49 protein-coding genes and 1 riboswitch (1 of these 50 cut by a window edge) are annotated in these 55315 nt (G+C 70.6%); of the genes, 13 read left to right on the plus strand and 36 right to left on the minus strand.

Features of this window, described 5'->3' with window-relative positions:
* Nucleotides 1–119: 119 nt before the first annotated feature.
* From AC07RM_RS35185 to AC07RM_RS35230, 10 genes are all read right to left on the minus strand, one after another.
* On the minus strand, nt 120–1178 hold the full coding sequence (locus AC07RM_RS35185) for an NADH:ubiquinone reductase (Na(+)-transporting) subunit F (RefSeq protein ID WP_495337436.1): 1059 nt from the start codon (nt 1176–1178) through the stop codon (nt 120–122).
* Between the two features lie 28 nt (nt 1179–1206).
* Nucleotides 1207–1569 carry a phenol hydroxylase subunit P4 gene (locus tag AC07RM_RS35190; RefSeq protein ID WP_203205414.1) on the minus strand — a complete coding sequence of 121 codons (363 nt, stop codon included), beginning with the start codon at nt 1567–1569 and terminating at the stop codon, nt 1207–1209.
* Nucleotides 1570–1622: 53 nt separating this feature from the next.
* Nucleotides 1623–3218: an aromatic/alkene/methane monooxygenase hydroxylase/oxygenase subunit alpha gene (locus tag AC07RM_RS35195; protein WP_495337437.1), complete on the minus strand. Its 1596-nt coding sequence runs from the start codon at nt 3216–3218 to the stop codon at nt 1623–1625.
* A gap of 58 nt (nt 3219–3276) precedes the next feature.
* Complete coding sequence (locus AC07RM_RS35200; RefSeq protein ID WP_093342817.1) at nt 3277–3573, minus strand: MmoB/DmpM family protein; 297 nt, start codon at nt 3571–3573, stop codon at nt 3277–3279.
* 27 nt (nt 3574–3600) lie between these two features.
* Complete coding sequence (locus tag AC07RM_RS35205; protein ID WP_495337438.1) at nt 3601–4596, minus strand: aromatic/alkene monooxygenase hydroxylase subunit beta; 996 nt, start codon at nt 4594–4596, stop codon at nt 3601–3603.
* Nucleotides 4597–4643: 47 nt separating this feature from the next.
* Nucleotides 4644–4913: a phenol hydroxylase subunit gene (locus AC07RM_RS35210; protein ID WP_172705560.1), complete on the minus strand. Its 270-nt coding sequence runs from the start codon at nt 4911–4913 to the stop codon at nt 4644–4646.
* Nucleotides 4914–5123: 210 nt separating this feature from the next.
* Nucleotides 5124–6830 carry a sigma 54-interacting transcriptional regulator gene (locus tag AC07RM_RS35215; RefSeq protein WP_495337439.1) on the minus strand — a complete coding sequence of 569 codons (1707 nt, stop codon included), beginning with the start codon at nt 6828–6830 and terminating at the stop codon, nt 5124–5126.
* Nucleotides 6831–6919: 89 nt separating this feature from the next.
* Entirely contained in the window at nt 6920–7429 is a 510-nt protein-coding gene (locus tag AC07RM_RS35220) for an RrF2 family transcriptional regulator (RefSeq protein ID WP_495337440.1), read from the minus strand.
* Nucleotides 7430–7502: 73 nt separating this feature from the next.
* The gene (locus AC07RM_RS35225) at nt 7503–7925 is read right to left on the minus strand and encodes a cupin domain-containing protein (RefSeq protein ID WP_495337441.1); all 423 of its coding nucleotides are present in this window, start codon (nt 7923–7925) and stop codon (nt 7503–7505) included.
* Nucleotides 7926–7979: 54 nt separating this feature from the next.
* Nucleotides 7980–8222 (minus strand): hypothetical protein, encoded by a 243-nt coding sequence (locus tag AC07RM_RS35230; protein ID WP_495337442.1) that lies wholly within the window; start codon nt 8220–8222, stop codon nt 7980–7982.
* Between the two features lie 143 nt (nt 8223–8365).
* Between AC07RM_RS35230 and AC07RM_RS35235 the strand changes: the two genes are divergently transcribed.
* A complete protein-coding gene (locus AC07RM_RS35235) occupies nt 8366–9577 on the plus strand; it encodes an NAD(P)/FAD-dependent oxidoreductase (RefSeq protein WP_495337443.1) in 1212 nt (403 codons plus the stop codon).
* Between the two features lie 22 nt (nt 9578–9599).
* Here the strand turns inward: AC07RM_RS35235 and AC07RM_RS35240 are convergent, their stop codons facing one another.
* Together AC07RM_RS35240 and AC07RM_RS35245 are read right to left on the minus strand one after the other, a co-directional pair.
* Nucleotides 9600–10016 carry a hypothetical protein gene (locus AC07RM_RS35240; RefSeq protein ID WP_495337444.1) on the minus strand — a complete coding sequence of 139 codons (417 nt, stop codon included), beginning with the start codon at nt 10014–10016 and terminating at the stop codon, nt 9600–9602.
* On the minus strand, nt 10013–11122 hold the full coding sequence (locus AC07RM_RS35245) for a hypothetical protein (protein WP_495337445.1): 1110 nt from the start codon (nt 11120–11122) through the stop codon (nt 10013–10015). The genes AC07RM_RS35240 and AC07RM_RS35245 overlap by 4 nt, the downstream gene beginning before the upstream one ends.
* 157 nt (nt 11123–11279) lie before the next feature.
* Between AC07RM_RS35245 and AC07RM_RS35250 the strand changes: the two genes are divergently transcribed.
* From AC07RM_RS35250 to AC07RM_RS35265, 4 genes are all read left to right on the plus strand, one after another.
* Complete coding sequence (locus AC07RM_RS35250; RefSeq protein ID WP_495337446.1) at nt 11280–12044, plus strand: DUF1266 domain-containing protein; 765 nt, start codon at nt 11280–11282, stop codon at nt 12042–12044.
* Between the two features lie 119 nt (nt 12045–12163).
* A complete protein-coding gene (locus AC07RM_RS35255) occupies nt 12164–15361 on the plus strand; it encodes a hypothetical protein (protein ID WP_495337447.1) in 3198 nt (1065 codons plus the stop codon).
* Nucleotides 15358–17073 (plus strand): SWIM zinc finger family protein, encoded by a 1716-nt coding sequence (locus AC07RM_RS35260; protein WP_296777620.1) that lies wholly within the window; start codon nt 15358–15360, stop codon nt 17071–17073. Before AC07RM_RS35255 ends, AC07RM_RS35260 begins: the two co-directional genes overlap by 4 nt.
* A 277-nt stretch (nt 17074–17350) precedes the next feature.
* Nucleotides 17351–19291, plus strand: coding sequence for a reverse transcriptase family protein (locus AC07RM_RS35265; protein WP_495337448.1), 1941 nt, complete (start codon nt 17351–17353; stop codon nt 19289–19291).
* 60 nt (nt 19292–19351) lie between these two features.
* On the opposite strand, the gene AC07RM_RS35270 is transcribed toward AC07RM_RS35265, so the two are convergent.
* On the minus strand, nt 19352–19942 hold the full coding sequence (locus AC07RM_RS35270; RefSeq protein ID WP_495337449.1) for a PaaI family thioesterase: 591 nt from the start codon (nt 19940–19942) through the stop codon (nt 19352–19354).
* A gap of 603 nt (nt 19943–20545) precedes the next feature.
* Here AC07RM_RS35270 and AC07RM_RS35275 point away from each other — a divergent pair.
* Nucleotides 20546–21400, plus strand: a complete 855-nt coding sequence (locus tag AC07RM_RS35275; protein WP_398496383.1) for a PA4780 family RIO1-like protein kinase — start codon at nt 20546–20548, stop codon at nt 21398–21400.
* A 45-nt stretch (nt 21401–21445) separates the two neighbouring features.
* Nucleotides 21446–22372: an ABC transporter substrate-binding protein gene (locus AC07RM_RS35280; RefSeq protein ID WP_093342842.1), complete on the plus strand. Its 927-nt coding sequence runs from the start codon at nt 21446–21448 to the stop codon at nt 22370–22372.
* A gap of 15 nt (nt 22373–22387) precedes the next feature.
* Here the strand turns inward: AC07RM_RS35280 and AC07RM_RS35285 are convergent, their stop codons facing one another.
* The 10 genes from AC07RM_RS35285 to AC07RM_RS35330 form a co-directional block, all read right to left on the minus strand.
* Nucleotides 22388–23656 carry an NUDIX hydrolase gene (locus AC07RM_RS35285; RefSeq protein WP_495337450.1) on the minus strand — a complete coding sequence of 423 codons (1269 nt, stop codon included), beginning with the start codon at nt 23654–23656 and terminating at the stop codon, nt 22388–22390.
* A gap of 37 nt (nt 23657–23693) precedes the next feature.
* Nucleotides 23694–25076, minus strand: a complete 1383-nt coding sequence (cysS, locus tag AC07RM_RS35290) for a cysteine--tRNA ligase (RefSeq protein WP_495337451.1) — start codon at nt 25074–25076, stop codon at nt 23694–23696.
* A 182-nt stretch (nt 25077–25258) separates the two neighbouring features.
* Nucleotides 25259–25696, minus strand: a complete 438-nt coding sequence (locus AC07RM_RS35295; protein ID WP_413763896.1) for a vWA domain-containing protein — start codon at nt 25694–25696, stop codon at nt 25259–25261.
* A 233-nt stretch (nt 25697–25929) separates the two neighbouring features.
* The gene (locus AC07RM_RS35300; RefSeq protein ID WP_495337452.1) at nt 25930–27021 is read right to left on the minus strand and encodes a magnesium chelatase ATPase subunit I; all 1092 of its coding nucleotides are present in this window, start codon (nt 27019–27021) and stop codon (nt 25930–25932) included.
* A complete protein-coding gene (gene cobN, locus AC07RM_RS35305) occupies nt 27018–30830 on the minus strand; it encodes a cobaltochelatase subunit CobN (protein WP_495337453.1) in 3813 nt (1270 codons plus the stop codon). Before cobN ends, AC07RM_RS35300 begins: the two co-directional genes overlap by 4 nt.
* A gap of 2 nt (nt 30831–30832) precedes the next feature.
* The gene (cobW, locus tag AC07RM_RS35310; protein ID WP_495337454.1) at nt 30833–31894 is read right to left on the minus strand and encodes a cobalamin biosynthesis protein CobW; all 1062 of its coding nucleotides are present in this window, start codon (nt 31892–31894) and stop codon (nt 30833–30835) included.
* Nucleotides 31895–31905: 11 nt separating this feature from the next.
* On the minus strand, nt 31906–32583 hold the full coding sequence (locus tag AC07RM_RS35315; RefSeq protein ID WP_296797354.1) for an energy-coupling factor ABC transporter permease: 678 nt from the start codon (nt 32581–32583) through the stop codon (nt 31906–31908).
* A 70-nt stretch (nt 32584–32653) separates the two neighbouring features.
* The gene (locus AC07RM_RS35320; protein WP_495337455.1) at nt 32654–34228 is read right to left on the minus strand and encodes a PepSY domain-containing protein; all 1575 of its coding nucleotides are present in this window, start codon (nt 34226–34228) and stop codon (nt 32654–32656) included.
* Between the two features lies 1 nt (nt 34229).
* Nucleotides 34230–36425 (minus strand): TonB-dependent receptor, encoded by a 2196-nt coding sequence (locus tag AC07RM_RS35325; protein WP_495337456.1) that lies wholly within the window; start codon nt 36423–36425, stop codon nt 34230–34232.
* Between the two features lie 141 nt (nt 36426–36566).
* A riboswitch (cobalamin riboswitch) is annotated at nt 36567–36852 on the minus strand.
* Between the two features lie 46 nt (nt 36853–36898).
* The gene (locus AC07RM_RS35330) at nt 36899–37195 is read right to left on the minus strand and encodes a hypothetical protein (protein ID WP_281078545.1); all 297 of its coding nucleotides are present in this window, start codon (nt 37193–37195) and stop codon (nt 36899–36901) included.
* A gap of 254 nt (nt 37196–37449) precedes the next feature.
* On the opposite strand from AC07RM_RS35330, the gene AC07RM_RS35335 reads away from it, so the two are divergent.
* Entirely contained in the window at nt 37450–37854 is a 405-nt protein-coding gene (locus AC07RM_RS35335; RefSeq protein WP_495337457.1) for a hypothetical protein, read from the plus strand.
* A 6-nt stretch (nt 37855–37860) separates the two neighbouring features.
* Here the strand turns inward: AC07RM_RS35335 and AC07RM_RS35340 are convergent, their stop codons facing one another.
* Together AC07RM_RS35340 and phbB are read right to left on the minus strand one after the other, a co-directional pair.
* Entirely contained in the window at nt 37861–39603 is a 1743-nt protein-coding gene (locus AC07RM_RS35340) for a cation:proton antiporter domain-containing protein (RefSeq protein WP_495337458.1), read from the minus strand.
* A 273-nt stretch (nt 39604–39876) separates the two neighbouring features.
* Nucleotides 39877–40614, minus strand: coding sequence for an acetoacetyl-CoA reductase (gene phbB / locus AC07RM_RS35345; RefSeq protein WP_093342858.1), 738 nt, complete (start codon nt 40612–40614; stop codon nt 39877–39879).
* A gap of 206 nt (nt 40615–40820) precedes the next feature.
* Here phbB and AC07RM_RS35350 point away from each other — a divergent pair, with 206 nt between their 5' ends.
* Nucleotides 40821–41354, plus strand: coding sequence for a CinA family protein (locus AC07RM_RS35350; RefSeq protein WP_495337459.1), 534 nt, complete (start codon nt 40821–40823; stop codon nt 41352–41354).
* A 12-nt stretch (nt 41355–41366) separates the two neighbouring features.
* Here the strand turns inward: AC07RM_RS35350 and AC07RM_RS35355 are convergent, their stop codons facing one another.
* Genes AC07RM_RS35355 through AC07RM_RS35375 form a run of 5 tightly spaced genes read right to left on the minus strand, consistent with a single transcriptional unit; the run spans nt 41367 to nt 46415 of the window.
* Nucleotides 41367–42383 carry a tripartite tricarboxylate transporter substrate-binding protein gene (locus tag AC07RM_RS35355; protein WP_208507527.1) on the minus strand — a complete coding sequence of 339 codons (1017 nt, stop codon included), beginning with the start codon at nt 42381–42383 and terminating at the stop codon, nt 41367–41369.
* Nucleotides 42384–42442: 59 nt separating this feature from the next.
* Nucleotides 42443–43297 (minus strand): HpcH/HpaI aldolase/citrate lyase family protein, encoded by an 855-nt coding sequence (locus tag AC07RM_RS35360; RefSeq protein ID WP_495337460.1) that lies wholly within the window; start codon nt 43295–43297, stop codon nt 42443–42445.
* Nucleotides 43294–44475 (minus strand): CaiB/BaiF CoA transferase family protein, encoded by a 1182-nt coding sequence (locus AC07RM_RS35365; protein WP_208507526.1) that lies wholly within the window; start codon nt 44473–44475, stop codon nt 43294–43296. Before AC07RM_RS35365 ends, AC07RM_RS35360 begins: the two co-directional genes overlap by 4 nt.
* A gap of 28 nt (nt 44476–44503) precedes the next feature.
* Nucleotides 44504–45391, minus strand: a complete 888-nt coding sequence (locus AC07RM_RS35370) for an HTD2 family dehydratase (protein ID WP_495337461.1) — start codon at nt 45389–45391, stop codon at nt 44504–44506.
* 19 nt (nt 45392–45410) lie between these two features.
* A complete protein-coding gene (locus AC07RM_RS35375) occupies nt 45411–46415 on the minus strand; it encodes a tripartite tricarboxylate transporter substrate binding protein (RefSeq protein ID WP_431512318.1) in 1005 nt (334 codons plus the stop codon).
* Between the two features lie 147 nt (nt 46416–46562).
* Between AC07RM_RS35375 and AC07RM_RS35380 the strand changes: the two genes are divergently transcribed.
* On the plus strand, nt 46563–47471 hold the full coding sequence (locus tag AC07RM_RS35380; protein WP_495337462.1) for a LysR family transcriptional regulator: 909 nt from the start codon (nt 46563–46565) through the stop codon (nt 47469–47471).
* 187 nt (nt 47472–47658) lie between these two features.
* Here AC07RM_RS35380 and yghU read toward each other — a convergent pair whose 3' ends face one another.
* Nucleotides 47659–48540 carry a glutathione-dependent disulfide-bond oxidoreductase gene (gene yghU, locus AC07RM_RS35385; protein ID WP_208507522.1) on the minus strand — a complete coding sequence of 294 codons (882 nt, stop codon included), beginning with the start codon at nt 48538–48540 and terminating at the stop codon, nt 47659–47661.
* A 28-nt stretch (nt 48541–48568) separates the two neighbouring features.
* Between yghU and AC07RM_RS35390 the strand changes: the two genes are divergently transcribed.
* The gene (locus AC07RM_RS35390) at nt 48569–49201 is read left to right on the plus strand and encodes a glutathione S-transferase family protein (RefSeq protein ID WP_495337463.1); all 633 of its coding nucleotides are present in this window, start codon (nt 48569–48571) and stop codon (nt 49199–49201) included.
* Nucleotides 49202–49226: 25 nt separating this feature from the next.
* Here AC07RM_RS35390 and AC07RM_RS35395 read toward each other — a convergent pair whose 3' ends face one another.
* Together AC07RM_RS35395 and phaC are read right to left on the minus strand one after the other, a co-directional pair.
* A complete protein-coding gene (locus AC07RM_RS35395) occupies nt 49227–50405 on the minus strand; it encodes an acetyl-CoA C-acetyltransferase (RefSeq protein WP_057596639.1) in 1179 nt (392 codons plus the stop codon).
* 44 nt (nt 50406–50449) lie between these two features.
* Nucleotides 50450–52219 carry a class I poly(R)-hydroxyalkanoic acid synthase gene (gene phaC, locus AC07RM_RS35400; protein WP_495337464.1) on the minus strand — a complete coding sequence of 590 codons (1770 nt, stop codon included), beginning with the start codon at nt 52217–52219 and terminating at the stop codon, nt 50450–50452.
* Between the two features lie 181 nt (nt 52220–52400).
* Between phaC and AC07RM_RS35405 the strand changes: the two genes are divergently transcribed.
* Entirely contained in the window at nt 52401–52724 is a 324-nt protein-coding gene (locus tag AC07RM_RS35405; RefSeq protein WP_495337465.1) for a hypothetical protein, read from the plus strand.
* Here the strand turns inward: AC07RM_RS35405 and pgeF are convergent.
* Genes pgeF through AC07RM_RS35420 form a run of 3 tightly spaced genes read right to left on the minus strand, consistent with a single transcriptional unit; the run spans nt 52656 to nt 55002 of the window.
* A complete protein-coding gene (gene pgeF, locus AC07RM_RS35410; RefSeq protein WP_495316506.1) occupies nt 52656–53414 on the minus strand; it encodes a peptidoglycan editing factor PgeF in 759 nt (252 codons plus the stop codon). The two genes, AC07RM_RS35405 and pgeF, sit on opposite strands and share 69 nt — an antisense overlap.
* Entirely contained in the window at nt 53414–54052 is a 639-nt protein-coding gene (gene maiA, locus AC07RM_RS35415) for a maleylacetoacetate isomerase (protein WP_208509974.1), read from the minus strand. The genes pgeF and maiA overlap by 1 nt, the downstream gene beginning before the upstream one ends.
* A gap of 32 nt (nt 54053–54084) precedes the next feature.
* Nucleotides 54085–55002, minus strand: coding sequence for a tetratricopeptide repeat protein (locus AC07RM_RS35420; RefSeq protein WP_495337466.1), 918 nt, complete (start codon nt 55000–55002; stop codon nt 54085–54087).
* 172 nt (nt 55003–55174) lie between these two features.
* Here AC07RM_RS35420 and AC07RM_RS35425 point away from each other — a divergent pair, with 172 nt between their 5' ends.
* Nucleotides 55175–55315, plus strand: the 5' end (the start) of a protein-coding gene (locus AC07RM_RS35425) for a fumarylacetoacetate hydrolase family protein (RefSeq protein WP_208509969.1). It continues 561 nt past the right edge of the window; 141 of the gene's 702 nt are visible here — the first part of the coding sequence; it begins with the start codon at nt 55175–55177; its stop codon lies off the right edge, out of view.

Here is a 55315-nt window from a genome sequence, read left to right on the forward strand (position 1 = left end):
GGGGTACTCCCCGCAGCGAAATCAAGGAGGAGCCGAAGGCGGGGGACATTCGCGGAGGGGAGTACCCCATCGGCGTGCGCCCGCCCCGACGTCTCCTCGATGAAACGAAGCCACGGCATCTAGAGCGCCTTGAACAAGGGACTGCGAGGCGCGGCAGAAGCCGCATCCGCCGCCGTGAAGAACTTCTCGGTATAGATATCGCGCTCGAACAGCCGCCCCTGCATCAGCGTTGCGATACAGGCCTCGGTCATCGGTGGCGGACCGCACAAATAGGCCTTGTGCCCCCGGAAGTCGTTCGCGAAATGCGCCTTCAGCGCTTCGTGCGCATAGCCCCGCGCACCGGCCCAGTCCGAACCTTCGGGCAGGTCCGACAGCACCGGCAGATAGGTGAAGTTCGGATGCGCGTCGGCCAGCTGCTCGAACAGCTCGCGGTAGTACAGCTCCTCGGCATTGCGCGCGCCCTGGATCAGCGTGATCGGCAAGGTGCAGCCCTCGGCCAGCAGGTCGAGCACCATCGACTTCGGGCTCGACAGCCCCGAGCCGCCGGCCACGAAGATCATCGGCAGCCGCGCCGACTTGCGCACGAAGAAGCGGCCGTTGGGGGCCGTGAAGCGCAGCCGCTGGCCCGGCTGCAGCTCGTCGTGCAGCCAGCCCGTGGCGCGGCCGCCGGGCACGCGGCGGATGTGCAGCTCGACCAGGTCGTCGCCCGGTGCATTCGCGATCGAGAAGGCGCGCTCCCCTTCCACCCCCGGCACCTGCAGCATCACGTACTGCCCGGCCTGGAACGAGGCCGCGCGTTCCGTGCGCAGCCACAGTCCGCGAATCGTGGGCGTCAGCATGCGTGCCTCCACCACCTCGGCATCGAAGTCCTCGAGCGGCAGGAAGCGCGCGTCGGGGTCCTCGTCGATCTCGGCCTCGATCACCAGGTCGGCCTGCGCCATCGCGCAGCACGCCAGGATCTTGCCCTCGTCGCGCTCGAAATCCATCAACGCGAAGTTCGAGGCATCGCCGTGGTCGCATTCGCCCTCGAGCACCACCACCTTGCAGGTGCCGCACACCCCGTGGCCGCAGGCGTGCGGCAGCCACACGCCCGCGCGCAGGCAGGCATCGAGCACCGTCTGGCCGTCGCGCGCCGCCACGCCCTGGCCCAGCGGCTCGATCATGATCTGGAAGCTCATGGCATCGCTCCTTGCTCGGTGGGCAGCCTCAGCTGCACGAACCCTCGATGCCGCGCAGGCCCGGCGTGCGGAAGCGGATCGCCGACTTGTGGACCAGGCCGTTGTCGGCCAGCGACTTCGCCGCATCGGGCACGAAGGGCTTGCCCGAGTCGAACCACTCGGCCGTGGTCCAGTCGATCCTTTCGAAATCGGGATGGCTGCCGTAGACGCCGGGCAGCACCTCCGACAGCAGCGCGCCGAAGGGCATGGCCGCGGGCAGCGGCAGGCACACGGGCGAACAGAACAGCAGGTGGTCTTCCCAGCCGATGTAGAGCAGGCGGTTGCCGTGGAAGCGCTCCTCGGCATCGGCGACGGTGCCGGTGTAGCCCGGGGCGAGTGCAATGACGGACATGTGTTTTCTCCTGGATGAATGACGGCTTCGGCAGCGCGGCTTCGCCTCGTGGCTCAAGCGACGATCGCCTCTTGCTCGGGCGGGGCGCGGCGCTCCGTCGAGGTGTCCTGTCCCGTCCACCGATCCCAGTTCGCCTGGTCCGGAGAGCCGTTGAACTCGCCGTTGTCCGCGCCCGCGTTGATGTGGTAGTAATCAAGCACCGCCGCGAGCGGGTTGAAGCCCTCGACCGTCGGGTCGGTGCCCTCGGGGAAGCAGTTGCCCTGGTAGATCTGGTGCACCGGCAGCCAGGCCTGCACGTACTTCTCGGGCGCGCCGTCGAACACGTCCTTGCAGCCGTCGGAGCAGAAGTGGTACTTCATGCCGTGGTAGCTGCTCTCGCGGTAGCAGATCTTGGTCGGGTCGTCGGGCTCGGTGAAGGCCATCGGGATCTGGCAGGTCTGGCACAGCATCGGCAGCGTGTTGTTGAACCAGCGCTTGCCCTGCTGCTCCTGTGCGGCCAGCCATTCGAAGCGCGGGCGGTACAGCGCATCGAAGGTGTCGGGGTACTTGGCCGACAACCACTCCATCTCGTCGGGGCGCGGTGCCCACACGTTGATGTTGGCCGCGTGGCCGTAGTTGTTGAAGATGGCCCAGGCCTCGTGCGAGAGGCGGCCCTTCTCCTTGCTTGCCACCTCGTGGTACTTGGGCATGCGGATGCCGTAGCGCGAGAGGTCCTGGAACAGCGCGCCGCCGTTCTTCTCGAAATACATCTCCCAGGCCTCGGACCAGCTCATCACCCGCTTGGGCAGCATGTAGTCCATCATCATCGACACCAGCGTCAGCAGCCGGTAGCCGCGCCAGAACCACTTGTCGACCCACTTCTGCACGATCGGCACGTTGCCCGGGTCCTGCTCGAGGATGAACTTCACCACCTCCAGGCCCAGCGTCATGTGGCGCGACTCGTCGCTCTGGGCCGAGAAGCCGAAGGTCACGGTGGCCATGTCGCCGTTGTAGGCGGCGCCGCTCATGAAGGGCATGAACAGCAGGTTGGTCAGCACGTACTCGAACGAGAACGAGATCGCGGTCACGAACTCGAAGGGCCCCGCGCTCATCGCGTCCTCGAAGTAGCTCTTGGGCACCGACAGGTACCACACGCGGTCGTGCATGTGCTGCGGATCGTGCAGGCCGTTGAAGTACTTGTTGAAGTGGCTGATGGTGTGGAACTGCGTCTGCGCATGGCGCAGCTCGTCGATCGACTGCATCTGGCAGGCCACGCGCGCGCCCACGCCGCGAAACGACCGCCCGGCCATCGCATAGCCGCGGTGCGCCGCGTACTCCAGTGGCGACACGCCCGTGAGGAACAGCTTCAGCGTGTTCAGGTAGCGCGGGTCGCTGATGTTGAACTGGCCGTTGTTCTGCTGGAACGCGTCGATGATCGCGTAGAGCTTCTTCTCCTTCTCGCCCTGGAACTTCCAGTAGGCGTCCATCGTGAGTCGGAACGGGTCCTCCCACTTGTCCCAGTCGTGGATCTTGATGCCCTCGAACTGGTCGAAGGGGAACACGTCGTCCATCGACTGGTAGCTGGTCTCCCAGCCGAGGCCGCGGGTCATCATGGCGTAGCGTTCCTTGAGGCCGAGGCGCTTGCCGGTGCTGCTGTTGGGGGTCGTCATGGCGTTGTCGTCCTGTGCGTTGTCGTTGTGGGTGCGGTGGTCGTCGGAGTGCGCGCGCTCAGGCGCCCCAGTGCAGCGTGAACTCGTCGTCGGTCTCCTCGATGCTTCCCGACAGCGAGATCAGGCTCAGGTGCAGCTCCTGGAGGTCCCAGCGGCGGCCGAGCAGCGACTCGACCGTGGCGCGGCGCAGCGTGAGCCGGCCGGGCGCGTCGATCTTGACCATGGCGGGGTACTCGCTGACGATGGCCTCGGGGTTGTCGGCCACGATGGCCTCGACGATGGCGCGGGCGCTCTCGCTGATCTGCAGCGCGATGAAGACCGGCGTGCGGGAGAGTTCTGCGGTGGCGGTGGTCATGGGGATGGGTCTCCTTGCGGTGGTGATTCAGGCGGTGCGCACCGAGCGCGCGAAGCGGGCGTCGAGCGCCGTGGCGAGTTCCTGCAGCGCGGGCGCGCCCTGGGCGCCGAGCGCCAGCGCGGCCAGCGGCGCGAGCGCCTCGGCGATCTGCGCGCGCCAGTCGGCGTACCAGGCCGCGAGCCTTGCTGCATTGGCCGGCGACTCGTCGGCCGCGGTCTTCAGCGTGGCATCGACCCAGCGCGCGTTCTCGTCGAACCACTCGTTCATGAACTCGGTGAGCATCGCCAGTGCATGGCCGGTGGCCGCGCCCTGCGCGTTCACGTAGTGGCGATAGACCAGCGGGTACAGCAGGCCGTCGAACACCAGGTTCTGCGCCACGAACAGCTCGAACCAGTCCTTGGTGACGAACAGGCTCTCCATCGTGCGGCGCACGCCCTGCCAGGCCGGGTGCGACATCCAGGCCTCCTTGCCCGCGTCGAGTGCCTGGCCCGAGTTGCCGTCGAGCTGAAGACCGATGCGCGAGAGGTACTGCGCGATGCCAAGCCGGTCCATGGCCGCGAAGACGAAGGGCTGCGTGATCGCCGTGCCGTAGCCGTAGCCGCAGCAGTAGCTGTGGTTCATATTGGCGCCCCACTCGTAGTGGCGCAGCGGCACCAGCACCTGCTGCAGCGACTCGCGCACGCCGGCATCGGCCTGCGCCAGCAGCTGGCGCTTGTCGGCGAACTCGAACTGCCGGTCGGCGCCCTCCTGCTGGCGCGCGCGCGTCATCGTGTAGACGCCGTAATAGAAATGGCGCGGATCCTTGAACGCATACCAGTCGGCCATGACGATCGCGGTGCGGCGCTTGTCGTAGAGCTCGTGCTGCGGATCCCACAGCGGCCGGTAGTGGAAGTTGGCCGTGGGCTGCATGTCCAGCGTGGCTTCCTGGTAGCGCGATGCCGGCTTGTCGCCGAGCCGCCGCGCCACGTGCGAGAAGGTCTGGCGGATCGGCCGGATGTCCGAGGTCTTGATGTCGACTTGCACGGTGGGGTCTCCTTGGGTTGTCTTCGGGAAAACGGTGGGTGGACGTGTCAGTGCTCGATGCCGGGCGCGCCGAAGCGCCACTTCATGCGCTCGAAGTCCAGGCGCGCGCCCTCCTCGGTCGTCAGGTGGCGCACCTCGTGGCGGGTGCAGAACTCGCGGAACTGGTCGAACAGCAGCACCAGCTCGACCGCGAGCTCGGGATCGCCGATGGCGAACTCGAACTCGACGAAGCGGGCGTCGCGGGTACCGGTCACGCGCACGAAACAGGGCTGGCCGGTCATCCGGGCCGCGCTGTCGCTGGGGTGGCTCGCAGGCATCGAAGGCATCACTTGTTCAATCCATCACTTGGTGGACGACAACAGCGCCGCCCATGCCTGTAAGGGCAACGGGCGTGCCAGCGCGGCTAAGTGATTGATTTGCAAAGGCCCGCGATGCCGGCGGGCTGCGAGCACCGGGTAGTCCCGGATGCTCGTTTGATCATTTGCTGCGGTGCAGCTTGATCAAATGGTGAAAAGGCCGCGAACGGCTCAGGAGGCCGGCAGGCCTTCCTTCTTGAGGCGGTAGGCCAGCTGCGGCCGCGTGATGCCCAGCAGGCGCGCGGCCTGCGAGAGATTGCCCTTGGCGCGCTGCATCGCGGTCTGCATCAGGCGCCGCTCGAGCGAGGCGATGTCGATGTTCTGCTCGAGCACGCGCTGGCACAGCGCGTCGAGCTCGCTGCCCTCGCCCGCGGCCTCGGCCGGCGCGCCGACCCGGCCCTTGGCGTCGAGCCCGCTGCCGTCGGGCGTGCCGGGCGGCGACATCCACAGGTGGCTGGCCTCGATGTCGCCGTGGTCGGGTGCCAGCAGCACGGCACGCTCGATCACGTTCTCGAGCTCGCGGATGTTGCCGGGCCAGGCGTGCTTCTGCACGTCGCGCGCGGCCTTGTCGGTCAGGCCGCGCAGCTTCTTGCCGTAGAGCGCGCTGTACTTCTCGACGAAGCGCGTGACCAGCGCCGGGATGTCGGCCGTGCGCTCGCGCAGCGGCGGGATCGAGATCGGGAAGGTGTTGAGCCGATAGAACAGGTCGGTGCGGAAGCGCCCGGCCTGCATCGCCTGCTGCAGGTTGACGTTGGTGGCGGCGACGATGCGCACGTCGACCTTGATCGGTTGCTCGGCGCCCAGGCGCTCGACCTCGCCGGTCTGCAGCACGCGCAGCAGCTTGACCTGCGCGGCCAGAGGCAGGTCGCCGACCTCGTCGAGGAACAGCGTGCCGCCGTGCGCGCGCTCGAAGCGGCCGGCGCGCGCATGGTGGGCGCCGGTGTAGGCGCCCTTCTCCACGCCGAACAGCTCGGCCTCCATCAGATCGGCCGGGATCGCGGCGCAGTTCACCGCGATGAAGGGCTGGCGCGCGCGCGGCCCGTTGTCGTGCAGCCAGCGCGCGAACACCTCCTTGCCCACGCCGGTTTCGCCGAGCAGCAGCACCGTGATCGCGCTGTCGACCGCGCTGCGCATCAGCTCGAAGGCGGCGCGAAAGCCCGGCGACACGCCCACCAGCTTCTGGTCGTACTCGCGCCGCGGCTGCAGCCGGCGGATGTGCTGCAGCCCGAGGTTGAACTCGATCAGGTTCTCGGCCACGTGGTGCTGGCGGAAGTAGTCGAGGTAGTGGTCGTCGTGCCAGTCCTCGGCCGGCTGGCCGACGATGCGGCAGCGGCTGTCGCCCATGCTCGTGCACTCGACCTCCTTGAACACCACCATGCGCCCCATGAAGGCCGTGGTGTAGCCCGAGGCATAGCCGATCTGCGACCAGCACTGCGGGTCCTCGCCATAGCCGAAGTCGGCCACGTGGGCCTCGCACTCCCACGAGTTCTCCCAGAGGAACTCGCCGTAGAACTGCCTGGTCGCGATGTCGAACTCGAGCTGCGTCTTCTGCACCGAGACGATGCCCTCGATCGAATGCAGGCGCGGCCCGAGCATGAAGGCATCTTCCGCGCGCATGCCGGCGCGGCGCTCGCGCACCGCCACCTCGCCGTCGCGCAGCCCCGACGCGAAGCCCATGCGCACCAGCAGGCCGCGCGCGCGCTCGATGCCGAGCGAGTCGAGCAGTTCCTTGCGCAGCTCGGCGAAGGCGCGCGCATGCAGGAGCAGCATGCGCTGCTCGTCCAGCCAGATATGGCCCGAGCCGGCGCTGAAGCGCAGGAGCGAGAGAAGTTCTCCCACGGAGTGTCTCCTAGATCTTGGGGGCGTGTCGGCCCGCATTGTGCGGCACGGTGCGGCGCGCGGGGAGCGCGTTTTCGCGGGGGCCTCGCTCCGGTCGCCGGATCTCCCCGGGCCTCAGCAGGAGCGCGTCAACCCTGCGCCTTGCGCGCCTCGATCCAGTGCACGACCTTGCCCGCATGGCTGTGCGGCGCCTTGGCGCCGACGCGCCGGGCCAGGTCGGCCAGCGTCTGGGAGGACAGCACCTGCCGCATCCGGTCCTCGGCCTCGAGCATCACCGCATGGATCGAGCAGACACCGTCCATCGCCCAGCGCGGCGCCTCGCCGTCGAAGACCGCGCAGCGTCCGCGAATCTCGCGGCATTCGAACAGCGCCTTCGGCCCGTCGATGGCTTCCACCACCTCGAGCACGCTGATCCGGTCGGCGGGCTTGGCCAGGCGAAAGCCGCCGTTCTTTCCCTCGGTCGCCTCGGTCAGGCCGGCCTTGCGCAGCTTGGTGAAGAGCTTGGCCACGAACTCCACCGACAGGCCCTGAAGCTCGGAGAGGTCGCGCACGCTGGCTTCGGTGACTCCGGTGGGAGGCCCCGACAAATAGAGAAGGCAATGCAGTCCGTATTCGACACCGGCACTGATGTGGCTCAAGCTGGCTCCCGTGGGAATGGAGGGGCGGATCGTAACTGAGCCACCCCTCGCGCAGAGCGGCGCGCGGCGGCGCTCACTTCCTGTCGAGCGTGACCAGGTTCTTCTCCTTCGAATCGGCCACGAAGATCGCCAGCAGCTTCGCGGGCTCGGTGGCGCTCGCGTTGTCGCTCACCGCGTGATGGGCGCCAGGCTGCTCGGTCCAGCTCTCGCCCGCGCGGTAGACGACCTCCTTGCCGTTGTCGAGCTTGCTGCGGATCGCGCCTTCCAGCACATAGCCCACGACGAAGGCCTGGCCGTGGCGATGCGCGGGCGTCTTCGCGCCGGGTGCGTAGCTGACGACCAGCGCCGTGAGCGTCTTGCCGGGCACGTTGGCGATCGCATGGGCGAAGGCCGGAACGATGACTTCGCGTTGCGGCTCGGGCGGTGCCGCGACGGCGGAGCCCGTGCCTGTTGCGGTGAAGGCGAGGAGCGCGAGTGCGAGCGATGCGGTTTTCATGGGAGGTCTTCCTTGGGTTGGCGTTGCGGATGTGCACGGGCGAATGCCGTGCGTCTAACGAGGGTCGTTGGCGGCGACCCGCATGGATTCGCCGTCGACATGGACATCGACGACCAGCCGTTCGAACGCCCGCTGCTCCTCGGCGCTCAGCCCCTGGGCCAACACCTTCAGCGCGTTGCGATAGCACGGCAGCATCAGCGCGGCGATCGAGCGCCACGTCTCGTCGCCCGCCGCGATCGCGGACTCGCATCGAAGGATGTTCGTGTACGCGCCCAGCATGGCGAGGGGTCGGTTCATGAAATCGGCGATTGAAATTTTTACTACGACCAGTATAGTCGTAGTTAAGCGATCCACACCGGATCGTCTTGAAGACCCCGCGCGCGCCGCACCCTTCGCGATGCGCCGCGGGACATGAAACTCGAAGAACCGAACCATCCAAAATGACCCAACGAATCCTGGTTGTAGGCGCCGGCTTTGCCGGCATGTGGAGCGCCTTGAGCGCCGCGCGCGCACTCGACATGGCAGGCCATGCGAACGACGGCGTGGAGATCCTGCTGGTCGCGCCCGAGCCCACGCTGCATGTGCGCCCTCGCCTCTACGAAGTGCCGCAGGAGGCGATGAAGGCGCCGCTGCAGTCCGTGTTCGATACCGTCGGCGTGCGCTTCCTCGCGGCACGTGTGGAACACATCCGCACCGATGCGCGGGAAGTCGACGTGGTCGACGCCGCGGGCGCGCGCCAGACGCTCGCCTACGACAGGCTGGTGCTCGCCGCGGGCAGCAAGCTCTTCCGCCCGCCGGTGCCCGGCCTGCATGCGCACGCGCTGAGCGTCGACCAGTACGAGGACGCCGTGGCGCTCGACGCGCACCTGCGCAAGCTCGCGGAGCAGCCCTCCTCGCTCGCGCGCAACACCATCGTGGTGGTCGGCGGCGGCTTCACCGGCATCGAGACCGCGGCCGAGATGCCCGCGCGGCTGCGCGAGATCATGGGCGGCGACATCGAACCGCGCGTGATCGTCGTCGAGCGCGCCGATGCGATCGGTCCCGACCTCGGGCCGGGTCCGCGGCCGGTGATCGAGAAGGCGCTGAAGTCGCAAGGCGTCAGCTGGCGGCTGGGCGTGGAGGTCGAGAGCATCGACGCCGAAGGAATCACCACCTCGGGCGGCGAACGCATCGAGGCAGCGACGGTGATCTGGACCGCCGGCATGCGCGCGACCGCGCTGACGCAGCAGATCCCCGCCGAGCGCGATGCCGCGGGCCGCATCCTCGTCGACCGCAACCTGCAGGTGCCGGGCGTTCCGAATGTCTTCGTCACGGGCGATGCCGCGCGCGCCGCCACCGACGACGAGGGCAATGTCGCAATGATGTCGTGCCAGCACGCGATGGCGCTGGGCCGCTCGGCCGGCCACAACGTCGCGGCCGACCTGCTGGGGCTGCCCAAGATCGCCTATTCGCAGCCGAAGTACGTGACCTGCCTGGACCTCGGTCCCTGGGGCGCCGTGTACACCGAAGGCTGGTCGCGCGAAGTGAAGATGGAAGGTGCCGAGGCGAAAGCCCTCAAGCACCAGATCAACACCGAGTGGATCTACCCGCCCACCGGCGACCGCGCGGAGATCCTGCGCTCGGCGGATCCCGGCCGCATCGTCGTGGCCTGAGCCGTGTCGCGAGTGCCGGCTGTCAGTACCCGGTCCGCTTCCAGGCGATGCCGTCGGTGGAGCGGTAGGTGCCGCCGGTGGCGCAGCAACCGCCGGCACCGATCGCCATGCGGCCCAGTTGGGCCGTCAGCACGTCGCCCTTGAGCTCCAGGTACTGGCGCTGGCAGACGCTGAAGAAGGGATAGAACTCGGGCTTGAGCACCGAGGTCCACTCGACTTCGCCGCCCTCGAGGCTGCGCACGCTGTAGACCTCGCAGTCGTTCACGACGAGGTGGATCGGCCGCCCGGCCAGCGTGCCGCGAAAGCTCAGTTCGGGCGGCGCGTCGCGCGTGATCTGCGCTTCCTTGCTCAGTGGCGGTGGCGGCGGCGCGGGCTTCTCGCAGCCCGCGAGCGCAGTGGCCAGCACCAGGCCGCAGGCGATGCGGTGCGGGCCCCTCACGCGGCCTCGCTCCCATCGTCGCGTTCTTCTTCCGCGACGGCACCGCGGTCCTTGATGCGCGTGACCTGCGTGAGCAGCGCGTCCTCGGCCGCCATGTCGGGCCGCTGCCCGCGATAGACCGGCTGCTCGAAGCTGCCGCCCGCGTAGCGATAGAGATAGCGCACTTCGACCAGCGTGCCGGGCGCGGGCAGCGCCTCGTTCGGTGGCACGGTCACGTTGCCGAGATCGACCAGCACGCCGGCCTCGTCGCGCAGGCCCACGGCCACCGAGCGTTGCGCATTGACGCGCAACACCTCGCAGGTCGCGCTCTGCTGGAACTTGAACTTGAGGCTCGCGGCACTGCGCCCCGCGGCGAAGGGCGCGGCCAGCGCCTTGAGCACGAAGCCCTCGCCATGCGCGGCGCGCAACTCGGCCGCGCGCCGGTGCTTGGCCGAAGCCTCGGTCTCGAGCGGCAGCACGGCCATCCATGGCAGCGCGGTCGCGAAGGCCTCGAGCCGATGGAAGCGTTCGACGAAAGCCTGCGCGCGCAGATCCTCGCCGCCGGCCTCGAGCAGGTCGAAGGCCAGGAAGCCATCGCCCACGTGTTCGCCCGCGATCACCGCGCGGCCCGCTGGCAGCGCGGCGGTCGCGACCCAGGCCTGCGGGATGTCGACGAACAGGCCGCGGCGGTTGGTGCCGCGCACGGCGCCTTCCTCGATCAGCAGCATGCGGTTCTCGCCATCGGCCTTTTCCTGCAGGCCCCAGCCGGGATCGTCGAGGTAGCGCGCGAGCTGCGTCTCGGCGATGAGGGTCGGCAGCTGCGGCAGCTCGCCGCTTCTGCGGCCCGCGAACTCAGAGGCCGTGTAGAGCGCGCCCGAGGCATCGGTGGTGTAGCCCTTGCCGGTCTTCTCCTTCACCACCTTCTGGTAGATCTTGAGCGCGGCCTCGTAGCCGACCGGGCTGCTGGTCTTGGTGCCGGTGGCGAGCGTGCCGCCGCGCCGGCCGTTGCCGTAGTCGACCACCCAGCCCTCGTCCTTCGGCCGCAGGTGGACCTGGTAGACCTTGTCGGAACCCTGGCCGGTGAAGTAGAGGAAGCTGGATTGCGAAAGCGATTCGGTGCTGGACATGGCGGCGGATGCGATGGAACGAACGGCGCCGTGGCATTGCACGACGCTCCGATGCTACACAGCACGCACGATGTCGCCGAATGACTTTAGGCACTGGTGCCGCGCGCCCGGCGCACCTAGCCTACGCCCGCACAGGCGAACACAAGGGGACGGCGCCATGGGATTTCTGGACAAGGTCCGCAAGCTTTTTTCATTCAGTTTCAATCGGCTCGAGGACGGCACGCCGCTGACGCCCGCGCAGCATCGCGGCCTCGCGCTCGGCGCGGTCTACGCGGCCGAGTCCTACCTGCCGATCAACGCGCTCACCACCGAATCCGACCGCGCCACCGCCGTGGCGCTGCTGGCCTCGGCCTGGGGCGTCACCAACGCCAGCAGCGCGCGCGAGGTCACCGAGTCGCTGCTCCTGCAAGGCCACCGTGCGCACTATGCGGTGGTGAATCCGCGCGTCGAGCGCCTGCACCGCGGCAGCCGAAGCGATGCGGCGGCAGTGGCGCAAGCCAACCTCGCGGCGCTGCCCGGCGAAGCGGTGGCGCGCGGCCTCGACCTCGAAAGCACGCGCGACTACTACGAAAGTTGGCACGAAGCAGCCGAAGAAGGTTTGTTCGACAAGCTGCCGCGGCCGCTGCCCGCGAACATCATGGCCTGGGACATGGGCCGGCTGGTGCAGCTGCACCGGCTGATCCAGGACGCGCGGCTGCTGCGCGCCGAGGAGTCGTGGAACGCGATCGCGAGCGCGGCGCGTCTCGCGCAGCCCTCCTACCAGTCGTGGCGTGACTTCGGCGACAGCTTCGTGGTCGGGCGCGCGTTCTGGCTCGCCACCCACGATCTCGACCGCATCGCCGAGGACACCGACACCTTCCAGCGCGCCACCGCCCACCTGCTCTCGCACGAGCACAGCCCGTGGCGGCAGATGGCATGGTGAGCCGGCGCTCATTCGAGCGTCATCCAAGCATGCGGGAACAGGGCCTAAGATAGCTGGATGCCCCGATCGGCCACACCGCGCGATCGAGGGCATTCAACCGAAGGCAGGGAGGCCTCCGCGTGAAGCGCATTCGATCCGAGAAACTCACACGAACGAGACCGGGGACATCGACGGTCACGGAACACGTCACCATCGAACTGTTCGAGCTGCCCGCCGACGCCGGGCACGTGGTGCACCTGAGCAGCAGCCGCGACGGACTCCAGTGGCGCGAGACCGTGCTGACGCCCGCGCCGCTCGCGCTCGACAAGGCAATGGCGGTGTTCGGCGATGCGCTCGCCGCGCAGCTCTCGCGCGGCCTCGCGCTCGAAGGCGCGCCCGTCGTTGCATCGGCACCGGCCGCGCCCATCGCCGCCGCCGCTTCTCTTTCGCCGGCCGACACCATCCTGCTCGAGCGCATCGCGCCCGATGCCTGGCGCCTGCTGCCGCCGCTGCGCCGCAGCCGTACGGTGTGGCGCCTCGGCGAACGCCGGCTCGCGCAGGCGGTGCCGCGGCTGGTCGAACTGATCGAGACCGGCGACGCGATGCTCGACTACTGCATCGCCTGGGCGATCGGCCGCTGCGGCGACGCGGGCGCCTTCGAGGCGATGGTCGAACTCTCGCGCCGCGCGACCGACCCCAAGGTGACGCGCATCGCGCGCTGGGCCGCGCTCGCGCTGTGGCCGGCCGAACGGCGTGCCGCGGAGGCCGAACGCATCGTCGACGACTGGCCAGGCTCGCTGCGCCGCGCCTGGACCGAGGCGCAGGTCGTGCCGGTGGCCGAGGCCGCCGCGCTGCTGCGCGAGCGGCTCGCCGATCCCGCGCACTGGCAGAGCCTCGCGCACACCGACTGGACGCAGCAGCTGTTCGAACTCGCGCTGCTCGAAGGCCTCGACGAGGACCGGCCCGCCGGCCTGGCGCGCCGTGCGCTGCATGACGTGGCGCAGCAGCTGTCACTGGCCGCGGGCAGCTTCCGCGCCTGGCGCCGGCTCTACAAGGGTGCCGAGTTCGCGGGCGACTACCGCCTGCTGGGCCTGCTGAACCAGCGCCTCGAAACGCAGCGCGCGGGTTTTCGCGGCACCAGCCAATGGGCCATGCTCAACGGCCGCTACGTCGACATCGCGAAGGAGATCGTGCGCCCCGACAGCCGGCTCGCGCTGAGCCAGCGCACGCACGACTACCTGCGCCGCCGCACCTGGCGCACCCTGCGCCGGCTCGCGCTGCGCGGCGCGGCCGACGAGCGCGACTGGCTGCGGCTCGCGATGGGCGTGCTGCTCGCGGCCGACGATGCGAACGCGGCCGTCGCGGCGCGCCATGAGGATGCGGGCTGGAACCGCGAGATGCGCGTCTGGCACAGCGGTCCCTACAGCCGCTGGCTGGTCGTGATGCAACTGCTGCACCGCCACGACCCCGAATGGACCGCGCTGGCCGGCGGCCTCTACTGGCGCCGCGAGACGCCGCCGGCCGAGCACCGCGCGCAACGCGGCGAGGCCTGGCCCGAACGCTGGGACCGCCATCCCGAGGCGCTGCTGCAGCTGATGCAGCAATCGCGCTGCGCCGGCGTGCATGCTTTCGCAGCGCGCGCGCTGCAGGACAACCGCAGCTTCTGCCAGGCGCTCGATGGCGCCCAGCTGCGCGAGCTGCTCGCGAGCGCCTGGAACGACACGGCGCGCTTCGCGTTGACGCTGGTGCGCGAGCGCATCGGGGCCGGCGAGCCGGCCGGCCCGTGGCTCGTGCCACTGATCGATTCGCCACTCGATGAAGCACGTCGCCATGCGCTCGACCTGATCGCCGAGGACCCGGCGCGCTACAGCCGCGACGTCGAGCTGCTGCTGCGCCTGCTGGTCTCGGCCGATGCCGAGGTGCGCCGCGCCTCGCGCCTGCTGCTGCAGGCCGCGGCCGGCCAGCCCGAGGCCACCGACGGTTTCGAGGCACTGTGCACCGCGCTGCTCGGCTGGCTCGCGCGCTGCGATGCGCAGGCGCCCGAGCTCGCGGCCATCTGCGAGAACCTGCAATGGGCGCTGCAGAACCCGCTGCGCGAAGCCGGCGCGAAGGCGCCGCTGGCCGCGCTGCTGGCCCTGTTCGACCACGCGAGCCCCGACGTGGTGGCGCTCGCGGCCGAGTGGCTGCTGCTGCATCCGGCATCCGTTCAAGGCCTGCCGATCGAGGTCCTGACGCGATTGCTGCAGTCGGACGACGAGCGGCTGCGCGGCGCCGGCGTGCGCCTGTTCACCGCGCTGCCCGACGACACGCTGCTCGCGCAGCCGGCGCTGTTCGCCGTGTTCTGCGCCAGCCCGATGCCGCGCGTACGCAGCGCGGTCGCGCCCAAGCTCGCGCAGCTGCTGCCCGGCCATCCGGACTTCGGCGCGGCGCTGATGCCGATGCTGCGCGACGAGTTGTTCCGCACCGAAGCGGCCGAGGGCGTGTTCGATTCGCTGCTGCAGTGGCTGTGCGGGCCGCTGGCCGAACACGCGCGCGCGGGCGACAGCGCCACCACCGTGCGGCTGCTCGAGGCGCGCAGCAAGGGCGCGCAACGGCTGGGCGCCTGGCTGCTGCCGCAGCAGCCGGCCGAGGCCTTCGACGTGCTGCAGACCGCGAGCCTGGGGCTGGTCGATGCCGCCGCCGCGCGCCAGTGGGCCTGCGAACAGCTCGCCGCGCGGCCCGAACGCACGCTCGCGCAGCTCGACGACGCGCTGCGCATCTTCGACAGCCGCTGGGACGATGCGCTCGCCTGGGCCCGCCAGTGGTTCGCATCGCAAGGCCAGTCGCCGCAATGGACGCCCGCACTGCTGGTGCGCCTGTGCGACCACAAGGATCCCGGCGCCCAGCGCCTGGGCCGCGAGCTGCTGACGGCGCATTTCGAACTCACCGACGTCACCACCTACATGCTGCAGCTGAGCCAGCATCCCTCGAGCGGCATGCAGCTGTTCGTGACCAACTGGCTGGCGGCCGCCGCGGGCGGCAAGCCCGAGGTGCTGGCGCGGCTCGAGCCCTACTTCCTCACCGTGCTGTCGCAGGCCAACCGCGGCCGGCTCGCCAAGGCGCGCGTGAGCAAATTCCTCGCGGCGCAGGCCGAGCAGTCCGAAGAGGCGGCGCGCATCGTCGCGCGCGTGTTCGCGCGCCAGGCCGTGAGCGGCGCCATCACCGAGCGCGCCCGCTACGTGGCCGGCCTGCGCAGCATCCAGCAACGCTATCCGGCGCTCGAGAACCCGCTGCAGGCCGCGCCCGTGCGCGCCGTCGCGCCGCGCCGGGCCGCCGTCGCCGGAGGTCCCGCCGCATGAAGTTCCAGTACCGCTATTTCGGCCACTCGGGCGCGCAGCAGACGCCCACCAGCACCGCGCTGCAGTTCGCGCCCGACACCCTGCGCGCGCCCGTGCACTTCATCGGCGAGGTCAACCGCCACCTGCCGTTTCGCGAAGGCATGTCGGCGCTGCACGACGTGGTGGTGGGCGACCTGCGCTTCCAGCCGCGCGACAAGAGCGCCTACCTCGAATGGCTCGCGAGCCAGGAAGGCGAGCTGCTCGCGCAGTACATGGCACGCAGCGACGAGCTCAAGGCCCGGATGGCGCCGCTGCGCGAGGAGCTCGACGTGCTGCGCCAGCGCAAGTCGGCCATGCTGCAGCCCTTCTACAAGGCGCAGAAGCGCTACTTCGACCACCTCTACAAGGTCAACCGCGAAGCCTGGTTCGTGCTCGACCCGGTGATCACGGTGCATCCCGACCGCGTGTTCTTCGAGTGCTTCAGCCAGGACGAGTCGAGCTACGGCATGTTCTCCTGCGGCCACGAGGTCTTCGACCGCGTGAGCGACCATGCCTTCGGCACCACCAACGTCGACTACTCCGAGTCGCTCTACGACGAGTTCCAGAAGATCCGCGACTACAAGGCCACGCGGCTGGCGATCGATCCCGGCGGCTTCCAGGTACAGAGCGGCAACGACCCGGCCTTCCACGAACCCAAGATCGAGGTGCCCGACAGCTGGGTACGCGGCTTCCTGCAGGTCAGCAGCGCGATGCTGCTGCCCGCGCACCGGCTGCAGCTGCATCCGATGGACGTGCACAACATCTGCCTGGTGCTGCGGCGGCGCAAGGAGCGCGCGGGCCCGCGCTCGCTGCGCTTCATCCTGCGGCCCGGGCAGCCGGTGCGCATCCTGTTCGAGCCCTGGGGCCACGAACTGGTGTGCCCGCGTTCCTCGCACGACGCGCCCGCCGACATCGACATCCGCGTCTGGGGCCGGCGCCGGCTGCTGCAGCTCGAGCGGCTGGTGCCGGTGGCGCAGGGCTTCACGGTGCACCTGCTGGGCACCGGCATGCCGAGCTTCTGGGTCGCGCGGCTGCCCGACATGGAATTCACGCTGGGCCTGTCGGGCTGGACCGCCAACGACTGGTCGCGCAACGGCCACTTCGAGCTGCTGCAGCCGCGCCACGACGTCGACCAGGACAGCCTGCTGCGCGTGTTCGCGGCGCTCGGCGAACGCTGGCGCGCCACCACCGCCGAACTGGCCGCAGCCACCGGGCTCTCGCCGCTCACGGTCGAGTCGGCGCTCGGCGGCTATGTGCAGGCCGGGCGCGTGGTGTACGACATCGCGCACGGCGTGTGGCGCCTGCGCGAGCTCAGCCGCGAGCCGCTGCCGATGGAGCGGCTGCGCCATGCCAGCCCCGAGGAAGCGGCCGCGGCCGAACTGGTGCAGGCCGGACGCCTGAAGGACACGAAGGTCGAGGCCCGTGCCGATGGCGGGCTGCTGCTCAGCGGCCTGTGCGGCACCCAATCCTCGCGCCAGTACCAGGTGCGGCTGCAGCTCGATGCCGACCAGCGCGTGGCCACCGGCGAATGCCAGTGCGACCACTTCATCCGCCTGCGCATGACGAAGGGGCCGTGCGAACACATGCTCGCGCTGCGCCTGGCCACGGCCTCGGCCGCGCTGGCCCTTGGCACTACCGCGGGCGCACCGACGCCCGCGACCGACTCGGAAGAAAGGACTGCAAGCATCGGCTGATACACTGGTTTTGCGAACGGGGCGGGAAGGCTCTTGCAATCCGGATGGCGCATCGCCATCCTCGATCTCAGCACTTCCCAGGCTTCACTGGACATCTCTTCACTGTGCCGTACGCGCATGGTGGCGCGATGACGGTGCGGCTTCTTCGAAGCTCATCGCGCCACCATGCGCGTACGGCGTCGAGTGGAGCTGTCCAGTCTTCAGGCTCTTCGACGAGATTCCCGTCCCGTTCGCATCTTTTTTTCCAGTGCATCGGTCCATGCGGCGCACACCGCCCATGACCCCACCCTCTCCCTCCTCCGTACCCGATTCGGCGCTCACGCGCGAGGAGCTCTACGCGCGCATCCGCGGGAGCTCCAAGCAGGAGGTCGTGCTCGAGGAGATGCAGCGCCTGGGCTTCTGGCCGCGCGACACGGCGCAGCCCACGGTCGAGGCGCAGTTGATCCGCCGCGAGGGCGAGCTGCAGGCCGCGCTGCGCGATCTCGGCGACGAGCTGCGCGGCATCGAGGACCGCGAGACCGCGCTCAAGGCCATGCGCAAGGAGCGCATGGCGCGGGCGCGCGAGCGCCGTGAAGAAACCCGCCAGCGCCTCGCGCAGCAGCGCCATGCGCGCGCGCTCGACTGGCATGGCCGGCGCCAGCGCGAACTGCTGTACCTGGGCGAAGGCGTCTCGGGCGGGCTCAACGCGGCGCGCAGCGACGAGCAGGCGCTCGCGCGCCATGCGCTGCCGGCGCTGCACGACGCCACCGATCTCGCGCGCGCCATGGGCCTGGAACTCGGGGAACTGCGCTTCCTGGCCTGGCACCGCGAGGTCGCGCGCGTGAGCCACTACCAGCGCTTCACCGTGCCCAAGAAGACCGGCGGCGAACGCCGGATCTCGGCGCCGATGCCGCGGCTCAAGCGCGCGCAGTACTGGGTGCTCGACAACGTCCTGGCCAAGGTGCCGGTGCACGAAGCCGTGCACGGCTTCCTGCCGGGCCGCTCGATCCTCAGCAATGCCGCGCCGCACGTGGGGCAGGCGGTGGTGGTCAACCTCGACCTCAAGGACTTCTTTCCCTCGATCGGCCTGCGCCGCGTGCGCGGCGTGTTCCGCCAGCTCGGCTACTCGCCGCAGGTCGCGACCCTGTTCGCGCTGCTTGCGACCGAGGCGCCGACCGACGAGATCGAGCTCGACGGCGAGCGCTACTTCGTCGCGCGCGGCGAACGCGTGTTGCCGCAGGGCGCGCCCACCAGCCCGATGCTCACCAACGTGCTGTGCCGCCGGCTCGATGCGCGGCTGGCTGCCTGCGCCGCCAAGCTGGGCTTTCGCTACACGCGCTATGCCGACGACCTGAGCTTCTCGGCCGATGCCGAGCATGGCCGCGACGTCGGCAAGCTGCTGTGGCGCGCCAAGCAGATCGTGGCCAGCGAAGGCCTCGTGGTGCATCCCGAGAAGCAGCAGGTGATGCGCCGCCACCAGCAGCAGCACGTGACCGGCATCGTGGTCAACGACAAGCTCTCGACCGACCGCGACACCTTGCGGCGCTTTCGCGCCGTGCTGCACCAGGCCGAGCGCCACGGTCCGCAGGGTCTGCACTGGAACGGCCAGCACGACCTGATCGCCGCGCTGCGCGGCTATGCGAACTTCATCGCGATGGCCGACCCCGCGCGCGCCGAACCCTACCTGCGGCGCGTGAAGGCGCTGGCCGCGAAGCATGCGTCGGCGCCCGCTGTCGCGCCGGCGACGTCCCGCGCGCCGCTGCCCGTGGGCCACTTCCGCCAGCAGTCGGCCGCCGGGCTCGCGCCGCTGCCCACGTGGTGGCAGCCCGCGCGCGCGCCCGAGCCGGTGCTCGAGAAGACACCCGAGCAGATCGCGGCCGAGAAGAAGGCGAAGCGCGAGGCCGAGCGCGAACGCCAGCGCGCGCTCGACGACACGCAGCGGCGCGAACAGGCACCGCCACGCAACGACACGCGCACCGCCGAGCCCGCGGCGGCTCCGCCACCCGCGAAGCCACGCAGCGCGCTGTCGCTGCTGGGCCTGTGGGTCAGCATCGCGATACAAGGCACCTATGTGCTGGGCTTCCTGCTGTCGCTGCGCGATGCCTGGCTGATCGGCCTCGTGACGGGCGCGATCTGGGTCGCCAACATCTACCAGCGCAAGGCCGGCTGGATGCGCTTCTTCATCGCGCTGATCGCCGGCTCGGGACTCTCGGCGGTGCTGCGCAAGATGTGGTCCTGAAAAGGCCGGCCCCAAAAGAAGAATCGCCCCAAAGGGCGATGCACTTCTAGCTTCTAGCTTCTAGGACGCGGCCGATGTCGATGGCCGCGACGCCACCGCGGGTGCCTGCGCCGGCGCACGCATGTCGAACAGCCGGCACTCGGTGGTGGCCTTGGCATACAGCGTGCCGTCCGGACCCACGAGGCTGGCTTCGGCCAGCGCCACGCGGCCTTCGATGCGCGTGACCGTGGCCTCGGCGCGCACGCGCCGCACATCGAGCGTGAGGCCTTTCAGGTAACGGGTCTCGAGGCTGGCCGTGGTGTAGACCTGCCCCGGCGGCAGCGATGCGAGCACCGCGCAGCCCAGCGCCGAATCGAGGATCGAGGTCATCCAGCCGCCGTGGATGGTGCCCATGGGATTGAGGTACTCGCGCTGCGGCGTGCCCTGGAACACGGCCGAGCCCGGGCGCGCGACGATCGCATAGAAGGTCAGGTGCTTGGCGAACTCCGCATAGGGAAGCTGGCCGTTCATCATCGCGTGCATCACTTCGAGGCCGCTCTTGCCGACGAGCTGCGCGGGCCGTGCCACACCGACACCGGGACCCGAATTAAGCAGTTCGACTACCTCGCGTTCCTCGGAGAGCCACAGGTCCAGTCGTTGTTCAGGCGTCATTTGAAAAGATCTCGAAAGCAATGCGGATCGGATCGGGAGAAGTGGCACGCGACGGTGCTTTCTCATGCATCTTCTTGTCGCGGCCAGTTTAGCAATTGCCTGCTGCGAAGACGATGCTTTCAAGCGCCCGCACCACGCATTCCTTGTCGAATCCTTAAGCCGTGTGCGTTAAGTGGCGCTGTCGCGCGCCGAACACAGCGCCGGCCCCGCGCGAACGATGGGCTTCACAGTTCGCGCGCATGCGACTACATTCGCATCCCTCGACAACCACGCACCACAGGAGGTATGCGCAATGAACAAGCCAGTCCTTGCCCCCACCACCGTCTCGGTGCACGGCCGCTCGATCGCGTTGCGCACACGCCGCTGATGCCTTCGCCTCGCTGAGCGTCGCAGCCCCCGCGCTGCACGCGACGCCGCCCCGCCCGAGATTCGCCAAGCCCGCCGCGCGCGCCATCGCGTGCGGCGCCCGGTCTTTCGTTTTCGAATCAAGGTGCTCACACCCATGCCCGATACAGCAGCCGCGCACGCGCGGCATCGTTTCGTTTTTCTCTCGACCGTCCGCATCGCCATCCTCCCCGCCCGCGCCAGGAAGGAGGTGGCCCCATGAAGATCCCGCCCCGACTCCAACCCCTGGTCGACGAAGGCCTGATCGACAGCGTCAGCCGCCAGCTCATGAGCGGCAAGGAGGCGATGGTCTACGTCGTGCACAGCGGCGACGAGGCCCGCTGCGCCAAGGTCTACAAGGAGGCCGACAAGCGCGCCTTCCGGCAAGCGGTGGACTACACCGAGAACCGCAAGATCCGCAACTCGCGCGAGCGCCGCGCCGTCGCCAAGGGCACGCGCTTCGGCCGCCGCATGACCGAGAGCCACTGGCAGAGCGCCGAGGTCGATGCGCTGCACCGGCTGGCCGACGCGGGCGTGCGCGTGCCCGAGCCCTTCGGCTTCTGGGAGGGCGTGCTGCTGATGGAGCTCGTGACCGATGCCGAGGGCGCGGCCGCCCCGCGGCTCAACGACGTCGAGTTCACGCCCGACGATGCGCGGCGCCATCACGCCACGCTGGTGCGCGAGGTGATGCGCATGCTGTGCGCGGGCATCGTGCACGGCGACCTCTCGGAGTTCAACGTGCTGCTCGGCGCCGGCGGCCCGGTGATCATCGACCTGCCGCAGGCCGTCGATGCCGCGGGCAACAACCATGCGCAGCGCATGCTGCTGCGCGACGTGGCGAACCTGCGCGAGTTCTTCGGCCGCTTCGCGCCCGAGCTGCACGAGACGCGCCATGGCGAGGAGATCTGGCATCTCTACGAGCGCGGCCTGCTGCGGCCCGAGACGCAGCTCAGCGGCGCGCCGCCGCGCGACACCGGGCCGGTCGACCTCGGCGAGGTGCTGCGCGCGGTCAACGACGCGCGCGCCGAGGAGGCGCTCCGGCGCGAGCGGCTGGCGAACCGGGGCGAGCCCTGAACCCGGCGGCGACAATCGGCGCAGCACCGCCCTTCCTCCTCCACGATGTTCCAGCCCCCCGACCTCGCGCCCTCCCCGCGTCCCGCGCGCCACTTCGCCTCGGCGCTCTCGCTGGCCGCGGCCTTCGCGCTCGGCGGACCGGCGCTGGTCCATGCGGGCGTGCGGCTCGACGACGACCGCGGCAGCGTGCTCGAGCTGCCGGCGCCCGCGCGGCGCATCGTCTCGCTGATGCCCTCGCTGACCGAGACCGTCTGCGCGCTCGATGCCTGCGACCGGCTGGTGGGCATCGACCGCCATGCCAACTGGCCGGTGGCGGTGCAGCGGCTGCCGCAGGTGGGCGGCATCGACGACGCGAACATCGAGCGCATCGTCGCGCTCAAGCCCGACCTCGTGCTGCTGCGCCCGCGCAGCCGTGCCGCCGAACCGCTCGAGCGGCTCGGCATCCGCGTGCTGGCGCTCGACGCCAAGACCCATGCCGACATGCGCCGCGTGATGGAGACCGTGGCGCGCGCCACCGGCCAGCCCGGCAAGGGCGAGGCCTACTGGCGCCGGCTCGATGCCGGCCTCGATGCCGCGCGGGCACGCGTGCCCGCGGGCTGGCAGGGCCGGCGCGTCTACTTCGAGGTGCATGGCGGCATGGCGGCCGCGAGCGAGAGTTCCTTCATCGGCGAGACGCTCGCGCGCCTGGGCCTCGCGAACGCGGTGCCCGGCACGCTGGGGCCGTTTCCGAAGATGAGCCCCGAGTTCGTGGTGCGCGCCGATCCCGACGTGCTGATGGTGTCGGCGCTCGGCGAGCTGTCGGCGATGGCCGCGCGGCCCGGCTGGTCGGCGATGAACGCGATCAAGCGCGGCCGCGTCTGCAGCTTCGCGTCGGCGCGCTTCGACCTGATGATGCGGCCCGGTCCGCGGCTGGACGAGGCGGCCGATGCGATCGTCGACTGCCTGCTGCGGCTCGGCGATCCGCGCTCCTGAGACGACGGGTCGCGCTCAGTCGGGCGCGTGGCGCACGACGAAACCGCGCACGGGCGCGATCCATTCGACCGCCGCGTCCTCGGGCCATGCCACGGCCGCGCCCTGCGCGCTGCCCGAGAACAGCATGCGCTCCTCGACCAGCAGGAAGCGCCGCGCTGCGGCCTCGTCGCCGTCCAGCACCTTCAGTGTCGCGCCGCCGAGGTCCAGCGACTCCCCGGTCTTCGGCGCGACCGCGCGCGCCTCGGGCCAGCCGACGGCCGATACCTCGCCGCGCGTGGCCAGCACCCAGCGCACCGGCCCGGGCGCCGCGGCGCGCAGCGCCTCGCCCGGCACCGGATCGACCAGCGCCCAGCCTTCGTCGCCTCCCACGAAATGGCTGTGCGTTCCATCGCCGCCCGTCACGCGCCACACGCGCGGCGACAGCCGCATCGAAAGCCCCGCCTCGTGCGCATAGCGCCCGCCGCCCTGCCCGTCGGGATCGACCAACGCCACCTCGTCGTAGGGCGCCTCGTCCACGTTCACCGGCCGCCGGCCTTCGGGCCCGTCGGCCAGCCGCGGCATATTGAGACGCACGCGCGCACGAGCGCGCGCCTGCGCGAGGCAATCGGCCACCGATGCGAAGCCCGCGAGCTCGAGCAGCACGCGCCGCGTCACGTTCATGAGCTTGAGCCCGAGTGCCGGGCTCGTGGCCTCGGCCGGCGGCAGCCAGCGGTGCTCGACGATCTCGAAGCCGTCGACCTGCACCTCCTGCCCCGGAGGCATGGCCGCGACGAAGAAGCGCGTGTCGAAGCGCCGCGGCATGCCGGGCGGCGTGAGCCAGTGGCTGAAATAGGCGAGCTGGTCGACCGCGAGCCGCCAGCCCTGGGCGTCGCACAGCGCGAGCAGCGCCTCGGTGCTGTCGGCCACGGCCGCGCGCATCGCGGCCAGCCGCTCGGGATCGATGCGATCGAGCGCGACCAGCGCGCCCTCGGCGTCGCTCGCGAACAGCACGCCGGCCTCCTCGAAGCATTCGCGCACCGCGGCGGCGTAGTAGTCGAGGCCGCCCGCGGGCAACGCGAGCCGCGCGCTCGCGGCCGCATCGTCGAGCCCCGCGCAGCGCGTGTGCAGTTCGCGGTCGTGCGCGTCGACCACGCCGCCCGGGAACACGCTGGCGCCGCTGTTCTGGTCGTCGGGCTTGTCGGCCCGGCGCAGCATCAGCACCTCGAGGCCGCCGGGCCCGTCGCGCAGCAGGATCAGCGAGGCGGCGGTGCGTATCGGGCGTGGCTTGGGCGGCGTGGCGTTCATGGGAAGCGATTGTCGGTCCGCGGCCGCCGGCCTGCTGTCACGCACGTCCACGGCTGAGCCGGGGGCCGGCCGCGCCGTCCTCGACCTGCCAGCCCTGCGCGCGCAAGGCCTCGCGCAGCCGGTCGGCCCGGGCCCAGTCGCCCGCGGCACGGGCCTCGAGCCGCTCGCGCGCCAGGGCCGCGATCGCTTCCGGCACCGCGTCGCCCTCCTCGCGCCACTCGGCCAGCCGCAGCCCCAGCACCGCCTCGAACACATCGACCGTGGCGCGCCGCGTGGCCGCCGGCAGGTCGCTGCGCACCAGCTCCCACAGCACGGCCAGGCCGCGCGGCAGGTTCAGGTCCTGCTCGACCTCGGCGCGGAAGCGCGCGACGAAGCCCGCGTCGGCCATGCCGCCCTCCGGCCAGCCCGCATAGGCGCGGCGCAGGCGGTCGAGCGCCGACTGCGCGCCCGCGATCGCGGCCTCGTTGAAGCGCAGGCTGCTGCGGTAGTGTGCGCCCAGGCACAGGTAGCGGTAGGCCAGCGGATCGATGCCGCGGTCGACCAGCGTCTGCAGCCGCACGAAGTCGCCGTCGGACTTCGACATCTTCAGGTCGTCGTCGAGCGTGAGGAAATGGCCATGCAGCCAGAAGTTGGCGAGCCGCGTGCTGTGGCAGGCCTGGGTCTGCGCGATCTCGTTGCTGTGGTGCACGCCGATGTGGTCCTCGCCGCCGCAGTGGATGTCGAACCAGGGCCCGAGGTAGCGGGCCGACATGGCCGAGCACTCGATGTGCCAGCCCGGGAAGCCGCGGCCCCAGGGGCTGTCCCATTCCATCTGCCGCTGGGCGCCGGGCGGGCTGAACTTCCAGAGCGCGAAGTCGGTGGCCTCGCGCTTGTCGCCCATCGCCACGCGCTGGCCCGCGCGCAGGCCGGCCTTGTCCAGCCGCGCGAGGTGGCCGTAGTCGTCCTGCTTCGAGGTGTCGAAGTAGATGCCGTCGGCGGTGCGGTAGGTGAAGCCCTTGCGCTCGAGCTCGGCGATGAAGGCGAGCTGCTCGGGGATATGGTCGGTGGCGCGCGGCCATTCGGCGGGCTCGCGCAGGTTCAGCGCGCGCCAGTCGGCGCGGAAGGCGGCGGTGAAGCGCTCGGCGATGGCCCAGGCCGATTCGCCCGCGCGCCGGCTGCCCTTCTCCATCTTGTCCTCGCCCTCGTCGGCGTCCGAGACCAGGTGGCCGACGTCGGTGATGTTGACCACGTGCCGCACCTCGTGGCCGCCGAATTCGAGCACGCGGCGCAGCAGGTCCTCGAACACGTAGGTTCGCAGGTTGCCGATGTGGGCATGGTCGTAGACCGTGGGACCGCAGCAGTAGAGCCCCACCGGGCCGGGGCGCAGCGGAACGAAGGGGCGCAGGGAGCGCGACCAGGTGTCGTGGAGGACGAGGGACATGCGTGTGGACTCTCGAGGTCGTTGCAGAAAACAAAAAGGCCACCGGTCTTGCAACGGGTGGCCATCGGGCATGCGGGTTCGCGCGAAGTCGCTCTAGCCGCCATCTCCCCATGGCCGAGCGCGACAGCAGGTGCCGGCGATGTGGAGGGAAGGACGGGTGAGCATGGCCGGAATCCTAGCCGCTAGGCCTGCCGCGGGTCAAACGCGGCCGCGTCAAGGTAGCGCGCGTCCCACGCCGCGGCCAGCGACTGCGCGCGATGCAGCGGCACGCGCGCGGTCTCGAAGCCGACCACGCAGGCCACGTCGGCCGACCCGGGCCGCGCGGGCGACTCGGCGCTGCGGCCATCGGTCAGCAGCCAGAGCCAGCGCCGGCGATCGGCATGGCGCTCGAGCAGCTCGTCGGCGCGCCGCACGCCCAGCGCCAATGGCGTGCCGCCGCCGGCGCCGATGGGCGCGATCCAGTCGTCGTTCCAGGCGCTGGCGCGGCGCGGCGGCAGCCGCAGCTCGACCACCGAGCCCGCGAAGCACAGCAGCGCGACATGGTCGCGGCGGCGGTAGGCCTCGTCCATCAGCGCGAGCAGCAGGCCCTTGGCGCGCGCGAGGCCGCCGTCGTTGCGCATCGAGGCCGAGGCGTCGAGCAGGAAGCAGTGCAGCGCGCCCTCGCGTGTCTCGCGCGGACGGCGGCGCAGGTGCTCGCGGCGCAGCGGACCGGCACCGCGCGCGACGAGCGTGCGCGGCCAGTCGAGCGCCGCATCGGCGGCGGCGATGCCATGCCAGGCCTCGCGGCCCGGCCCCGATGACGCCTGCCTCCGGTCACCCTGGCGCGCGCCAGCGGGTGCGGTGTTCCGGAGGCTCAGGCTTTTTTTGCGAGCGAGGCGGCCGGGATCAGCGGGCGCAGCGGCTTGACGCGCGCGACGCCGACGGGCTCGGGGGACAGCGCGCCCCAGTCGCCGTCGCCGCCGTCACCGGAATGGGCGCCGTCATCGATGGCGCTCTCACCCTCGGCGGCCGAGGGCGGCGGCGCGCTCGGCGCCTGCGCGGGCGGCGCCGCCTCCACGCCCGGCTTGCGCCGGTGCAGCAGCACGGCCTCGGCCACGCGCCGCACATGCTGCTCGCCGATGGCCTCCGCCCCTTCGAGCGCGGCCAGCGCGCGCGCCGCGCGCAGCATCACGAGGTCGGCGCGCAGGCCATCGACCTGCGCGGCGATGCACAGCGTGCCCACGGCCTCGTGCACCGCATCGCCATACGGCAGCGCGCTGGCATCGGCCAGCGTCGCGCGCGATCGCCGCAGCGACGCTGCGAGCTCGGCCTCGGTCGCCGCATGCCGCGCGCGAAAGCCCTCGGGATCGCTGTCGAAGGCCAGCCGCGCGCGCACCACGGCCTGGCGCTCGGCCCGGTCCTCGAGGTTGCGCAGTTGCACGCACAGGCCGAAGCGGTCGAGCAGCTGCGGGCGCAGGCTGCCCTCCTCCGGGTTCATGGTGCCCACGAGCACGAAACGCGCGGCATGGCGGTGCGAAATGCCGTCGCGCTCGACCACGTTCACGCCGCTGGCGGCCGCATCGAGCAGCGAATCGATCAATGCATCGGGCAGCAGGTTGATCTCGTCGACATAGAGCACCCCGCCATGGGCGCGCGCGAGCAGGCCCGGCGCGAACTTCAGCGCATGGCCGGCCAGCGCCTGGCCGAGGTCGAGCGTGCCGATCAGGTGCTCGAGGCTGGCGCCCAGCGGCAGGGTGACGAAGGGCGCGCCGGGCAGCAGCTCGGCCAGCGCGCGCGCGGCCGTGGTCTTGGCGGTGCCGCGCGGGCCCTCGATCAGCACGCCGCCGAGCGCGGGGTCGGCCGCGGCCAGCAGCAGCGCCTCGCGCAGCAGCGGCTGGCCGGCGATGGCGGAAAAGGGGAACGACGCCGGCAGCGGCGCGGCCTCGGCATTCGGGTGGGCGGTCATCGCGTATGTCCTTCCATCCGCTGCTCGTGCGCGAGCAGCAGGTTCTCGATGCGTTCTCGATAGTCGCCGGGCGACTGCCAGAGGCCGCGCTGCATGGCCTCGAGCAGGCGGCTCAGCATGTCGTGCAGCGCGCGCGGATTGTGCGTGTCGACGAAATCGCGGTTGTCGTCGTCGAGCACGTAGGCGTCGGCCACCATCGCGTACTGGTGGTCGCCGACCACGCGCGCGGTGGCGTCGAAGCCGAACAGGTAGTCGACCGTGGCCGCCATCTCGAAGGCGCCCTTGTAGCCGTGGCGGCGCGCGCCCGCGATCCACTTGGGATTGACCACGCGCGCGCGCACCACGCGGCCGATCTCCTCCTTGAGCGTGCGCACGCGCGGCGCCTGCGGGTTGCCATGGTCGCCGTGGTACATGGCCGGCTGGCGCCCGCTCAGGTGGCGCACGGCGGCGGCCATGCCGCCCTGGAACTGGTAGTAGTCGTTCGAGTCGAGCAGGTCGTGCTCGCGGCTGTCCTGGTTCTGCAGCACCACGTTCATTTCGCCGAGGCGCCGCACCAGCGCCTCGGTGGCGGGCACGCCGTCGCTGTCCTGCCCGTAGGCATGGGCGCTGCCGCCGACATAGGCGCCGGCGAGGTCGTCGTCGCTCTGCCAGTCGCCGCTGTCGAACAGCGGCTGCAGGCCCGAGCCATAGTGACCGGGCGCCGAACCGAACACGCGCCAGCCGGCCTGGGTGCGCGCGGCCTCGGCCGGCATTCCCCCGGCCTCGAGTGCCGCGGCCTCGCGCAGGATGCGCGCGCGGATCGGGTTGCGCTCGGCATCCTCGTCCTCCTGCGCGGCCACGGCCTGCACGGCCGCGTCGAACATCTGCACCGCGGCCGGGAAGGCATCGCGGAAGAAGCCCGAGATGCGCAGCGTGACGTCGATGCGCGGCCGCCCGAGGCCGACCGTGGGCAGCACCTCGAAGTCGACCACGCGCTGGCTGCCCGCGGCCCACTTCGGCCGCACGCCGATCAGCGCGAAGGCCTGCGCGAGGTCGTCGCCGCCGGTGCGCATGGTGGCCGTGCCCCAGACCGACAGGCCGATGCCCGCGGGATAGTCGCCATGCTCCTGCAGGTGGCGCTCGACCAGCTGGGCGGCCGACTTGAGGCCCAGCATCCAGGCGGTGGGGGTGGGAATGGCGCGCGTGTCGACCGCGTAGAAGTTGCGCCCGGTCGGCAGCACGTCGGGCCGGCCGCGCGAGGGCGAACCGCTGGGCCCGGGCGGCACGAAGCGGCCCCGCAGCGCGCGCGCCAGCTGCAGCAGCTCCTGCGCGCCGCAGGCATCGAGCGCGGGCGCGAGGCGCTCGGCGATGCGCCCCAGCACGGCGGCGGTGCGCGGCATGCCGGCCGGGCATTCGCCCGCTTCGACGAGTTGCGTCGCCAGCAGCTCGAGCCGCTCGCGCGTGTCGCCCTGGTGGCGCCAGGGGTCGTCGCTCACCGCTTGCAGCAGCGCGGGCCGCGCGCCCTGCCAGGGCGTCGCGGGCTCGATGTCGAGCGGATCGAAATGCTCGCCGGGCAGCAGGTCGTGCGACAGCGCACCGAGCAGCCCCGCATCGGCGCCGCTGCCATCGCCCGCCGGATAGCGCGCCAGCGCCAGCAGCGTGTCGCGCCGCAGCCGGCCCTCGGGCGAGGCGCCGAACACATGCAGGCCGTCGCGGATCTGGGTTTCCTTGAGCTCGCAGAGGTAGGCATCGACGCGCGCGAGCACGGCATCGTCCTCGGCGCCCGCCGCGTCGAGCTCGTCGACCAGGTGCTGGGCGCGCACGGCCGCGAGGATCTGGGCGCGCAGCACGCGTGCGCGGCGCGCATCGACCAGCAGCGCGTCGTAGTACTCGTCGACCTGGCGCTCGAGGTCCTGCATCGGGCCATGGTTCTCGGCGCGCGTGAGCGGCGGCATCAGGTGGTCGACGATCACGGCCTGGGTGCGGCGCTTGGCCTGCGCGCCCTCGCCCGGGTCGTTGACGATGAAGGGATAGACGTTGGGCAGCGGCCCGAGCACCGCGTCGGGCCAGCAGGCCTGCGTCAGCGCGATGCTCTTGCCCGGCAGCCATTCGAGGTTGCCGTGCTTGCCCACGTGCACCACCGCGTCGATGCCGAACACGTCGCGCAGCCAGAAGTAGAAGGCCAGGTAGCCGTGCGGCGGCACGGCCTCGGCGTCGTGGTAGCTCGCGTAGTCCTGCGAGCCCGAGAGGTTCAGCGCGCGCGCGGGCTGGATGCCGACGAAGACCTGGCCCAGCCGCAGGCCCGCGATCATGAAGCGGCCCTGGCGCAGCATCGGGTCCTGCTCGGGCGGGCCCCAGCGTTCGTCGATGGCCGCGGCCATGCCTTCGGGCAGCGCGGCCAGGCGCGCGCGGTAGTCGGCCAGCGCGTAGCTCTGCCAGGCGGGCCGCGCGGGCCATTCGCGCGGGTCGTTGGCGATGCCCTGCTGCAGGGTCTGCATCAGGCTGTCGCCATCGGCCGGCAGCGCCTTCGGATCGCCGAGCGCATAGCCTTCGGTGCGCAGCGTTCCGAGGATCGCGATCACCGAGGCCGGCGTGTCGAGCCCCACGCCGCTGCCGATGCGACCTTCGCTGCCCGGGTAGTTGGCGAGCACCAGCGCGAGCCGCTTGTCGGCCGCCGGCAGGCTGCGCAGGCGGCACCAGCGGCGCGCGAGCTCGGCCACGAAGGCGACGCGGTCGGGCTCGGCGCGGTAGCCGACCACCTCGGTCTGCGTCAGCTCGCAGCGATGCAGCAGGCCCTTGAAGCTCACGGCGCGCGTGACGATGCGGCCGTCCATCTCGGGCAGCGCGACCTGCATCGCGATGTCGCGCGGCCGCAGGCCCTGGCTGTCGGCCAGCCAGTCCTCGCGGTTGCCGCCGCTCACGATCACCTGCAGCACGGGCGCGTCGCCGGCCAGCGCGAGCTCACCGCCCTCGCCGGCGTCGTGCCCCAGCGCCGCGAAGGCGGTGGTGTTGAGCACCAGCTGCACCGCATGCGTGGCGCAGAGCTCGCGCAGCGCCGACAGGCACAGCGGTTCCTTGAGCGAATCGAGCGCCAGCGGCAGCGGGTTCAGGCCCTCGGCCGACAGTGCCTCGGCCAGCGCATCGAAGGCGGCCGTGTTGCCCGACAGCAGGTGCGAGCGGTAGAACACCAGCGCCACCACCGGCGCGCCGGGCCGCCAGCGCGCGCGCAGGTCGTCGATGCCGGGCACGGCCGAGGTGGCGGCCAGCCCCGGCACATGCAGCGCCACCTGCGGCAGGCTGCGTGGCGGCAGCGGCTCCTCGCCATGGCGCAGGCCATGGAAGGCCACCGCGCGCAGGAACTGCAGCGCATTGGCCGGCCCGCCCGCGCGCAGGTACTGCCACAGCCGGTGGCAGACGGCGCGCGGCGCGGTGCTGCGCGCGAGCAGGTCCTCGTCCTCCTGCAGGTCGCCCGAGAAGATGGCGAGCTGCTGGCCGTGCCGGCGCGCGAGCTTCTCGAGCTGCTGCAGGCCGTAGGGCCAGGCCGAGGCCGCGCCCAGGTGGTCGACCACCACCACGCGCGCATGCCGCAGCACCTCGTCGGCATAGAGGTCGAACGAGGCCGGCTGGCGCAGGTACATGAGGTTGGCCAGCCGCAGCGAGGGATAGCCGGGATCGCTGGCCGCGAGCGCGCCGCGCGCGGCCGACAGCAGGGCCAGCGTGGTGTCGGCCGAGCTGAGCACCACGATCTCGCCCGGCGTCTGGTCGAGCCGGGTGACGACGCCCGGGTCGTCCTCGACGAAACGTCCGGGCTGGGTGCTCAGCAGGTGCATCGTCAGGCCGGCAGCGCCGCGCCCTCGAGCACCTCGCGCAGCGCGGCCTCGTTCAGGTCCTCGCCGATGAAGACCAGCTGCGTGCGGGGCGCCTCGCCGTCGCGCCAGCGGCGGTCGAAGTGGTGGTCGAAGCGCCGGCCCACGCCCTGCACCAGCAGGCGCATCGGCTTGCCCGGCACGGCGACGAAGCCCTTCACGCGGTAGATGGTGTGGCGCTCGACCAGCGCGGCCAGCGCGGCCAGCAGCCGCTCGCGGTCCATCGCAGGCAGGTCGATCACGAGCGAGTCGAACTCGTCGTGGTCGTGGTCTTCCTCGTGGTCGTGGTGACTCTCGCGCAGGTGGATGGTGGTCTCGGCGGCGCGGCCCTGGCCCAGCAGCAACGCGAGCGGCAGCTTGCCCTCGGTGGCCGTCACGATCTTGACCTCGGGCGGCAGCTCCTCGCGCACCAGCGCCTCGACGCGCGCGCGCGCGGCCTCGTCGAGCAGGTCGGCCTTGTTGAGCACCACCAGGTCGGCGGCCGAGAGCTGGTCCTCGAACAGCTCGTGCAGCGGCGACTCGTGGTCGAGGTTGGGATCGGCGCGGCGCTGCGCGTCGACCGCCACCGGGTTCTCGGCGAACTGGCCCGCCGCGGCGGCCGGGCCGTCGACCACGGTCACGACCGAGTCGACGGTGAAGACGTTGGCGATGTCGGGCCACTGGAAGGCCTGCACCAGCGGCTTGGGCAGCGCCAGGCCCGAGGTCTCGATCAGCACGGCATCGAGCTGGTCGCGGCGCTCGGCGAGCTGCAGCATCACGGGCAGGAATTCCTCCTGCACGGTGCAGCAGACGCAGCCGTTGGCGAGTTCGTAGAGCGCGCCCTCGCGCTCGTTGCCCTCGTCGTCGCAGCCGATGCCGCAACCGCGCAGGATCTCGCCGTCGATGCCGAGCTCGCCGAACTCGTTGACGATCACCGCGATGCGGCGGCCCTCGGCATTGCCGAGGATGTGGCGCATCAAGGTGGTCTTGCCGCTGCCGAGGAAGCCCGTGACGATGGTGACGGGGATTTTTGCGTTGCTGGTGGTCATGGAGATTTCTTTCAGGCGCCGGTGTAGAGGCGACGTTCGACGAAGGCCGAGCCCTGCAGCCGACGCCAGGCCTTGGCACCGGCGAGCACGCCGAGGTCGACCAGCGGCTCGACCAGCACCACCGTCATGTAGGCGGCGCCGAAGCTGGCGATCTCGCCGAGGTTCGCGAGCCCGGTGCCGCGGCCGTAGAGCGCCCAGAAGCCGACCCACACCACGATGCCGCCCTGGTAGGCGACCGACAGCTTGAAGGCCTCGCGGTAGCCGATGTCCACATAGGCCAGCTTCTCGGGAATGATGCGGCGCGCGAGCACGGCCGTGGCGAACAGCGGCACCAGCAGGGTCGTGACGTTCATGCCGTACTGCGGCAGGTCCTGCGGCTCGAAGAACAGGCCCTGCACCAGCAGCCCGCCCGCCAGGCCGATGGCCGCGGGCGCGAGCCCGAACACCAGCAGCAAGGTGGTGCCGAGGATCAGGTGCACCTCGGACACACCCACCGGGTGGTGCGGCAGCACTTCGAAGAAGCAGAACACCAGCGCCACGGCGATCGCCGAGCGCAATGCCAGGGCGGCCAGGCCGTCCTTCAGCAGGGTGTCGAAAGCCACCTTGCCGGTGTAGGCGAGCGCCGCGGCGCCGGTGGCATAGCTGAGAAAGATCTTGGATCCGTCGACGAGACCGGGTTCGATGTGCATGGGACAGCTCCTGGATGGCACCGCAGTGCGAAAGTGGATTGGATCATGGACCCGCGATGGCAGGTCCGCGTCATGAACGTTGCGGCAGGCGCCGCGCGAGCGTCGCGGTGGGAGAACGCGAGCGCGGCCGCAGCCGGCGCCAGCCGATCACCACGCCGCTGGCCGAGGCCACGGCACCGACGATCGACAGCAGCCACACCACCAGGTCCCAGGCCGGCCGGTACTGGATCAGCCAGGGGAAGTCGAGGCTGTGGGCCGCATTGAACAGCCAGCGCCGCAGCCGCGCGTTGCGGTCGCTGCTGCCGGCCAGCTGGCCGTTCGCGGGGTCGATGTAGAGCCGGGTGCGCGCGGGGTCGTCGAACGCGAGGCGCCAGACCGGCAGCACGCGCTCGCGGTGGTGGCCGTACCAGTGGAAGTCGTAGTCGGTCTGCAGCACGGCCTCGCTCACCGTGGCGCCGGGCCGCAGCCGGGCGGCCGCGCGCACGATGTCCTCGCGCGCGATCGAAGCCGGCGCGCCGCTCGCGGCATCGACCACGCACACGCGCGCCTTCGCATCGCGCAGCTGCAGCAGCGGCCGGCCGTCGAACCATTGCAGCAGCGCCTCGCGCGGTGCCGCTGCGCCCTCGCCTGCCGGCAGCGTGGCGGGCGGCCACGGAAAGGTCGATATCTCGCCGCCGGTGTAGCGCGTCATCGCGGCCGCGTCGACCGGGTTGCGCTCGAACCAGCGGTTCGGGTTCATCGAGAGCCAGCCGCTCACGATCCAGGTCAGCACGAAGAAGCCGCCGACCAGGCCCGCGATGTGGTGCCAGGCCATCCAGCCGGTGTAGGGCGTGACTGCGCCGTTGCGGAAGCGCCGGCGCAGCCGGAGACGCAGGATGCCGATCACGATGCCGGTCACGGCCGAGACGATGCAGGCGGCCGAGAGCCACACCACCACGTCGTGCCACAGTGGCGGGTCGGCGCGCAGCGGCGTGAAGTAGATCCAGTGCGGCACCGAGCCGAGCCAGTTCCAGAAGCGCTCGGAGCGCGTGGTGTCGCGCACCACCTCGCCGGTGCGCGCCGACACGTAGAGCTCGGTGCCCGCCGCGTCGTTCAGTTCGATGCGGTGCAGCGGGCGCAGCGGGTTGAGGCCCTGCGGCACGGTCCACTGGTCGCGCTCGAGCGTCTCGGCCCAGCGCGCGCCGGGCTGGCCCGAGAAGTCGCGCGCCACGGCCTCGGCCTGCGCGGCGTCAGTGCCGGCCAGCAATCGGCCATCGCGCGCCGACACCGCATGCCGGCCGCCGCGCGCATCAACGATGCGCCACACCGGCTGCGGCTGCGCACCGCCCTGCATCTCGAGCGCGACGCGGCGCGGCGGCTGCTGGCGCGCTGCTTCGGGCAGGGCCTCGAGCGCGGCCACGGGCGAGACCCTGGCCTGGCCGACGTCGAGCGCGCGCAGCCCCGCGAGCCGCTCGGCCTCGGTGAGCGTGGGATAGCCCACGTACATCATCACCACGCCCGAGACGAACCACATGACGAACAGCAGGCAGCCGCCGATGCCGAGCCAGCGGTGGGTCCAGTAGAGCCAGTGGCGCACGAGCGGCCACGCGCGCTGCCAGGCAGTGCGGTCGGCGCGGGCGCGGGCGCGGCGCGCGGCGTGCGTCATCTCAGAAGTTCACCAGCGCCGACAGCTCGAAGGAGCGCGGACGGCCCAGCAGCCACTGGTTGCCGCTGTTCGAGAACGACAGCGGATAGCGGCGGTCGCCGAGGTTGTAGCCGCGCAGCGCGAGCTTGAGCGACTTGTTCGCCTGCCAGCTCACCGAGGCGTCGGCCACGGTGTAGGAGCCGATCTTGCGCGAGTTGGCCGCGTCGACCTGGCGCGAACCGACGTAGCGCACACCGAACTCGGCCTCCCACTGCGGCAGGAAATGCCAGTGCAGGAACACGTTGGCCGCTTCCTCGGGCACGCCGAACGGCGTGTTGCCGGCGCGCGAGACCAGCCGGCCGCTCACGACCTCGTTGAAGTCGTCGTAGCGCGCGCGCAGCTTGGCCGCATTGGCCTCGAGCCGCAGCGTGGACGTCAGCGCGAGGTCGAGCGTGGCCTCGATGCCCTCGGACGACTGCTTGCCGACCTGCTGCGAGACGGTGGGGTTGTTCTGGTCGCGCGACAGCAGCTTCTTCTTCTCGATGCGGTAGGCGGCCACGGTCCAGGCGCCGCGGTTGTCGGCCAGCTGGCGCTTGTAGCCCACCTCGACCTGGTTGCCGGTGCTGAGGTCGAACGGCGCCTGCGTGGTCGAGGTGCTGATCAGCGAGGTCAGCGGGTCGGCCGCGTGCGCCAGCTGCGCATAGAAGGACTGCGAGGCATCGGGCGCATACACCGCGCCGATGCGGCCGGTGGCGTACTCGAAGGTCTTCGTGAGGCTGTTGGCCGCGTTGGCCAGGTCGGTGCGCGCCACCTTGGCATGGTCCCAGCGCAGGCTGGTGACCAGCGACCAGCGCTCGTCGAAGGCCAGCTTGTCCTCGGCGAACACGGCGTAGGTGCTGGTGCGGGTCCGATAGCGCGGCAGGTAGGGCGACGGCGACTGGTAGTAGCCGGGCAGGAAGACGAAGGGATCGACCACCGAGCGGCCGCCGTAGGGCGAGTCGCTCGAGTTCAGGAAGTCGATGCGGTTCACGTCGAAGCCCACCAGCACCTGGTTCTTCATGCCGAACAGTTCATGGCGGAAGGTGGCGTCGGTGCGGTTGCCGACCTGCTCCTGGTCGTGGCCGATCTCGAGGTAGTCGCCGCGCGTCACGCGGCGCGTGGCGGCATTGAAGGTATAGGTCTCGCTGTTGCGCCAATGGCGCTGGCTCGCGAGCCGGTAGAGCTGGTTGTGCACGGTGACGGCATCGCTGGGCGTCCACAGCGCGTCGAGGCGGGTCCACTTGTCGTCGTACTTGAGCTCGGCGTCGTCGACGTTGTAGTTCTGGTGCAGGGTCCGGCCGTCGAGGCGCCCGTCGATCAGCGGCACGCCCTGGTAGCGCTGTGGCGACTGGCGGCCCTCGTCGTGCGACAGGGTGAACTGCAGCTCGGGCGAGACGTCCAGCCGCAGCGCACCACCGACGGCCAGGCTCTCGCCCTCGCCGCGCGCCATGAAGCCGTGGGTGGCGCGGTGGCTGATGTCGAAGCGGTACGAAAGCTTGTCGTTGATCGCGCCGCCGCTGCCGAAGGCGGCCTGGCGCGTGGCGTTGGAGCCGTAGCTCAGCAGCGCCTCGTTGTGGATCGGTCCGCGCGTGGGCTTCTTGGGCACCACGTTGATCGCGCCGCCGATCGCGCCTTCGCCGTACATGACCGAGGCCGCGCCGCGCAGCACCTCGATGCGGTCGACCGACCAGGTGTCGAACGGGAAGGTGACGGTGCCCGCGCCCGCGAACAGCCGCGTGCCGTCGAACAGTTGCATCACCGAGCCATGGCCCGAGAAGCCGCGTGCGGCCATCGAGGTGCCGCCGTTGCCCGGCGCGGGCGAACCCGTGATGCCGGTGGCGCGGGTGGCGGCGTCGATGACGGAGACGTCGCCGCGCGCGCGGATGGTTTCGCCGGTCAGCACCTCGATGCTGGCGGGCGTCTCGAGCGGCGTGAGGCCGAGGCGGCTGCCGGTCTGCGTGGGCTCGGCGAGCGACAGCGCGGCCTGGGCGCCGGCCTCGACCTGCACCGGCGGCAGGCTGGGGGCGGCCTGCTGCGCGAAGCCGCTGCCGGCGCCGAAGGCCAGGCCGATCGCGGCGGACATGCCGCCGAGGCGGCGGGCGGCGGGGCGACCCCGGTGGCGGTGCGGGCGGCGGCCGGCCGCGCCCGTGCGATCGCCCGACGGCGATGCGTGATCCATGTGACTTCTCCTCCGACCCGCGTCCCCGCAGGTTCTCTGACCGAACGTGGACACGGCGGGAAGTCAATCGATGGCCGGGACCGGCGGCGGGAAAAGCAAGCGCTTCGCCGGCCGGCGGCCCGGACACGCACTCCCGCAGCGTCCGAGGCGGTGACGAAGGCCGGTATCCGGGCTCGCGGAGCGCAGCGGCGCGCAGTCGAAACTGCAGCGCCGTTGCGGAAGCCCTCGCCTTCCCACGCCTTGGGGGCGCAGTGGCTGCCGATGCCCTGGGGGCATGGCGTGAGGACTTCCAGATCCGCTGACCGTTGCGGGGGCAGCGCAGGAATGGAGGCGTCGATCCGTGAACCGACGCGTCGCACCTGCTTCCCGTTTAACCCCGTGGCCATGGCATGCATGGCTGGCGGGGCACCTTCGAACCGTGGTGCCGGTGCGGTCTTTGCTTTTAGAAGAAAGACTGCACCGAACGGCGGGGATTATAGGGAGCGGGTGCCGCCGGGGACGTCCGGCGTTCGGGTGTCCTGCGGCCGGCCCGGGCCTTCGGTGCCGAACAGCCGGCGCAGCACGCTGACGCCGGCCACCAGCGCATTGGAATAGCTGGAATGCGGCTCGATAGCGGCCTCGAGCGGCAGGTAGGAATGGACCGCGCCCTCGCCCGCGGCATCGTCGACCGCCTCCATCAGCACCCAGTAGAACTCGCCGGGCTCCAGCTCGTGGACGGTCAGCGCGAGGTTGCGGGGCGACGGCGACAGGGTGGCGGGGATGGTGTTCACGCGAAGCTCTGGAAGGTGGGCGTTGGCGAAAGCGGCGCAGCGCCGGGATCGTAGACACGCCCTGTCACAACGCGCGGGCACTTCATCACGTTCACCGCCGGCGAAAACCCTGTGTGCTTCCTGCGGCAGACGGTGGCGCCCACCGTTCCCAGCTTCCGGGCTTCTCCTACAGGCGGGCGTTGGTGCGCGACCTAAGTTTTGCCCATGGATCAAACACCCGCGGCACGCCGCAAGCCCAGACGACAGGAGGCCCCATGAAGCGATTCACCCTGGATCCCTCGATGCGAGCGACCATCGGCGGCGCGTTCTATCCCACCGGTTACTCGGTGGTGATGTTCGCGAGCGCCGAGGACGCCGAGCGCATCGGCCGCCAGCTCGTCGAGCAGGGCGTGAGCGCAGACGACATCTTCCTGCTGCCGCCCCGGACGGTGCTGGCCGAGATCACGCCCACGGTGGCCGATGCGGACAACCCCCTGCCCTCCGCGGGCACCGAGGGCGCGACGGTGCGTGCCTACACCAAGCTGGCGCGCGAAGGCCACACGGCGCTGCTGGTGCGCACCGAGGAACAGGAGGATGCCGAACGCATGATGGAGGTGGTGCGCACGGTGCCGTACTCGATCGCCCAGCGCTATCGCATGCTGGTGATCGAGGACCTCTGAGCCGCGTTAGGCCGGCGCGCCCGGCACGGTGGGCGCGCCGTTCGCGCCATGGGGCGCGGGCGGCGCCACGGCGCGGTGCACCACGTCGCGCGCCATCGCCTGCGCCAGCTCGTGCTCGCCGAGGAACACGGTGGCCGAGACCTCGCGCGTGAGCAGATCGGCTTCCGCTTCGTTGTGGCTGCGGATGACGGTCTCGATGCTGGGGTTGAGGGTGCGCGCGGTCTCGATCATCTGCCGCACGTTGAGCGCGGCCGGCGTGGCCACCACCAGCACGCGGGCGCGCGCGATGTGGGCCTGGATCAGCACGGCGGGATCGGCCGCGTCGCCATAGACGGCGGCACCGCCCTCCTCGCGCAGCTTCTCGACCAGCTCGCGGTTCTGCTCGGCCACCACGTAGGGGATGTCGTGCGCCTTGAGCTCGGCCGCGATGCGACGCCCGACCCGGCCGTAGCCGACCAGCACCACCTGGCGCGAGAGGTAGCGCGCCTCGGTGCTCATCGGCAGTTCGGCCAGCGGGTCGTCGCGCGCCTCGAGGCGGCGCGCGAACGAGGAATGGGCGTGCAGCCATTTCTGCAGCGGCGCGATCAGGCTGAACCACAGCGGATTGGTGGCGATGGAGATCAGCGCGCCGGCCAGGATCAGGCTCTGGCCCTCGGCGGGCATCAGCCCGAGCGAGACGCCCAGGCCCACGAGGATGAACGAGAACTCGCCGATCTGCGCCAGGCTGGCGCTGACGGTGAGCGCGGTGGCCAGCGGATAGCGCAGCACCAGCACCAGCGCGGAGGCCGCGAGCGACTTGCCCAGCACGATGACCAGCACCACGGCCAGCACCTGCAGCGGGCGCTCGATCAGCACCGAGGGATCGAACAGCATGCCGACCGAGACGAAGAACAGCACGGCGAAGGCGTCGCGCAGCGGCAGCGATTCCTGGGCGGCGCGGTGGCTGAACTGCGACTCGCGCATCACCATGCCGGCGAAGAAGGCGCCGAGCGCGAAGGAGACGCCGAACAGCGCGGCCGAGGCGAAGGCGATGCTGACGGCGGCGGCCACCACGCACAGGGTGAACAGCTCGCGCGAGCCGGTGCGCGCGACCTGCCAGAGGATCCACGGGAACACGCGGCGCCCGACGATCAGCATCAGGGCGACGAAGCCGCCGACCTGCAGCAGCGTGAGGCCCAGGGTCTGCCACAGCGGCGAGGCATCGGTGCCGGCGGCGCGGCCGCCGAGGGTTTCGGCGAGCGGGGGCAGCAGCACGAGCACCAGCACCATGGCGAGGTCTTCGACCACCAGCCAGCCGACGGCGACGCGGCCGGTGAAGGAATCGAGGATGCCCAGGCTCTCGAGCGCGCGCAGCAGCACGACGGTGCTCGCGACCGACAGTGCCAGCCCGAACACCAGCGCGGCACCCAGGTTCCAGCCCCACCACAGCGCGAGCCCGCCACCGAGCAGCGTGGCCACGGTGATCTGCGCCAGCGCACCGGGCAGCGCGATCTTGCGCACGGCCAGCAGGTCGTCGAGCGAGAAATGCAGCCCCACGCCGAACATCAGCAGCATCACGCCGATCTCCGCCAGCTGCGCGGCGATGCCGGCATCGGCCACGAAGCCGGGCGTGAAGGGACCGATGATGACGCCGGCCAGCAGGTAGCCGACCAGCGCCGGCAGGCGAAGGCGCGCGGCGAGAAAGCCGAACACCAGGGCCAGGCCGAGGCCGGCGGCGATCGTGTTGATGAGTGAGACGCTGTGGGGCATCGGCCGATTTTGCAGGAACGTGGGGGGATCGTTCATTACACGTATGCAAGGCGGTTGCATTTCTCGGGGTTTGTTCTTTCGGGGCGCGTGCACAGGACACCGGGTACTCCCCTCCGCGAATGTCCCCCGCCCTTCGGGCTCCTCCTTGATTTCGCTGCGGGGAGTACCCGGTGCCCTGTGCACGGGAGGCGCTGCGCTCCGGTGGTCCGCTTGGGAAGCTGCGGGCATGAAAAAACCCGCCGAAGCGGGTTTGTGTTTTCTCGCGAAGCTCGCTCAGTGCATGTGCAGGCCGCCGTTGACCGAGAAGTCGGCACCGGTCGAGTAGCCGCCCTCGTCGGTGGCCAGCCACGCGATGATGGAAGCGATCTCGCTCGGCTCGCCCAGGCGCTTGACCGGGATCGTGGCGACGATCTTGTCGAGCACTTCCTGGCGGATGGCCTTCACCATGTCGGTGCCGATGTAGCCGGGGCTCACGGTGTTGACCGTCACGCCCTTGCCCGCGAGCTCTTGCGCCAGCGCCATCGTGAAGCCGTGCATACCGGCCTTGGCCGCCGAATAGTTGGTCTGGCCCGCCTGGCCCTTGGCGCCATTGACCGAGCTGATGTTGATGATGCGGCCCCAGCCCTTTTCGACCATGTCGCCCACCACCTGCTTGGTGACGTTGAACATGCTGTTGAGATTGGTCTCGATGACCGCGCTCCAGTCCTCGGGCGTCATCTTGAGGAACATGCGGTCGCGCGTGATGCCGGCGTTGTTGACCAGCACGTCGATGGCGCCGTGCGCCGCCTTCGCGGCCGAGAAGGCCTCGACCGTGGATTGCCAGTCGCCGACATTGCCGACCGAGGCGTGAAACTCGAAGCCCAGGGCTTTCTGTTCGGCCAGCCACTTCGAATAGTCGCGGGTGGGACCGCAACCGGCGACGACGCGGAAGCCGTCCTTGTGGAGACGCTGGCAGATGGCTGTTCCGATGCCACCCATGCCTCCAGTGACATATGCAACTTTCTTGCTCATGAGAAATTCCTTGTGTGTACTTGTCGAAAGCCTTTGAACGGCCGCCTTCACTCTAGCGAGTTTCGGACCACCCTCCGTCTCGGGAAAAACACTGACCCGCCGTGTTTATCGGGTGTCACGATGTATTCGCGGTACGGCGTTCCATCCATTCTCCACGCGGGCAGATACGCTCTTGCGTTCGCTTCGTTTCGAAGGAGTTCCAAAGTATGAATGGCGATCTCAGCGTAAGTCCCGAGGCGGCAAACCCTGAGCCGCTCGCGGTGCTCGCCGCGCGCGTCGGTGCGTTGCTGCGCGAGCGCGGCGAGACGGTGGCGGTGGTCGAGTCCTCGGCCGGTGGCCTGGTGTCGGCCGCGCTGCTCGCGATCCCCGGTGCCTCGGCCTACTTCCGTGGCGGCGCGGTGGTCTATTCGCGGCGTGCGGGCCGCGCGCTGCTCGGGCTCACGGCCGAGGACATGACCGGCCTGCGCGGCGAGACCGAGCCCTATGCCTTGCTGGTGGCGCAGCGCGTGCGCGACAACCACCATTCGGGCTGGGGCATCGCTGAGAGCGGCGCGGCCGGTCCCTCGGGCAGCCCCTATGGCGATCCGCCCGGGCGGGTGTGCCTCGCGGTGGTCGGCGGGCCGGACTCGGTGTCCCGGAGCCGCACCATCGAGACCGGCGGCAACGACCGGCCCGCGAACATGGACCTGTTCGCGCGCCACCTGCTCGCGCTGTTCGAGCAGGTGCTGCGCGCGGGCTGACTACCTCATGCCTTAGTCGGCCTGGACGCCGGCCGCCTTGATCACCTTGCCCCACTTGTCGATCTCGGCCACCAGATGGGTACGCAGGCCCTCGGGCGTCTGCTTGTCGAGCGGCACGATCTCCGAGCTCAGCTCGGCCAGCCGCTGCTTCACCATGTCGTCCTGCAAGGCCGCGCGCAGCGCGACGTTGAGCTTCTCGAGCACCGCCGGCGGCGTGCCCTTGGGTGCGTAGATGCCGTGCCAGACCTTCACGTCGAAGCCCTTCAGGCCCTGCTCGTCGAGCGTGGGCAGATTGGGCATGCTCGACAGCCGCTTGGGCGTGGTCACGCCGAACACCTTCACGCGCGTGCCGTCCTTGATCACCGGCGCGGTCTGCGTGGTCTGGTCGCACAGCAGGTCGACCTGCCCGCCCATCAGGTCGTTGAGCGCGGGGCCGGCGCCCTTGTAGGGCACGGTCGTGAGCTGCACGCCGATCTGGTGCGCGAACAGCATGCCGCACAGCTGCGAGACCGCGCCGATGCCGGCATTGGCGAGCGAGACCTTGTCGCGGTTGGCCTTCACGTAGGTCAGCAGCTCCTGGAAGTTGTTGGCCGGGAAGTCCTTGCGCGACAGCAGGGTCATCGGCACGTCCATCACCTGGCCGATGTACTCGAAGTCCTTGAGCGGGTCGTAGTTGAGCTTCTTGTAGAGCGCGGGCGCGGTCGCCATGCCCATGTGGTGGATCAGGATGGTGTTGCCGTTGGGCGCGGCCTTGGCCACGCGCGTCGGCGCGATGGTGCCGCCCGCGCCCACCGTGTTCTCGACCACCACCGTCTGGCCCAGCGACTTGCCCATGGGCACGGCGAGCATCCGCGCCACCACGTCGGTGGGGCCGCCGGCCGAGTACGGCACCACCATCACGATCGGCTTGTCGGGCCAGGCGCCCTGGGCCGAGGCGCTCCAGGGCGCGGCCACGAGGCCGATGGCCAGGGCGGCGGCCGCGGCGAGGCGCAGGGGGCGGCGCTGGCGCGCGGGGTTCGATGCATTCATGTCTCTTGTCTCCTTCTTCTTGCCTTGGGTTGATGAACGAATGAATGTCCTGGGAAGGCTCAGGCCTGCGCATCGAGCGCGAGCAGGCGCTGCGCGAGCCTGACCACCGGCGCGTCGACCATGCGGCCGTCGAGGTTCACGACCCCGCCGCCGGCCTGCGCCACGGCCTCGACCACGCGCCGCGCCCAGGCCAGTTCCTCGGCGCCGGGCCCGAGCGCCGCATGCACCGGGGCGACCTGCGCGGGATGGATGCAGAGCTTGGCGCCGAAGCCGCCGCGCCGCGCGCGCGCCGCCTCGGCCGCGAGCCGCTCGGCGTCGCGCCAGTCGGTCGCGATGCCGTCGATGGGCGCGGCCAGGTTGGCGCGGCGCGAGGCCAGCACCAGCGCGAGCCGCACCGGCACCAGCTCGGCCTCCTGCGCGTCGCAGGCCATGCCGAGGTCGGCCTGGAAATCGAGGTGCCCGAAGGCCAGCCGCAGCACCTGGGGCGCGGCGGCGATCGCATCGATGGCCGCGAGGCCCGCGGCCGATTCGATCAGCGGCACCAGCACGGCGTCGGGGCCGGCGGCCTCGGCCAGCTGCGCCAACTGGTCGGCGCCTTCGGCCTTGGGCAGCACCACGCCCGCGATGGCGCGCGCCGCGGCGAGCCGCGCGACCAGCGCGAGGTCGTCGTCATGCCAGGGCGTGCCGGGCGCGTTGATGCGCAGCAGCAGGCGCGCGCGGTCGGCCGCGGGCAGCGCGGCGAAGACCCCGGGCAGGGCCTCGCGCGCGGCGGCCTTGCGCTCGGGCGCGACGGCGTCCTCGAGGTCGACGATGGCCGCGCCCGCGCCGCTGGCCAGCGCGCGCGCATGGCGCTCGGGCCGGTCGGCCGGCACGAACAGGAAGGTGCGCGCGAGCCCCAGGGCCTGGGCGCTCATACGGCCTTGGCCTCGCGCAGCGCCGCGATCTGTTCCTCGCTGCGGCCCAGCGCGCGCAGGATCGCGTCGGTGTGCTCGCCCACGGCGGGGATGGCGTCCATGCGGTAGTCGAAGGCGCTCTGGCGCCCGGCCGGCAGCAGCGCGGGAATGGGCCCGGCCGGCGAGTCCACCTGGCGCCAGCGCTCGCGCGCCTGCAGCTGCGGATGCGCCCAGAGCCCGGCCATGTCGTTCATGCGCGCATTGGCGATCTGGGCGGCATCGAGGCGCTCGAGCACCTGGGCGGTGCTCAGCGCGCCGAACAGGCCGACGATGATGGCGCGCAGCTCCTCGCGGTGTTCGTTGCGCCGCGCATTGCTGTCGAAGCGCGCGTCGGTGGCCAGCGCGGGCTGCAGCAGCACCTTCTCGCAGAACAGCTTCCACTCGCGCTCGTTCTGCAGCCCCAGCATCACCGTGCCGCCGTCGCCCGCGGGGAACGGGCCGTAGGGATAGATGGTGGCGTGCGAGGCGGCGCTGCGCGGCGGCGGCGTCGCGCCCTGGTAGGCGTAGTACATCGGGAAGCCCATCCACTCGGCCAGCGACTCGAGCATCGAGACGTCAATGTGCGAGCCCTTGCCGGTCTTGCCGCGCTGGAGCAGCGCGGCCAGGATGCCGGTGTAGGCATACATGCCCGCGGCGATGTCGGCGATGGAGTTGCCCGACTTGCAGGGCTCCTCGGGCGTGCCGGTGACCGAGAGGAAGCCGGCCTCGCTCTGGATCAGCAGGTCGTAGGCCTTCTTGTCGCGGTACGGGCCGTCCTCGCCATAGCCCGAGATGTCGCAGACGACCAGCCGCGGATATTTCGCCTGCAACGCTGGCGCGCCCAGCCCCATGCGCGCCGCGGCGCCCGGCGCGAGGTTCTGCACCAGCACGTCGGCGCCGGCCACCAGTTCCTGCAGCACCTCGAGCGCGGCGGGCTGCTTGAGGTCGAGCGAGATGCTTTCCTTCGAGCGGTTGACCCAGACGAAGTGCGAGGCCTCGCCGGCCACGCGCTGGTCGTAGGCACGCGCGAAGTCGCCCACGCCCGGGCGCTCCACCTTGATGACGCGCGCGCCGAGGTCGGCGAGCTGGCGGGTGCAGAAAGGCGCCGCGATCGCATGTTCGAGCGACACCACCGTGATCCCGTCGAGGGGTCTTGTCATTGCTTGATTTCCCGAGAAAAGAAGAAGCTCAGGCCAGCACCGCGGTGGCCTGCATCGTGAGCCAGCCCTCGGCGTCCTCGCCCCAGAGTGCGAAGCTCTTGCCGTCGGCGCCGGGCTTGCCATGCACGCGGAACGGCGCGATGTCGAAGGTGGGCCGCACGGCGCGGAACTCGAAGCGCGCGAGCGGTGCGTCGCCCGTGTGTCGGCGCAGCAGGTCGACCAGCAGGGTCGCGATCAGCGGGCCGTGCACGATCAGGCCCGGATAGCCCTCGACCTCGGTGACGTAGCGCCGGTCGTAGTGGATGCGGTGGCCGTTGAAGGTCAGCGCCGAATAGCGGAACAGCAGCACGTCGTCGGGCACGATGTCGCGGCTGAAGGCGGCGTCCTTCGGCGCGGCCTTAGGCGCCGGCGCGGCCTCGCCGGGTTGCGGCGCGGCGCGGTAGACGATGTCGTGTTCCTCGGTCAGCGCGAGGCCGCGCGCGTTGTGCACCTCGTGGCGCACCAGCACGAACACCAGCTCGCCGCTGCGGCCGGTCTTGTGCTCGACCGAGACGATGGTCGAGCGCCGCTCCACCGTGTCGCCCACGGCCAGCGGATTGCCGGCCTCCCAGCGCAGCCGGCCGCCGGCCCACATGCGGCGCGGCAACGGCACCGGCGGCAGGAAGCCGCCGCGCTTCGCATGGCCATCGGGGCCGATCTCGGACTGGCGGTGGTGCGGCAGGAAATAGAGCCAGTGCCACAGCGCGGGCAGCGGCGCGCCGGCGGTCGGCGCGGGATCGTCGCGGTCGAGCGTGGCCGAGAGCGCGCGCACCGGGCTCGCGACGATCTGGTCGTGCAGGCTTTCGCTGCGGCCCTGCCAGGCCTGCAGGCCGGCGAGCGCGGCGGCGTCGATGGCGGGGGTGTCGTGTGGGGTCATCCGTTCTCCTGAATCCGGGTCAATCGACCGAGGCGCCCGATTGCTTGACGATGCGCGCCCACTTGCCGAGGTCGTCGTGCAGCAGCGCCGCGAACTGCTCGGGCGAGGTCGGCGGCGCGACCTCCACGCCCTGCTGCTCGAGCTTCTCGCGCAGGTCCTTCGCGGCCAGCGCCTTGTGCATGGTGTCCTGCAGCTTCGCGAGCACCTCGCTCGGCACGCCGGCAGGCGCGAACAGGCCGATCCACAGGGTGCCGTCGTAGCCCGGCACGGCCTCGGCGATGGCGGGCACGTCGGGCAATGCCGGCGAGCGCTTCGCGCCGCTGACGGCCAGCGCGCGCAGCTTGCCGGCCTTGATGTGCGGCAGCGCCGAGGGCAGGCTCGCGAACACGATCGGCAACTGGCCGCCGAGCACGTCGTTGATGGCCGGTGCCACGCCCTTGTAGGGCACGTGCTCGAGCGAGAGGCCGGCCATGCTGTTGAGCATCTCGCCGAGCAGGTGGTTGAGCGTGCCGTTGCCGGCCGAGGCGTACTGGTAGTGCGCGCCCTTCTGCCGCGCGAGCGCCAGCAGCTCGGGCAGGGTCTTGGCGGCGAAGCCGGGGTTGACCAGCAGCACGTTGGGCACGGCGCCGATCAGGCCCACGGGCTTGAAGTCCTTCTCGGGATCGAAGCCGGGATTGCGGTAGAGCGCGGGGTTGATCGCCTGGCTGCTGCTGATGGTCATCAGCAGGGTCTGGCCGTCCTTCGGTGCCTTGGCCGCGAGCTGGGTGCCGATGTTGCCGCCCGCGCCGGGGCGGTTGTCGACCACCACGCCGACGCCGAGCAGCTCGCCGAGCTTCTGGCCCACGAGCCGGCCGACGATGTCGTTGGTGCCGCCCGCGGCCTGCGGCACGATCAAGGTGACGGGGCGCGTGGGATAGGTGCTGGCCGCTGGCTGCGCCGAGGCGCCGGCCGACAGCACGGCGATCGATGCCGCGGCGAACCACGAGAAAAGAGAAGAAGAAAGCGCCGTTGCGCGAGAACCCATGCCTGTCTCCGGTGTGTTGTAAGGGCCGCGGTGCTCCCCGGCCATGGCGGCATGGTGCGCCGCGCCTCCACCTCGGCGCAATCTCCGATTTCGGAACCCAGCCTTCGGTCTTGCCGAAGCCTCGCGGTCGCTTGCTACCATCGGGCCATGCTTTTCGACCTCACCGACCTGCGCCTGTTCGTGGCCACGGCCGAGCTCGGCAGCCTCACGCGCGCGGCCGACCGGCAGCACCTGTCGCTGGCCGCGGCGAGCGCCCGCATCAAGGCGCTCGAGAACCAGGCCGGCCTGCAGCTGCTGCAGCGCGAAGCGCGCGGCGTGCGCCTGCTGCCGCCGGGCGAGGCCTTCCTGCACCACGCACGGCTGCTGCTGAACCAGACCGACCAGCTGCGCAGCGACCTGCTCGAATACGGCGGCGGCCTGCGCGGCCACCTGCGCGTGTTCGCCAACACCACGGCCGTGACCGACTTCCTGCCCGAGATCCTGCCGGCCTTCCTCGCCGCCAATCCGCGCATCAACGTCGACCTTCAGGAAAAACCGAACGCTCAGATCCCGCGCGGCGTGCGCGACGGGCGCGCCGACATCGGCATCGTCGCGGGCAGCGTCGACACCCTGGGCCTGGAATCGATCCACTTCAGCACCGACCGGCTGGTGCTCGTGACCTCGCGCCAGCACCGCTTCGCGCACCTGCGCACCATCGCCTTCGCCGAGACGCTCGACGAGGACGCCATCGGCATGCAGCAGGGCAGCACCTTGCAGGCCTTCCTGGGGCAGGTCACGGACCGCATCGGCAAGCGCCAGAAGCTGCGCATCCAGCTCGGCAGTTTCGACGCCATGTGCCGGATGATCGGCAGCGGCGTGGGCATCGGCGTCGTGCCCGAGTCGGCCGCGCGCCGCAACCAGGAGGGCATGAAGCTCGCGCTGATCGAGCTCAGCGACACCTGGTGCGTGCGCGAGCGTTACCTGCTGGTGCGCGAACGCGCGGCGCTGCCGGTGTATGCGCAGGCGCTGGTGGACACGCTGTGCCGCCATTACGCGGCCGATGCGGCCGGCGCCTGAGAGCGCTTTTCCGTGGGACTGCGCCTACTTGCGCGCGACTCCTGAGTTCCGCCGCTTCATCCCCACTTTCTGTGCACAACTTTGGGGACAACTCATGTGGAGCCTTGTAAAACGAATTTAAGTCGTTGTTTTATAAAGGGATTCCACACTTTGCTCAAAAAACGGGCGGTGTACAAGATCAACAGGCTCAGCCCGGGTTGGCGCCGAGCTTGTCCTGCGTGCGGGTCTGGAAGTCGCCCGCGTCGTGGCGCTCGTGCAGCTGGCTCTCGGGCTGGCCCCAGGCGCGGTTGACCATGCGGCCGCGCTGAGCCGCGGGGCGCTGCGCGATCTCGTCGTTCCAGCGCAGCACGTTCCTGTATTCGCTCACCTGCAGGAACTCGCCCGATTCGTAGAGCTGCCCCTTGGCGAGCGCGCCGTACCAGGGCCAGACCGCGATGTCGGCGATGGTGTAGTCGTCGCCCGCGAGGTAGCGGCTCTCGGCCAGCCGGCGATCGAGCACGTCGAGCTGGCGCTTGACCTCCATCGCGAAGCGGTCGATCGCGTACTCGATCTTGGTCGGCGCGTAAGCATAGAAGTGGCCGAAGCCGCCGCCCAGGTAGGGCGCGCTGCCCATCTGCCAGAACAGCCACGACAGGCATTCGGCGCGCGCCGCGCGCTCGGTCGGCAGGAAGGCATTGCCGAACTTCTCGGCCAGGTACTGCAGGATCGCGCCCGACTCGAAGACGCGGATCGGCGTGGCGCCGCTGCGGTCCAGCAGCGCGGGAATCTTGGAGTTGGGATTGACGGCCACGAAGCCGCTGCCGAACTGGTCGCCCTCGCTGATGCGGATCAGCCAGGCGTCGTACTCGGCGCCCGCGTGGCCCAGCGCCAGCAGTTCCTCAAGCATCACCGTCACTTTCACGCCATTGGGCGTCGCCAGCGAATAGAGTTGCAGCGGATGCCGCCCCACCGGCAGGTCCTTCTCATGGGTGGCACCCGCGATCGGGCGATTGATGTTCGCGAAGCGGCCGCCGCTTTCCTTGTTCCAGGACCAGACGGTGGGCGGCGTATAGGCGGTCGTGCCATTCATGCAATGAGTTCCAGGAGTTGGACAGACGATGATCATTCTCTATGACTGCGCCACGGCGCCGAGTCCGCGCCGCGCGCGCATCCTGCTGGCCGAGAAGGGCATTGCCCACGAGACGGTGCAGGTCGACCTGGTTCGTGGTGAGCAAATGGGCGCGGCCTACCGCGCGATCAATCCGCAGTGCACGGTACCGGCGCTGCGCACCGCCGAAGACGGCCTGCTGACCGACAACGCCGCCATCGCGGCCTGGGCCGAGGCGCGCCATCCCGAGCCGCCGCTGATGGGCCGCACGCCGGCCGAGAAGGCCGAGGTCGCGAGCTGGAACTGGCGCGTGGAATTCGAGGGCCTGCTGGCGATCGCCGAGACCCTGCGCAACGGCTCGCCGGCCATGGCCGACCGTGCGCTGCCGGGCCCGGTGAACTACGCGCAGATCCCCGAGCTCGCGCAGCGCGGGCTGGCGCGGGTGCAGCATTTCTTCGAGACGCTGAACGACCGGCTGGCCGGCCGCGAGTTCATCGCGACCGACCGCTTCAGCCTGGCCGACATCACCGCCGTGGTGGCGGTGGATTTCGCGCGCATCGTGCGCGTGAAGCCCGGGGAACGGCACCCCGAGCTGGTGCGCTGGCGCGCGGCGATGGCGCAGCGGCCGTCGATGTCGCTCTGAGCGACGACGACGGCGCGCCGAGGGGTCAGCGCTCGATGGTGAGCGCCACGCCCATGCCGCCGCCGATGCACAGCGAGGCGATGCCCTTCTTGGCGTTCTGGCGCTGCATCTCGTGCAGCAGCGTCACCAGGATGCGGCAGCCCGACGCGCCGATCGGATGGCCGATGGCGATGGCGCCGCCGTTGACGTTGACCTTGTTGATGTCCCAGCCCATTTCCTTGTTCACGGCGCAGGCCTGCGCGGCGAAGGCTTCGTTGATCTCGAGCAGGTCGAGGTCGGCGGCCTTCCAGCCGGCGCGCTGCAGCGCCTTGGTCGAGGCCGGCACCGGGCCCATGCCCATGATCGCGGGGTCGAGGCCGGCGGTGGCGTAGCTGGCGATGCGGCCCAGCGGCTTGAGGCCGAGGGCGGCCGCCTTCTTGGCGGTCATCACGAGCACGGCGGCGGCGCCGTCGTTCAGGCCCGAGGCATTGCCCGCGGTCACGCCGCCGGCCTTGTCGAAGGCGGGACGCAGGCCGGCCAGGCCTTCGGCGCTGGTCTTGCGGTTGATGAACTCGTCCTTGTCGAAGACGACCGGGTCGCCCTTCTTCTGCGGGATGGTGACGGGAACGATCTCGTCCTTGAACTTGCCGGCGTCCTGCGCGGCGGCGGCCTTGGTCTGGCTGGCGAGCGCCAGTTCGTCCTGCGCGGCGCGGTCGATGCCGTACTTCTTGGCCACGTTCTCGGCCGTGATGCCCATGTGGTACTGGTTGTAGACGTCCCACAGGCCGTCCACGATCATGGTGTCGACCAGCTTCCAGTCGCCCATGCGCTGGCCGTTGCGCGAGTTCGGCAGCACGTGCGGCGCGAGGCTCATGCTCTCCTGGCCGCCGGCCACGACGATGTCGCTGTCACCCGTGGCCACGGCCTGGGCCGCGAGCATCACGGCCTTCAGGCCCGAGCCGCAGACGGCGTTGATCGTGAGCGCGGGCGTCTCCTTGGCGCCGCCGCTCTTGAGCCACGCCTGGCGCGCGGGGTTCTGGCCGGCACCGGCCGCGAGCACCTGGCCCATGATGGCTTCGCCGACCTGCTCGGGCGTGAGGTTGGCACGCGCGATCACTTCCTTGATGACGATGGCGCCCAGTTCGGTGGCCGCGATGCCGGCGAGCGAGCCGCCGAACTTGCCGACGGCGGTGCGCGCGGCCGAAACGATGACGATGTCTTCCATGAGGTTCTCCGTTGAGGTGATTTGAAATTCGGGGATGCGGGGCGTCAGGCCCGGGCCTTGACGTAGCGGCCTGGCGCGGGCTCTATGGCCTGGTAGGCCTTGCCCTTGCCGTAGGTCTTGGGCGCGGGGATCTGCTTGCCCGCGTGGCCCTTGAGCCACTGGGACCAATCGGTCCACCAGCTGCCCGGATGCTCCTGCGCGCCGGCCAGCCATTCGGCCTGCGTCTTCGGCAGCTTGCCGTCGGCGCGGATCCAGTGGCTGCGCTTGTTCTTGGCCGGCGGGTTGATCACGCCCGCGATGTGGCCCGAGGCGCCCATCACGAAGCGCTTCTTGCCCGGCAGGATCTGGGTCGAGGCGTAGGCGCCGCCGATCGGCACGATGTGGTCCTCGCGCGAGCCGTAGATATAGGCCGGGATGTCGATGCGTCGCAGGTCGATCTTCTCGCCGCAGACCGTGAGCGCGTCGGGCTCGGCCAGCTTGTTCTCGTGGTACGTGTTGCGCAGGTACCAGGCGTAGAACGGGCCCGGCAGGTTGGTGGCGTCGCTGTTCCAGTAGAGCAGGTCGAAGGGCGGCGGGGTCTCGCCCTTGAGGTAGTTGCCCACCACGTAGTTCCAGACCAGGTCGTTGGGACGCAGGAAGCTGAAGGTGGAGGCCAGGTCGCCGCCGGGCAGCAGGCCGCCCTTGCCGAGCTGCATCTCGCGGTACTGCACCATGGGCTCGTCGACGAAGATGTCGAGGATGCCGGTGTCGCTGAAGTCGAGGAAGGTGGTCAGCAGCGTGACCGAGGCGGCCGGCTTCTCGCCGCGCGCGGCCAGCACCGCGAGCGCGGTCGACAGGATGGTGCCGCCGACGCAGAAGCCCAGCGTGTTGATCTGCGGGCTGCCGCTGATCTCCTGCACGCGGTGGATGGCCTCGATCGCGGCCTGCTCGATGTAGTCGTCCCAGGTGGCCTGCGCGAGCGACTCGTCGGGATTGCGCCAGCTCACCACGAACACGCGGTGGCCCTGCTCGTTGGCATAGCGGATCAGCGAGTTCTCGGGCTGCAGGTCGAGGATGTAGAACTTGTTGATGCACGGCGGCACCAGCAGGAACGGGCGCTCGTAGACCTTGGCGGTCAGCGGCTTGTACTCGAGCAGCTGGAAGAATGCGTTTTCGAACACCACCGCGCCCTCGGTGGTGGCGACGTTGCGTCCCACTTCGAAGGCGCTCTCGTCGGTCATGCTCAGGTGGCCCTGGCGCACGTCGTGCAGCAGGTTCTGGATGCCCTTGGCGATGCTCTCGCCCTGGGTGTCGATGGCCTTCTTCTGCGCCTCGGCATTGAAGGCCAGCGAATTGCTCGGCGACGAGGCCGCCATCCACTGCTCGACCGCGAAACGCAGCCGCGCCTTGGTCTTCTCGTCGGCATCGATGGCCTCGGCCATCTTCAGCAGCGTGCGGCCGTTGAGCAGGTAGATCGCGGCCGAGAAGGCCGACAGCGGGTTGCCGCTCCAGGCCTCGCCGGCGAAGCGCCGGTCGCCCTCGGGCTTGGCGCCGAAGCCCTGCCCCCAGAGCGCGGTGGCTTCCGCGAGGTACTGCTGCTGGATGGCCTGCAGTGCCGCGGGATCGATCGAGAACTTGGGCAACTCCGGCATCGTGCCCAGGGGGGGCATGCCGGGGATGCCGGGCATTTCGGGCATCTGCCACAGCGGTTTGCCATTGCCGGTCCAGGCGCCCTGCCCGGCCGGCTGCTGGAAGGACTCCAGCGCCTTGCGCCACCCCTGGGTGAGCGCCTGTTGAAAGGGTTCGAACGCGTCGGCCCCCGTTGCTTTCGTCATGGTGTCTCCTGCTCCTCGCCTGAAATCGATCCGGATGGCTTTGCGTCGTTTGAGTATGCTGCATTCGCAAGACGCTCACAACGCCGCGCCGGCGCGGCCCGGACCCCGGTGGCCGTCATCGCACGGCCGGTGTGGAAACACGCTTTACTTCCTCTTTCGTTCGCCCCGCTCTCCTTTTCCCATGTTCATTCATCTCGTCGTGATCGGCTGGCTCTACGTGGTGCTGATGATGGCGGTGGCCGAGGCCACCAACACCACCGGCACCGTGCTCGGCGCCATCATCACCTTTCTACTGTACGGGCTCGCCCCCGTGACACTGGTGGTTTACCTGATGAGCACGCCCGCGCGGCGGCGGGCGCTGAAGGAAAAGGAGCTGGCCGCGCAGGAGGCGGCACGGCGCGCGGCCGCCGAGGAGCTGGCGGCGCGGGCCGGGCATTCAGACCTTCCAGACCAGCGCGGCGAAACGCCCGCTGACCCCGTCGCGCCGGTGCGAAAAGAACCCTGAGGCATTGCGCACGGTGCACCAGGCATCGCCGCCGTCGTTGCCGTGGATCCGCTCGATGCCGAGCGCGCGCAGCCGCTGGCGCGCGAGGGCGGGCAGGTCGGCCAGCCACTTGCCCGGCGCGGCGCCCGGCCGGAAGCAGCCGGCGGCCTCGGGCGCATGGGCCTCGAAGGCGGCCTTGACCTCGGCGCCGACCTCGAAGGCCGACGGGCCGATGCAGGGGCCGAGCCAGGCGATGACATCAGCGCCGGATTGCCCGTCGTCCTCGAAGGCGCGGAAGGCCTGCTCCAGCACGCCGCCCGCGAGCCCGCGCCAGCCCGCATGGGCGGCCGCCACGCGCCGGCCCTCGGTATCGCAGAACAGCACCGGCAGGCAGTCGGCGACCATGATCGTGCAGGCCGCGCCCGGCACCGTGGCGGTGCAGGCATCGGCCGCGGTGCCGTCGGCCACGCCCGGCGCGTCGAGCGACACCACGCCCGTGCCGTGCACCTGCTGCAGGAACACCGGCCGCGCGCCGATCGCCTCGCGCAGCCGCGCGCGGTTGGCCGCGACATGGGCCGGGTCGTCGCCGACGTGGTCGCCGAGGTTGAAGCTGGCATAGCGCCCCTGCGAAACGCCGCCCTCGCGCGTGGTGCAGACGGCGCGCACATGGGCCGGCACCGGCCAGTCGGGCACCAGCCAGGGCTGCGCCATCAGGCCTCCGCGTCGGGCGACTGCGAGGGCTGCGCGCGCTGGAAGGCGTCGAGCTGCATGCAGGCGTCGAAGGCGGCCATGCTGCGCGGCAGGTCGCTGAAGTCGCAGTCGAAGCGGCGGCCGTTGAAGACCTGCGGCACCAGGCAGCAGTCGGCCAGCGTGGGCTTCTCGCCCCAGCAGAAGGTGCTGGCGGGCTGCAGCGCGAGCTGGCGTTCGAAGGCCAGCATGCCGTCGCGCACCCAGTGGCGGTACCAGGCGTTCTTGGCTTCCTCGTCGAGCTTGAGTTCCTTCACGAGGTACTTGAGCACGCGCAGGTTGTTCAGCGGATGGATCTCGCAGGCGATCGATTGCGCCAGCGCGCGCACGTGGGCGCGGCCCGCGGGATCGCTCGGCAGCAGCGGCGGCTCGGGATGCACCTCGTCGAGGTACTCCATGATCGCCAGCGACTGCGAGAAGCGTTCGCCCTCGTCCTCCAGCATCGGCACCAGCTTGTCGGCCGAGATCGCCGCGTACGGGCCGGTGCGGTGCTCGCCGCGCGCGATGTGCACGGGGATGTATTCGTAGTCGAGTCCCTTGAGCTCGAGCGCGATGCGCACGCGGAACGAGGAGGAGGAGCGGAAGTAGTTGTGCAGCTTCATGGTCATGGTTTCGAGGATAGCGTCGGTGCGATTCATGAGCGGGGCGCTGCGGCAAGCACGCAGCGCAGGTCGCGCGGGGCGGCCGCGGGATGTTCCCGCTGCCAGTCGTCGAGCAGGGCGCGCGCCGCGGCCTCCCCGCGCGTGGCCAGGCCCAGGCGCCAGGGCCCGCGCGGGCCCACGGTCTGGTCGGCCGGATGTTCGTGGCCCTCGCCGTCGCCGTAGGGCCGGCCCTCGGAACAGGCCGCGCACAGCATGCGGATGCCGAGGCTCCAGTTCTCGGCGCCGTCGCCCACCGCGTGGAAGCGCGCGATCAGGGTGTCGATCTCGTCCTGCGACGCCTCCTCGATCCAGAGCTCGAAGGTGGCGTAGTCGGAAGGCGCGATCAGCGCGAGCGCATCGAACACCGCCACCTCGCGCCCCTGGTGCAGCCGGTAGCCGTTGGGCGCGCCGTCGTGCAGCACGAGGTCGCCGTAGCGGTGGCCCGAGCCCGGCAGCGGCACGTTGCGCAGGATGGCGCGCGCGGGATCGATGCGGTCGGCCCACAGCACCTCGCTGGCCTCGTCGCCATGCACGCGGATCGGCGTCAGGCCGGCGAAATGGTCGACCGGGCCCTCGCCCTCGGCCAGCGGAATGCCGTAGAGGCGCCAGGCGCGTCGCGCCGTGGCCCAGTCGCCGAGCGCGGTGGCGGCGATGCCGAGGTTCCACACCGCGCCCTCGTTGCCCGGATCGCACTGCACTGCGCGCGCATTGGCCTCGAGCGAGGCGGCCCAGTCGCCGCGGTACTTGTGGATCAGGCCGGCGTTGTACCAGGGCACGGCCCAGTCGGGACGGTGGCTGCTGGCCTCGGCATAGGCCTGCAGCGCGCCGTCCTCGTCGCCGTCGTCCTGGCGCGTGTTGCCGAGGTCGTTGCAGGCCTGGGCCTTGCCGGCTTTTCCGAATCGAAGGGGCATGGGGAGGAGCGAAGCGGTCGGGGGCGGAAAACGGGCCGTATTCTGCGCCCTGAACGCGGCACCTCGGCCCGCATACCCCGATGGCCGCCCCCGGTGCCCGGCGGCCGGCCGGCGCCTCTGGCACACTGCCGGCTTCCCCCTCTCCCGCTTCGCCTCCAAAGGATACTTTTCCATGGCCTCCGAGTTCGTCTTCGCCCCGCCTGCGACCGTTTCCGTTCCCGTCGTCGGACAGACCGCCCGCTTCCCGGTGCACCGCATCTACTGCGTGGGCCGCAACTACGAAGATCACGCCAAGGAAATGGGCTTCACCGGC

This window comes from Variovorax sp. GW821-FHT09B05 (genome assembly GCF_059418265.1).

Excerpts from the sequence above, each read along its gene's own strand:
- AC07RM_RS35420 (WP_495337466.1), bottom strand. The coding sequence starts at position 55,002 with ATGCCCCTTCGATTCGGAAAAGCCGGCAAGGCCCAGGCCTGCAACGAC.
- AC07RM_RS35325 (WP_495337456.1), bottom strand. The coding sequence starts at position 36,425 with ATGGATCACGCATCGCCGTCGGGCGATCGCACGGGCGCGGCCGGCCGC.
- phbB (WP_093342858.1), bottom strand. The coding sequence starts at position 40,614 with ATGAGCAAGAAAGTTGCATATGTCACTGGAGGCATGGGTGGCATCGGA.
- AC07RM_RS35355 (WP_208507527.1), bottom strand. The coding sequence starts at position 42,383 with ATGAATGCATCGAACCCCGCGCGCCAGCGCCGCCCCCTGCGCCTCGCC.
- maiA (WP_208509974.1), bottom strand. The coding sequence starts at position 54,052 with ATGAAGCTGCACAACTACTTCCGCTCCTCCTCCTCGTTCCGCGTGCGC.
- AC07RM_RS35235 (WP_495337443.1), top strand. The coding sequence starts at position 8,366 with ATGACCCAACGAATCCTGGTTGTAGGCGCCGGCTTTGCCGGCATGTGG.
- AC07RM_RS35395 (WP_057596639.1), bottom strand. The coding sequence starts at position 50,405 with ATGGAAGACATCGTCATCGTTTCGGCCGCGCGCACCGCCGTCGGCAAG.
- AC07RM_RS35195 (WP_495337437.1), bottom strand. The coding sequence starts at position 3,218 with ATGACGACCCCCAACAGCAGCACCGGCAAGCGCCTCGGCCTCAAGGAA.
- cobN (WP_495337453.1), bottom strand. The coding sequence starts at position 30,830 with ATGCACCTGCTGAGCACCCAGCCCGGACGTTTCGTCGAGGACGACCCG.
- AC07RM_RS35360 (WP_495337460.1), bottom strand. The coding sequence starts at position 43,297 with ATGAGCGCCCAGGCCCTGGGGCTCGCGCGCACCTTCCTGTTCGTGCCG.
- AC07RM_RS35350 (WP_495337459.1), top strand. The coding sequence starts at position 40,821 with ATGAATGGCGATCTCAGCGTAAGTCCCGAGGCGGCAAACCCTGAGCCG.
- AC07RM_RS35265 (WP_495337448.1), top strand. The coding sequence starts at position 17,351 with ATGACCCCACCCTCTCCCTCCTCCGTACCCGATTCGGCGCTCACGCGC.
- AC07RM_RS35390 (WP_495337463.1), top strand. The coding sequence starts at position 48,569 with ATGATCATTCTCTATGACTGCGCCACGGCGCCGAGTCCGCGCCGCGCG.
- AC07RM_RS35190 (WP_203205414.1), bottom strand. The coding sequence starts at position 1,569 with ATGTCCGTCATTGCACTCGCCCCGGGCTACACCGGCACCGTCGCCGAT.
- AC07RM_RS35335 (WP_495337457.1), top strand. The coding sequence starts at position 37,450 with ATGAAGCGATTCACCCTGGATCCCTCGATGCGAGCGACCATCGGCGGC.
- AC07RM_RS35225 (WP_495337441.1), bottom strand. The coding sequence starts at position 7,925 with ATGAAAACCGCATCGCTCGCACTCGCGCTCCTCGCCTTCACCGCAACA.
- AC07RM_RS35245 (WP_495337445.1), bottom strand. The coding sequence starts at position 11,122 with ATGTCCAGCACCGAATCGCTTTCGCAATCCAGCTTCCTCTACTTCACC.
- AC07RM_RS35380 (WP_495337462.1), top strand. The coding sequence starts at position 46,563 with ATGCTTTTCGACCTCACCGACCTGCGCCTGTTCGTGGCCACGGCCGAG.
- AC07RM_RS35375 (WP_431512318.1), bottom strand. The coding sequence starts at position 46,415 with ATGGGTTCTCGCGCAACGGCGCTTTCTTCTTCTCTTTTCTCGTGGTTC.
- pgeF (WP_495316506.1), bottom strand. The coding sequence starts at position 53,414 with ATGGCGCAGCCCTGGCTGGTGCCCGACTGGCCGGTGCCGGCCCATGTG.
- AC07RM_RS35230 (WP_495337442.1), bottom strand. The coding sequence starts at position 8,222 with ATGAACCGACCCCTCGCCATGCTGGGCGCGTACACGAACATCCTTCGA.
- cobW (WP_495337454.1), bottom strand. The coding sequence starts at position 31,894 with ATGACCACCAGCAACGCAAAAATCCCCGTCACCATCGTCACGGGCTTC.
- AC07RM_RS35250 (WP_495337446.1), top strand. The coding sequence starts at position 11,280 with ATGGGATTTCTGGACAAGGTCCGCAAGCTTTTTTCATTCAGTTTCAAT.
- AC07RM_RS35285 (WP_495337450.1), bottom strand. The coding sequence starts at position 23,656 with ATGAACGCCACGCCGCCCAAGCCACGCCCGATACGCACCGCCGCCTCG.
- AC07RM_RS35295 (WP_413763896.1), bottom strand. The coding sequence starts at position 25,696 with ATGCGCAACGACGGCGGCCTCGCGCGCGCCAAGGGCCTGCTGCTCGCG.
- AC07RM_RS35340 (WP_495337458.1), bottom strand. The coding sequence starts at position 39,603 with ATGCCCCACAGCGTCTCACTCATCAACACGATCGCCGCCGGCCTCGGC.
- AC07RM_RS35300 (WP_495337452.1), bottom strand. The coding sequence starts at position 27,021 with ATGACCGCCCACCCGAATGCCGAGGCCGCGCCGCTGCCGGCGTCGTTC.
- AC07RM_RS35270 (WP_495337449.1), bottom strand. The coding sequence starts at position 19,942 with ATGACGCCTGAACAACGACTGGACCTGTGGCTCTCCGAGGAACGCGAG.
- AC07RM_RS35215 (WP_495337439.1), bottom strand. The coding sequence starts at position 6,830 with ATGCGGGCCGACACGCCCCCAAGATCTAGGAGACACTCCGTGGGAGAA.
- AC07RM_RS35370 (WP_495337461.1), bottom strand. The coding sequence starts at position 45,391 with ATGACCCCACACGACACCCCCGCCATCGACGCCGCCGCGCTCGCCGGC.
- AC07RM_RS35280 (WP_093342842.1), top strand. The coding sequence starts at position 21,446 with ATGTTCCAGCCCCCCGACCTCGCGCCCTCCCCGCGTCCCGCGCGCCAC.
- cysS (WP_495337451.1), bottom strand. The coding sequence starts at position 25,076 with ATGTCCCTCGTCCTCCACGACACCTGGTCGCGCTCCCTGCGCCCCTTC.
- AC07RM_RS35320 (WP_495337455.1), bottom strand. The coding sequence starts at position 34,228 with ATGACGCACGCCGCGCGCCGCGCCCGCGCCCGCGCCGACCGCACTGCC.
- AC07RM_RS35260 (WP_296777620.1), top strand. The coding sequence starts at position 15,358 with ATGAAGTTCCAGTACCGCTATTTCGGCCACTCGGGCGCGCAGCAGACG.
- AC07RM_RS35365 (WP_208507526.1), bottom strand. The coding sequence starts at position 44,475 with ATGACAAGACCCCTCGACGGGATCACGGTGGTGTCGCTCGAACATGCG.
- AC07RM_RS35185 (WP_495337436.1), bottom strand. The coding sequence starts at position 1,178 with ATGAGCTTCCAGATCATGATCGAGCCGCTGGGCCAGGGCGTGGCGGCG.
- AC07RM_RS35275 (WP_398496383.1), top strand. The coding sequence starts at position 20,546 with ATGAAGATCCCGCCCCGACTCCAACCCCTGGTCGACGAAGGCCTGATC.
- AC07RM_RS35200 (WP_093342817.1), bottom strand. The coding sequence starts at position 3,573 with ATGACCACCGCCACCGCAGAACTCTCCCGCACGCCGGTCTTCATCGCG.
- phaC (WP_495337464.1), bottom strand. The coding sequence starts at position 52,219 with ATGACGAAAGCAACGGGGGCCGACGCGTTCGAACCCTTTCAACAGGCG.
- AC07RM_RS35315 (WP_296797354.1), bottom strand. The coding sequence starts at position 32,583 with ATGCACATCGAACCCGGTCTCGTCGACGGATCCAAGATCTTTCTCAGC.
- yghU (WP_208507522.1), bottom strand. The coding sequence starts at position 48,540 with ATGAATGGCACGACCGCCTATACGCCGCCCACCGTCTGGTCCTGGAAC.
- AC07RM_RS35210 (WP_172705560.1), bottom strand. The coding sequence starts at position 4,913 with ATGCCTGCGAGCCACCCCAGCGACAGCGCGGCCCGGATGACCGGCCAG.
- AC07RM_RS35405 (WP_495337465.1), top strand. The coding sequence starts at position 52,401 with ATGTTCATTCATCTCGTCGTGATCGGCTGGCTCTACGTGGTGCTGATG.